Raw genomic sequence first — 57,671 nt, forward strand, 5'->3', positions numbered from 1 at the left:
GCCACAACCAGTACCGCGTCAAGAAACCCGACGAACCAGGCGGCGTCCGCCACGACAGACCCGCCACGATCCGGCTCTACAAGCTCAGCCACCAAACTCCATGATCAACTTAGGCTACGCGGCATTGGGACAAGGACGTGGAGATCCTTGCCCTGCGCCATCAGATCACGATGCTGGAGCGCCAACTGGGCAAGGAGAAAGTGCGCTTCGACGCGAGCGATCGGGCGTTCCTGGCGGTCCTGCTGCACCGGCTGCCGCGCGACGTGCTGCGGCGGTTGCGGTTGCTAGTGCGCCCCGACACGGTGCTGCGCTGGCATCGCGATCTGCTGGCCCGCCGGCACGCAGCTGCCTCCCGGCCCAAGCGCCCGGGCCGGCCGCGCACGGTTCGTTCCATCCGTGCCCTGGTGCTGCGCCTGGCTCGGAAAAATCCCAGCTGGGGCTACCGGCGTCTGCACGGCGAACTGCTGGTGCTGGGGGTAAAAATGGCCGCGTCGACCGTGTGGGAGATCTTGCAGGAGGCCGGGATCGACCCGGCGCCCGAGCGGGCGGCCAGTACCTGGGCCGACTTCCTGCGCTCCCAAGCCGACGCCCTGCTGGCCTGCGACTTCCTGGAAACGATCACCCTCACCGGGACACGGATGTACGTGTTCGCGGCGATCGAGCACGCCAGCCGCAGGATCCGGATCCTGGGAGCCACCGCGCACCCGACCGCCTCCTGGGTGGTGCAAGCCGCGAAGAACCTCATCATGGACCTCGAGGACACCGGCTGCCGGGCACGCTTCATAATCCGCGACCGCGACGGCAAGTTCCCCGAGATGTTCGACGCCATCCTCGCCGACGCGGGCATCGACGTCGTACTCAGCGGCATCCAGATGCCAAGAATGAATTCAATCATGGAACGCTGGGTACAGACCTGCCGTCGCGAACTACTGGACCGCACCTTGATCCGGGGCCAGCGGCACCTGCTCCACGCGCTGCGCGAGTTCGAACAGTTCTACAACGGACACCGCCCGCATCAGGGCATCGCCAACGCCCGCCCGCTGTACCCGTTGCCGGCGCTGGTCGCCGATCCGAACAAGATAACCCGCCTCGACATACGACGACGCGATCGCCTCGGCGGCATCCTCTACGAGTACCGACATGCCGCCTGACCTGCGCGGACGAGGTTTCCGGCAAGGGCAGGGCTTCCTAGCTGCAAATATTTACGGTGGGCGATATTGGGATCGAACCAGTGACCTCTTCGGTGTGAAACGGGACGCCACAGCGCCTTTGAGCAGCCAAAACGTCGAACCGCAGGTCCGGGCCATTGCCGTTCAGAGCAGTTCAACGCTGTTGAGTGCAGTTGCGCGCCGTTCAGTGCACCCTGCTGCTCCCAATCCGCTCCCCCATCCTTGAGCCGGCCCGGTAGCGCGCCGGCCGCAAACACGGGGCCCTCAGCGCCCTGCTAGACGGTCGAGAAGGTTAGTGCCCGACTCGCCGGGACTACCTCAGGCTCCCATTCTGGATGACTGTCCGACGTTCGGGGCCCGCCCAAAGCACCGACGGCTCGTCGAAGGGATTTCCGTCTAGGATCACGAGGTCGGCCGTAGCACCGACCTCGACGCGGCCGAGATCCTCACGGCAGATGATCTCGGCGTTGACCGAGGTCGCAGAGCGCAGTGCCGCCAGCGGCCCTTCGACCTCGACCTGGAGTCGAAGCCCGGTGAGTTGCTCGTCCTCGAGCACACCCATCAGGTCGCTTCCGAAGCCTATCGGTACGCCCGCGGCCCGGGCGCACTCGATCGCCCGCCGGCCGGCGTCCAGTACCTCGCGGTTCTTGGCCTGGGAGATCGGAGCGAGTCCGAGTTCCTCGCCGCGACGGTCCATCGCGTCATACGCCGCCAGGGTGGGCACGAGGAACGCACCGTGCTCGGCCATCAGCTTGGCCGTGGGCGCGTCAAGGAGGTTGCCGTGTTCGATGGTGCGCACACCGTTCTCCACGGCGTGGGCGATCGCCTCCGGCGAATAGGCGTGCGCGGCGACGTAACTGCCGCGACGGGTCGCCTCGTCGGTCACCGCGCGGATCTCCTCCGGCGAGTACTGCGGGATGCGGATCGGGTCGGTTAGTGAGACGACTCCGCCCGAAGCCATGATCTTGGTGGCGTGGACGCCCCGCCGGAAGCGGTCGCGTACCGCACGGCGCAGGGCGTCTACTCCGTCCACGATCTCCGCGATGTGGCTCCCGCACGCGCACAGGTCCAGGTCGCCCGGGCGGGAATCGCCGTGCCCGCCGGTCTGCGACAGCGCGGGGCCGGTGTATAGGTACCTCGGCGACGCGATGAGGCCCTGCGCGATGGCCTTGGCCAGGCCAGGATCTCCTCCAGCCACGTCACGTACGGTGGTGAACCCCCGTCCGAGTGCGGACGCGAGGCGTCGGGCGCCGGCCAGCGCGACGTAACTGAGCGGGCTGGACTCCAACGTGAGCAGGTCCAGGTCGGTGCCGTAGGCGTGGAAATGCGCGTCGATGAGGCCTGGGATGACGGTACCGCCACGCGCGTCGACCACCCGCTCGGCCGGCTGCCGTGCCCCGCCGATGTCGACGATGGTTCCGTCGACGACGTGGATCGGTCCGTCGGTCAACTCGGCCGACACCCCGTCGAAGATGGCCGCGTTGACGATGGTCAGGCTGCCGGGGGAGGTCATCCGACCGGCTCCGCGCTCCGCAGCCGTGCGGTGGCGAGGAGGTCCACCTCGAACGTGTCCGGGTGCACCAGGACACCGTACTCGCGGGCCGCCGCCGCCCGGGGGCCTGCGGCGGCAACCGTCAGGGGCACCCGCGGATGCTGGACACAGCCGGGGATCTGCCGCGCGTCGACGGCGCTGAAACGCTCTCCCCTGACCGTGGTGACGTGGTGGGTGAGCAGATGGTCGAGCAGGCCGATCCATTCGGCGAACCGCTCGGTCCGTTCACGGCGATCCCGTGAAACATCCCCCAGAACCGTCGCGTCCGGGCCTTCGGTGCCCGCGCCCACCCCGACGTCGAGCCGCCCACCGCTGATCCGGTCGAGCGTCATGATCTCTTTCGCGAACGTGACCGGATGCCGGAAGTTCGGCGTCGCCACCCGGGTACCCAACCGCACCCGAGTGGTGGCAACCGCGGCGGCGGCCAGCAGCGGAACACTGGCGTACCACGGCCGCTCCTTCAGCGCCGGCCAGCTCAGGTGGTCGTAGGTCCACACCGTACGCAAGCCGGCGCTCTCGGCGTGGACATCAGCGATGAAGGCAGCGGGTGGATCCCGGTCGGGAAGGACAAGCGCCGACAGGGCGAGCAATTGTTTCCTCCGTTCGATCACATGGCATCGCGGTCGCCGGGCGCCGTGCCCGGGGGCAGGACGACCAGCGAACGCGCGGAGCGAGCATCGGCGACAAACATCGCCGGGGTGCTCTGATGAACCGACCCTCGTCGTGACAACCGGTCGCGAACAAGAGCGCGCCGACAGCGCCGGCCGGTCGGGAGGTATCCGGCCGACTCGCGGTTATCGGCGTCGGGGTTCCTCGTCCCGACCTGCCCAACTGCCGCGCACGTGACCGATGTGCGCCTTCATCAACCGTTCCAGGCCCGAGCGGTCCTTCGCCGCGATGAGGTCGAGCATCTGAATGTGTTCCAACGCCGAGGTGCCCAGCTCGCCGCTCTCGGCGAGCCGGGTGAGCCCGAACAGCCGGGACCGGGCCCTCAGCTCGCCGACCAGCGAGACCAGGTGCGCATTGCCCATCAGTGACAGAAGTTCCAGATGGAAACGGCGGTCGTGCTCGATGTATGCGATGAGGTCCCTCTCCTGCGCCACGTCGACGATCCGCTGCGCCATCGGCCGTAGCCGCGCCAGGTCGTCAGCGGTCGCGATGTCGATCGCCTTGACGGTCGCGGGCACCTCGATCAGTTGCCGTATCTCCGTGATGTTGTCCAGTTCCTGGTCGGACAACTCGGTGACCCGGAAACCCTTGTTGCGCACGGTCTCGACGAGGCCTTCCTTGACCAGGTCGAGCATCGCCTCCCGGACCGGGGTGGGCGACACACCGAACTGCGCGGCGAGGGTCGGCGCGGAATAGACCTCGCCGGGTCGCATCTGGCCGGCAACGAGCGCGGCACGCAGGGCGTGGGCAACCCGGCCACGCACGCTGGGCCGCTCCTCCAAAAACGGCAGGTCCAACGACTCGGTCATGATGCACCTTCCTGCGGCCGCACATGAGATGCGGAAGTATCGAACACGGCTGACGCGACAACCAGATCTTCCCAGGCCATGCCGACGCTTTTGAAGAGGCTCGGCCCGGCGGTGGCGGTCTCGCCGCCTACCAACGCGGCCAGGCCCACCAACCCCGTCCGGGCCACCGCACCTTCGGCCATCGCCATGATGACGTCGCCCGCCTCCGCGCATGCCGAGGCAACCGATTCGACCACGACCACGCTGCGCCGGACCGTCTCGGTATCCACCTCGCGCGCGGTGGGCTCATGAGAGCCGCACGCAACCACCACGGCGTGATCGGCCAGCAGTCGACCGTCGAAGAGCGGCTCACGCGCCGTGGTGCAACAGGCGATGACATCGGCACCGGCCACCGCCGCGGCGGTCCCCGGTGCGGCGTCGAGGCCGAGTCCGCGCAGACGCTCCACGAATGCTCTCGTGCGATGCCCGTCTCTGCCCACGACACTCACCCGGCTGATCGGACGAACCGCACGCACCGCTTCCACGTGACCCCATGCCTGCGGTCCCGTTCCGAAGAGTACGAGATGGTTCGCCTGCGGCACTGCCAGTCGGTCCACGGCCACGGCGGATACCGCCGGCGTGCGGAGGTTGGTCAGTTCGGTGCCGTCGAGCAGCGCGATCGGCGTCAGCGTCGCTCCATCCATCAGCACGTAGACGGCTTGGATGCGGGGCAGCCCGATACGGGGATTTCCCGGCGCGGCGGTGGCGAGCTTGACCCCCACCCGACCTCCAACCTCGGCCGGCATCGACAGCACCTGTCCCGCAGTGAAGTCCGAGATACTGCGCGCTGCCGCCTGGTCGGGGTCGAGCCCGGCCACCAGCGCGGCCACGATCACGTCGATCGCGGCCGCCATCGGCAGCGCCCGCCGGATGGCGGTCGCGTCGATCATCGGCAGAGAAATCACCGCTGAGTCTCATTCGGTTGTCCCCGAGGCCGGCGCGGCCGGTCGCTGGTACTCATGCGCGGACGGGGGCAGCGGCGGTGACGGTGTGCAGGGAAGTGTAGAACTCCTGCGCCGCCTTGCCTTGCTCCCGCGGGCCTAGGCTGGAATCGCGTTCCCCGCCGAACGGAAGGTAGAAGTCAACGCCGGTCGTTGGAGCGTTGATCTTGATCTGGCCGGCCGCCGACCCGTCGGCAAACCGCAGCGCGGCGTCCAGGTCGGCGGTGAACACCGAGGCAGCCAGCCCGTACCGCACGTTGTTGGCCGCCTCCAGCGCGTCGGCGACGCTATCGACCTGAGTCAACGCGCAGATTGGCCCGAACACCTCCTCCCGCAGGAGCAGGTGATCGACCGGCAGGTTGTCGACGATCGTCGGCGCGACGAACCAGCCCGCGCCCGTACCTGCACGGCCGCCGGTGAGCACCCGACCGCCAGCGGCCGCGCCGCCGAGGCTCGCGTCGAGCACCCGGTCCCGCGCCCCCTGCTCGATGACCGGTCCGACGGTGGTGGTGGGATCGGCGGGGTCACCGCAGACCAGGGCTTCCGTCGCGGCGACCAGCGCGTCGGCGAACCGCGCCGCGTCACCGACCACGATCACTCTCTTGGTGGCGGTGCACTTCTGCCCTGCGTAGCCAAAGGCGGCGTAGGCGACCTGTCGCGCGACGGCTTCGACGTCGACGTCGGGCAACACGACGGACGGGTTCTGGCCGCCCATCTCGCACTGCACCGGGACGCCGCGGGCGGCGGCGGCTGACGCGACGATCGAGCCGACCGCCGCGGACCCGGTGAAGGAGACCACGTCACTCGCCTCGATGACCGCCTGCCCGGCCTCGGCGTCGCCCGGCAGCACGGCGAGCAGCCCCTCGGGCAGATGCGGCGTGAGCAGTTCAGCAAGTCGCAACGCGGAGGCCGTGGCCTGCGGTGCCGGCTTGAGCAGAACGCCGTTGCCGAAGGCCAGTGCCGGCGCGGCCTTCCACAGCGGGATCGCCAGCGGAAAATTCCACGGTGTGACCAGGCCGGTCAGTCCCCGCGGGCGACGCCGGGTGTAGGCCAGCCCCGCCCCGCTGCTCGACTCGTGCACTGCGCCGACCGGGTCGAACACCTGCTGGGCGTAGTACCGCAGGATGGCCACGGAACGGGCCACCTCCCCGCGCGCCTCGGCGACCGGCTTGCCCACCTCACGGACCGCCAGCGCGGTCAACCCGTCGGCCGCGGCCGCCACCGCGTCCGCCGCCGCATGTAGCGCGTTCGCCCGCTCGGCGGGAGTCGCGGCAGCCCATCCGCGCTGCGCGTCACGGGCGAGCCGGGCGGCCTTCGCGACATCGCCAGCGGTCGCCTCGGCCACCGACACGACGACGTCGTCTGGCTTCTGCGGAGATGCGGACTGCACGATGGACACGATGAACTCCAAACGTTGATGACAGCAGGCGTCGGCTACAGCAGGAAGCCGGCGGGGAACGGGTCGGTGGAGTCGAGGAAGTACTGGGCGGTGCCGGTGATCCAGGCCCGCCCAGTGACCGCCGGCAGCACCGCCGGCCGGTCGCCGATCATGGTCTGACCGAGCAGCCGGCCGATGAACCGGCTGCCGATGACCGACTCGTTGACGAAGTCGGTGTCCAGCGGCAGCTCGCCCCGCGCGTGCAGCTGGGCCATTCTCGCCGAGGTGCCCGTGCCACACGGTGAGCGGTCGAACCAGCCGGGATAGATCGCCATCGCGTGCCGCGAGTGTCGGGCGTCCGATCCGGGTGCAGCCAGGTAGACGTGATGGCAGCCGGCGATCTCCGGGTTTTCCGGATGCACCGGGTTCAGCTGCTCGGTGACCGCGTCCATGATGGCCAGACCTGCGTCCAGCATCCGCTGGCGGACTTTGGCATCCCCGGGCGTGAACGCGATGTCGAGCTGGTCCAGCCCGAGGATGGCGTAGAAGTTGCCGCCGAACGCGAGGTCGAGGGTGACCGGGCCCAGGCCCGGCACCTCGACCGTCGCGTCCATCTCGTGCGCGTAGGACGCGACATTGCGCAGCGTCACCGACTCGGCGTGCCCGTCGCGGACCGCCACCTCGGCGACGACCAGCCCGGCGGGGGTGTCGAGCCGGATCTCGGTGACCGGTTCGGTGACCGTCACCATGCCCGTCTCTACCAGCACCGTGGCCACCCCGATGGTGCCATGTCCGCACATCGGGAGGCACCCACTCACCTCGATGTACAACACGCCCCAGTCGGCGTCCGGGCGGGTCGGCGGCTGCAGGATGGCCCCGCTCATCGCCGAGTGCCCGCGCGGCTCGTACATCAGCAGCGTGCGGATGTGGTCGAGGTTGTCGAGGAAATACTGGCGGCGTTCGAACATCGAGTTGCCGGGGATGGCACCGACGCCGCCGGTGATCACCCGGGTCGGCATGCCCTCGGTGTGCGAGTCGACGGCGTGGAAGACATGTGTGCTGCGCATTGACTACTGCCCTTCCGCTACCGGCATCCGGCAGCGACCGCCTTCTCGGTGGCCTCTCGAACGATGCGTTCCTGCTCGTCGGTCAGCGGCGCTCGCGGTGGCCGGCACGGCCCGCCGTAGCGCCCGACGATGTCCATCGACAGCTTGATCGCCTGCACGAACTCGGTCTTCGAGTCCCAACGCAGAAGCGGGTGCAGCAGACGGTAAAGCGGCAGCGCCGTGGCCAGGTCGCCCGCGGCGACGGCGTTGAACATCTGCACGCAGGAACGCGGCAACGCGTTAGGGTATCCGGAGATCCATCCGGGGGCCCCGGCGAGGACCAGTTCCAGGGTGACGTCGTCGGAACCGGCGAGAACATCCAGGTCCGGCGCCAGCTCGGCGATCTGGTAGAGCCGGCGGACGTCACCGGTGAACTCCTTGACGCCCACGATGAGACCCTCCCCGTGCAGCCGCGCGAGCAGAGCCGGCGTCAGGTCAACCTTGGTGTCGATCGGGTTGTTGTAGGCCACCACCGGTACGCCGGCATTGGCGACCTCCCGGTAGTGCTCGATGACAGCACGCTCGTCGGCGCGGTACGCGTTCGGTGGCAGGAGCATCACCGTGGCGCAGCCGGCCTCTGCGGCGTCCTCTGCCCACCGCCGCGCTTCGGCGGCGCCGTAGGCGGCGACGCCGGGCATCACGGTGAAGCCGTCCGGCGCCGCGTCCACGGCCGCACGCACGACCGAACGGCGCTCGCTATCGGTCAGGGTCTGGTACTCCCCCAGCGATCCGTTCGGGGTCACGCCGTCGCACCCCTCGGCGGCCAGCCACCGGACGTGCTCGGCGTAACGGTCGAGGTCGACCCCGAGCCGGTCGTCCATCGGTAGCGCCGTGGCCACCAGCACGCCGTGCCAGGGCTTCTGTCGCGCTTGCATAGTTGCTCCCATCGTTGATGTTGAGGGCCCGACAGTCGTCGCGGGCGGGCCTCAGTCCCCGTTGTTGTCGTGTCGGTCGCGCGCCGAGGCTGCCGCGGCGCGCGCCGGTGGGCGGAACGTCTGTATCGGCTGTTGCGCCGTGGATTCGAGAAATCGCAGCAACGTCGCTGTGCTGAAGCCGGTGGCGCCGAGGCCTCCGTGACGGTCGCTCCACGCAGGGCCGGCGATGTCCAGGTGTGCCCAGGCCGTCTGCAGCGGGACGAATCGCGAGAGGAACAGGGCAGCGGTGATCGCTCGCCCGTATTTGGTGCCGGGGAAGTTCTTCAGGTCCGCGATCTCGGAGCGCACCTGGTCGGCGTAGCGCTCGTCGAGCGGGAGCCGCCACACCGGCTCGCCCGCCTTGTCGGCCGCGCCCAGCACTCGGTCAGCGAGGTCGTCGTCATTGCTGAACAGGCCCGCGACGGCGGGCCCAAGGGCCACGACACAGGACTCGGTCAACGTCGCGACGTCGATGATGACGTCGGGGGCCTCCTGCGCCGCCAACGTCAGCGCGTCGCAGAGCAGCACCCGCCCTTCGAAGTCGGTGTTGAGCACTTCGACGGTCAGGCCGCTGCGGGTTTCGACCGTGGATTTCCTGACACGGGCACCTCACTAGGTTGTGGGGGATGTCGACGACCTCGACGGATTCTTACCCCGGGCCCCCTCGACTGGAGTATCAGTACAATGTCACACTACAACGGCTTGGTCAATGACGTCGAGACGTCGCCACCACAGGAGCAGTACATGGCCGAACCCCCGGACAGGCCCCTCGCCGGCAGCAGCCACGAGCTCCCCGTCCCGCCCGCTCTAACGGCCTGTGCGCGCACGGACCGCGAGATCCGCCCGCACCCCGCGACCGGCGCCCTCGAGGTCATCACCGAACAGGCCCTCACGCCATGACGACAACCGCGAGCGCCGACCTCGTCGTGATCGGCGCCGGGATCGTCGGGGCGGCGTGCGCCTACTACGCGGCACGCGAGGGCCTGTCGGTCACCGTCATCGAGCGCGGGCCGATCGTCAGCGGCACGACCGGCGCCGGCGAGGGGAACATTCTCGTCTCCGACAAGGAACCGGGCCCCGAACTCGACCTCGCGCTGCTGTCCAACCGCCAATGGCGCGAACTCTCCGACCTACCCCTGGATGGGCGGACGTTCGGCTCCGCGGTGGAGCTGGAATTCAAGGGTGGACTCGTGGTCGCCTCGAGCGACACGATTCTGAACAGCCTGGAGCGACTGGCGAGGGAGCAACGGGCGTTCGGCATAGAGGCCGTCGCCGTACCCCGCCACGAATTACGCGAGCATGAACCGCACCTCGCCGACGACCTCGCCGGCGGCTGCCTGTACCCCCAGGACCTGCAGGTACAACCGATGCTCGCCGCGGCGCACCTGCTCCGGCTGGCCCGCCTGTCCGGCACCAGCGTGCTGCCCCACGAACCGGTGACCGGTTACCTGCGCCGCGGGGACCGGGTCACCGGTGTCCGCACGCCGCGACGCGAGATCTCCGCCGGTGCCGTCCTCAACGCGACCGGCACATGGGCGGGGGAACTCGCCGGTCTCGCCGGGGTCCGGGTGCCGGTGGCGCCGCGCCGGGGATTCATCCTGGTCACCGAGCCACTGCCCCCGCTGATCCGGCGCAAGGTGTACTTCGCCGACTACGTCGCCGACGTGGCCAGCGACTCCGCCGCCCTGCAGACCTCCACGGTCGTTGAGGGAACCCGCGCGGGCACGGTGCTGATCGGCGCCAGCCGGGAACGGGTGGGCTTCGACCGTACGATCTCTCTACCCGCTCTTCGGCAGCTCGCCGCCGGTGCCGTAGGGCTGTTTCCCATGCTCGGCGACGTCGCGGTGATGCGCGCCTACCGCGGATTCCGGCCCTACTGCCCCGACCACCTCCCGGTGATCGGGCCGGACCCGCGCGCCCCTGGCCTCTACCACGCATGCGGGCACGAGGGAGCCGGGATCGGGCTTTCCCTTGGTACTGGCCGGCTCATCGCGCAGACGCTGATCGGTGCCCCGCCCGACATCGACCTGCATCCGTTCCGGCCCGACCGATTTGGTACGGAGGTTGCCGCGTGACCACTCCCTCCCAGTTCGAGATCTCCTTTGACAGCACGCCCATCCCGTGCCGAGAGGGCTGGACGGTTGGTGCGGCCCTTACGGCCGCCGGCATCCGGTCCTGGCGAACCACACGCCAGGGCCAGCGCGCCCGTGGCTTGTTCTGCGGCATAGGCATCTGCTTCGACTGCCTGGTCACCGTCAACGGACAACCTTCGCTGCGGGCCTGCCTCGTGCCAGCTCAACCGGGTGACCAGGTGCGCACCCAGGAAGGAACCGGGCGGTGAACCAGGACGCGTTCGATGTCGCGGTCGTCGGAGCCGGACCCGCCGGCCTCGCGGCGGCGCTGGCTGCGGCCGAGTCGGGAGTGACCGTGGCGCTCATCGACGCCGGAGTTGGCCCCGGCGGACAGTACTGGCGGTCGCCGGCCCCCGGCGCTGGCACGTTCAAGCCGAATACGCTGCACCATTCGTGGCGCCGTTTCACCGACACCACGACCAGGTTGAGCGCACTGGCGTCGGCCGGGAGGGCCGTCCGCTTCGCCGGACATCACGTCTGGTCGATCGCGCAGGCCGATGACCGGTGGTCGCTGCACTGCAACGTCGGCGCGGAACCCCGCCAGCGTGATGCGCAGCCGCCGGTCACCATCCACGCGCGCCGACTCGTCCTCGCCACCGGCGCGTACGACAGGCAACTGCCGTTCCCCGGCTGGGACCTACCTGGTGTCATGACAGCCGGTGGGGTGCAATCGCTGCTGAAGGGCCACCTTGTCGTCGCTGGCGAGACGGTGGTGGTAGCCGGAACCGGCCCATTCCTCCTCCCGGTCGCCGTCGGCCTCGCCCGCTACGGCGCCCGGGTCGCAGCGGTCATCGAAGCGAACACGCCTCTCGCGTTCACCCGCTCGCCCCGGGCGGTATTCGGCGCGATCAACAAGCTGGGCGAGGCGGCGACGTACGGCGTGGCACTCCTCCGGCACCGTGTCGCCGTTCGACACCGGCACGCCGTCATTCGAGCCTTCGGGAACGATCGGCTGGAGGGTGTAGTCGTCGCCCGGCTCGATAGGGACGGACGACCGCTGGCAGATACGGAACGATCTGTGGCCTGCGATCTGCTCGCCGTCGGCTGGGGTTTCACCCCGCAGTTGGAGCTGCATCTGCAACTCGGCTGCGCGACCCGGATGGACGTCGACTCAAGTCTGATCGTCGACGTCGATGACAACCAGCAGACGACCGTCGAGGGAGTCTGGGCCGCTGGGGAATCCACCGGCGTCGGCGGGGCCGACCTCGCGTCGGTCGAAGGCATGATCGCCGGGTACGCCGTCGCCCGGTCGCTCGACGCCACTCCCGTCCGAAACGACGTGCCGCTGAGAAGGCGGCGGGGGGCGCTGCGCGAATTCGCGACGGTCATGCACCGGGTCTACTCCATTCCGGACGCGCTGCTCGACGATGTCGACGACGAGACCCTGGTGTGCCGATGCGAGGAGGTTACCGCCGGCAGCCTCCGGCGGGCGGTAGACGAATTGGGCGCGACTGACCCCCGTACCGTCAAACTGCTCGTCCGCCCCGGTATGGGCTGGTGCCAGGGCCGCGTGTGCGGCTTCGCGACGGTATGCCTGACCGCTCGACACACTGGACGTGCTGCCGTTGACTCGGACATGCGGGCATTCGCGGACCGTCCGATCGCCACGCCCACTCCCCTCGGCAGCCTCGCCAGATTGGCCGACGACTGACTCGAAAATCGGTCAGTGAGGGGGCAGGCGGTAGCGCCCGGCGAAGCGGAGAGGAGCGGGGCTTCGGCGTCGTTGGTGGTGTCAGACTGCGACGGATAGGTCCGGGCTGGGGTTGAGGGTGACCTTCTGGCCGGTGAGGTGTTCAAGTTGGCGGAGGCGGGGCCTCATCCTGCGGAGTCTTGCCAGGCCGGACCGGCCCACGTACCGCGGACATGTCCGATGTGCTGACGAATCAGGCTAGCAGTGGAACGAGCGCGGAGAACACCTCGGATGAGGTCGTCAGCAACAGGCCGCAGCCGACGGCCGCTCCGGCGACCGCCGTCGCTGACAGCGCCGCCCCCAGCTCCCGTTGCCCGGCAAGCTCCGTGCGGTAGCCGATCGTCCCGCCGAGATATCCGGGCCACAGCGCGACCGTGTTCGTGACGTTGGCCGTGACGCTCGGATAGCCGGCGGCGAGCAGCGTGGGGAAGGAGATGAGGGATCCGCCGCCCGCTACCGCGTTGACCCCTCCGCCGAGGAAGCCGGCGGCGGCGAGCATCAGGGCATCAGTGAGAGTCACCGGGGGCGCTCAGCGTCCGACCGCGTAGCCCTGGCCGCCGCGCGGATTCGCGGCCGCCTTGAACCAGCCTCCCTCGCGCGCGACCGCGCTGAGCCGACCCAGCGACCACCCGTCGACCACGCGTACCTCATGCCCTCGCCGTCGCAGCTCCGCGATGACCGCGGGGTCCACTCGCTCCTCCACGTACACGTGTCCCGGCTCGGCGTCGCGTGGATAGAACGAGCTCGGCACGTGCGTCGAATGGAAAGCTGGGGCGTCGATCGCCTCCTGGAGGCCCATCCGGCCATGCACCACGTTGAGAAAGAGGTGTAGAGACCACTGGTCCTGTTGATCGCCACCCGGCGTACCGAACGCCATCCACGGCCGTCCGTCACGGAGCGCGAAGGACGGGGTCAGGGTCGTGCGGGGACGGGCACCGCCACGCAGAGTCGCTGGCAGCCCCTCCTCCAGCCAGAACATCTGGCCTCGGGTGCTCAGGCAGAATCCCAGGCTCGGGATGGTCGGCGAGCTCTGCAGCCACCCGCCGCTCGGGGTAGCCGAGATCATCATGCCGTTGCGGTCGACCACGTCCAGGTGACACGTGTCCCCGCGGGTTTCCCCGTCCGCTGCGATGGTCGGCTCGCCTACCCCCGCCGCACTGTGGGACGAGGATGACGAGCGTGGGTACGCGGGCAGCCGTGCCGTTCGCCCGGCAGGGCTTCCCGGGCGGAGCTCGAACGATGCGCTCTCACCTATCAGGTCTCGCCGCTCGTCGGCGTACGCCGCGCTCAGCAGTTCCCGCAGCGGGACGTCGGTGAACCGTGGGTCGCCGTACCACGCCTCACGGTCCGCGAAGGCCAGCTTGCCGCACTCCGCAATGGCGTGAATCCAGTCGGCCGACAGCGGAGCCATGCCGTCCAGGTCGTAGCCGGCCAGCAGGGCGAGCTGCTGGAGGAAGACGGGCCCCTGACCCCATGGACCGGTCTTGCAGACGGTGTAACCGTGATAGTCGAAGGTGGTGGGCGGCTCGAGGGTGGGTTCCCAGGCGGCCAGGTCGTCGGCACTCAACAGCCCGCCGTGCCGGCGACCCGAGGTGTCCATCACCTCGGCCCGTGCGCAGTACGCGCCGATCGCCTCGGCCACGAAGCCGCGGTACCACGCGTCGCGCGCCGCCCGGATCTGCACCTCGCGGCGGCCTCCGGCCGCCTCACCCTCCGCCACGATCCTGCGGTAGGTCTGGGCCAGCACCGGGTTGGCGAACGACTCACCGGCGCGCGGCACCCTACCCCCGGGCAGCCATGTCGCCGCCGACGTGGGCCATTCGGCGCGGAAGAATTCCTCGACGGTCGTCAACGCCTCCGATACGCGACCGAGCAGCGGGTGCCCCTTCTCGGCGTAATGGATCGCGGGCTCCAGCACCTCGCGCAGGCGCCACGACCCCCACCGCTCGAGCAGGAGCAGCCACGCGCCGAACGCCCCGGGCACGACGGCGGGCAGCAGGCCGGTACCGGGCACGAGGTCCAGGCCCAGCCCCACAAACCGGCTGGCGCTCGCCGCGGCCGGTGCCACCCCCTGCCCGCAGATGACCGACACCTCCCCGGTCTCCTCCGACCAGAGCAGGATCGGCACCTCGCCGCCGGGCCCGTTGAGGTGAGGCTCGACGACCTGCAGGACGAATCCGGCCGCGACCGCCGCGTCGGCCGCGTTGCCTCCGCGCTCGAGCACACTCATGCCCGTCGCCGAGGCCAGCCAATGCGTGCTGGCGACCATGCCGAAGTCGCCGACGAGTTCAGGACGGGTGGTGAACACTGGTGACCTCTCCCTGTGACGCGTCGGGTCCGCCGTCCTCCGGCGTCACGAGGTGGCAGGCGACGGGGTGCTCCGCCGAGGTCACCCCGACCAACGGCGGGACCTCGGTGGAGCAACGCGGCACCGCCACAGGACACCGCGTGTGGAACGGACAACCCGGCGGCGGCGCCGACGGGCTCGGTACGTCACCGGTGAGCACAATCCTGCTCGATCTGCGGCTGCTCGCGGGGTCCGCCACCGGAGCCGCCGAGAGCAGGGCCTGGGTGTAGGGATGCTGGGGATCCTTGAACAGGTCCGCACGCGACGCCGTCTCCACGATGCGTCCCAGGTACATCACGGCGACGCGATCGCTGATGAACTCCACGACGGACAGGTCGTGGGTGATGAACAGGCAGGAGAATCCCATGTCCCGCTGCAGGTCCAGGAGCAGGTTCACGATGGATGCCTGCACCGAGACGTCGAGGGCGGACACCGGCTCGTCGGCGACGACCAGCCGCGGTCCCAGGATCAGGGCGCGGGCCAGCGCGACGCGCTGCCGCTGCCCACCGGAGAGCTCGTGCGGGTAGCGTAGGCGCATCTGCTGGCGCAACCCGACCCGCTCGAGCATCTCCCCCACGCGCCCGTCGCGCTCCCGGCGCGTGCCCTCACCGTGCTGGCGCAGCGGCTCCCCGACGATCTCCCCGACCGACATGCGCGGGTTCAGGGAAGAGTACGGATCCTGGAACACAATGTGCACGTCGCGCCGCAGCGGTCGCATCTCGCGCCGGCTGAGCGAGGAGATGTCCCGGCCCAGCAGGCGCATCGTCCCGGCGGTAGGTACGGTGAGACGGACCACGCACTTGCCGATCGTCGACTTGCCGCTGCCGGATTCACCGACCAGACCAAGCACCTCTCCGGCGCCGATGGTCAGGTCGACGCCGTCGACGGCGCGGACCACGTGCCGGCCACCGTGCAACCTCGACCCGCTGTGGTAGTGCTTCTTCAGGCCGGTGACCTCAAGGACTGCGGAGTCATCATCACCGTGCACTGTGACCTCCCGGTCCAGGGTGATAGCAGGCCACCAGGTGGCCGTCGGCAACTTCGCCCAGCGGCGGGCGTTCGAGGGTGCAGGCGCTCGTCGCTCGCGGGCAGCGGGAGTGGAACTGGCACTCGTCGGGGTCGGATGTCGGCGGGGGCACCATGCCCGGGATCTCGGTCAGCCGGCGCCTGCCCCCCTGGGTAACCGCCCGGGCGGGCAGCGCCCCGAGGAGCCCGACCGTGTAGGGGTGCTGCGGCCGGCTGAAGATCGCCTGGACCGGGGCCTGTTCGACCCGACGACCGGAGTACATGACAACCACCCGATCGGCGACGTCCGCGACAACACCGAGGTCGTGGGTGATAAGAATGACCGCGGTGCCGAGGCTGTCCCGGAGGTTTTGAATGACGTCCAGGACCCCCGCCTGCACCGTCACGTCGAGGGCGGTCGTCGGCTCGTCGGCGAGGAGCACCTTGGGTTGGCACGCTACCGCTATGGCGATCATGACGCGTTGCCGCATCCCGCCGGAGAGCTGGTGCGGAAAGGACTGCACCCGCCGCCGCGGGTCCGGGATCCCCACGAGCTCCAGCAGGTCGATCGCCCGAGCCGTGGCCTGCCGCCGGGACAGGCCCTCGTGCCGGCGCAGCACCTCACCGATCTGGTGCCCCACCGTGTACGCCGGGTTGAGCGACGTCATCGGCTCCTGGAAGACGACCGAGATCTCCTTGCCCCTGATCTCCTGCATCTGCCGCTCGGACAGGGCGGCGAGGTCGACGCCGTTGAGCCGGACGGAGCCGCCGAGGGTGAGGTCATCCCCGGACAGCAGGCGCGGGATCGACATGGCGGTCACGGACTTGCCACACCCCGACTCCCCCACCAGCGCCAGGATCTCGCCCGCCTCGAGCGTGAACGAGACGTCCTTGACGGCGATGACCGCGCCGTCCTCCGTGGCGAACTCCACGCGCAGGTGCTCCACCTCGAGCAGGCTCAACGTCCACTCCTTGGATCGAGTACGTCGCGCAGACCGTCGCCGAGCAGGTTGAACCCGAGGGTGACGAGGGCGATGGCGAGGCCGGGGAAGAGCGCGAGCAGCGGTGCCTGGGCAAGGTACGGCTGGGCATGGGTGAGCATGACTCCCCACGAGGGTGTCGGTGGCTGGACACCCAGACCCAGGAAACTCAGGGTGGCTTCCCCGATGATGGCTGCGGGAATCGCCACCGTCGCCTGGACGATCAGCGCGTTGAGCGAATTGGGCAGCACGTAGCGGGCGATGATCGCGGCGTCGCGCGTCCCGTCGGCGATGGCTCCGGCCAGGAAGTCCTGCTCCCGGAGCATGAGCGCCTCGCCGCGGGCGATGCGCAGCACGGCGGGGAACTGCGCCACCGCCAGGGCGATGATGACGTTGCGCAGCGAGGCACCGAGGATGGCGGCGAGCCCGACGGCGAAGATCAGGAAGGGGAACGCCAGCATGACGTCGTTGAGCCGCATGATGATCGGATCGACCCAACCACGGTAGAACCCCGCGACAAGTCCGACGGGCACCCCGACGAGCATCGCCAGCGCGGTCGAGCAGACCCCGGCGAGCAGCGATACCCGCGCGCCTCCCGCTATCCGAGCGAACACGTCGCGCCCCAGATCGTCCGTGCCCATGGGATGGGCGAAGGACGGACCCTGCAGGACCGCATCGAAGTGCTGTTCGCTGGGATCGCCGGCGACCAGCGGACCCATGAGGGCGAGCAGCAGGAACAGAAGCACGAAGGCGAGCCCGATGATGGCCATCCGGCGGCGCAGGAACCGCTGGCGCAGCCGTCGCCAGCGCCGTGCCGGCTCGAGCACGGCGGCTTCCGGTGAACCGGCCTCCGCCGCGCCGGCGATGGTCGGCGGGTTGAAAGGATTGCTCATTCCGATGCTCCCGACAGGCGGAGGCGGGGATTCAGGTACGCGTAGGTGATGTCGACGAGCAGGTTCACCACCACGTAGCCGGTCACCGTGACCAATACGGCGCCCTGGATGACCGGGTAGTTGCGGGACAGCACGGCATCGACGGTGAGCTTGCCGAATCCCGGGATCACGAAGATCTGCTCGGTCACCACCGCCCCGCTGATGAGCGCGCCCAGCTGCAGGCCGAGCACGGTGACCACCGTGGTCAGGCTGTTGCGCAACCCGTGGCGTATTTCGCGGCTCCGGCTGAGCCCCTTCGACCGCGCCGTGCGCACGTAGTCGGCGGACAGCTGGCCCAGCAGCGCCGACCGGGTCTGGCGCATGATGACGGCCGAGAGCCCGGTGCCGAGCACGAGTGCCGGTAGCACCATTCGGCGAACGTTCTCCACCGGATCCTCACCCAGGCCTACGAAGCCGGAGGCGGGCAGCACCCGCAGCTTGACGGCGAAGACGAGGATCGCGATCAGACCGAGCCAGAAATGCGGCACCGAGAGCCCGAACAGACCGAGCCCGGTCGCGACGTAGTCGGTCGATCGACCGCGCCGCACCGCCGAGGCGATACCCGCCGAGACGCCGATGGCCAGGCCCACGAGAATGGCCAGGGAGGTCAGCTCCAGCGTGACGGGCAGGCGCTCGACCAGGATGTCGGCGACCGGGATGCGGTCCTTGGTGGAGATCCCCAGGTTTCCCTGGAACGTCTGTGCGACGTAGTTCGCGTACTGCACGGGCAGCGGGGCGTCCAGGCCGAACTGCTCCCGTATCGCGGCGATGGTCGCGGCATCCGGGCTCTCGCCCGCTAGCACCAGTGCCGGGTCGCCGGGGAGCGCCCGGATGCCGAGGAAGACCATGATGCTGGCCAGGAACAGCACGATCAGCGAGGCGAGCGAACGCCGGAGAATGAATTGACCCATTTACGTCGGTGTCTCCCTCGGTTAAAACCGTGGTCCGTCAGCCGGTGAACGCGGCTGTCTTGAACCGCGCGATTCCGTCGCCGGGGTACACGACGCCCGTGAGTTTCGAGGACAGCCCGAGGAACCAGCGCTCGTGGTAGAGGTAGATGATCGAACGCAGCTGCGCGTTGCGGGCCAACGCCTCCGTGTAGATCTTCTGGCGCTCGGCGTCGTCGCTCGCCTGCGCCCCGCGCTTGATCAGGTCGTCAAACGCGGGGTCGCTCAGCCCGCCGAAGTTGTTCGACCCGCCGGTGCCGACCAGGTCGCCCAGATTGCCGTCAGGGTCGATGCGCCCGGACCACCCGATGAGGAACGCGTCGAAGTCACCGGCGCGCGCCGCGGCGAGCGAGGAGACGAACTCCGACTGGCGGATCCGCACGTCGAAGCCGACCTTCTTCGCCATCGACTGGATGACCTCGGCGAGTTTCTGGTCGGCGGGCCGTGCCGGCACGAGCAGATTCACCGGGATTGGCAGCTTCTCGCCGGATGCCTCGACAATCTGCCGTGCCCTCTCCGGGTCGTACGGCGTGCACTTGGCGTCGGCGGGCCGGAACCGGCTCTGCAACGGCAACGGGAGGCAATCCACGGCGTTCTGCCCGGCGAACACCACCTTGTTCATGGCATCGCGGTCCAGGCTCAGCTCCAGCGCCTCGCGCAGCTGCGGGGAGCGGCCGAGAGGGGTGTTGACCCGGCCGGCCGGCGCGGCGGTGCCGGCCACGTTGCCGACATTGATGGAAAGCCCCTGGTAGCCGATGGCGCTGATGTCGCGCAGCGTGACGTCCGGGTTGGACTTGAGCTGCAGGGCATCGGTGGGCGCCAGGCGCTCCGCCGCCTGGACGTCTCCGGACTGGAGGTTCGCGGCGCGGACGTTCGGGTCGGAGACGATCCGATAGGTCACGCCGCTTAGGTGCACCTTGTCCGCGTCGTAGTAGTTCGTCGACTTGGTGAAGCGGATCTCGCTGCCCGAGGTGCGGCTCTCGAACTTGAACGGGCCGACGCAGACCGGGCTGGTGCCAAACTTGTCCCCAAGCTTCTTCAGCGCCGTTGGCGACATGATGAGTCCAGCCCGGTCGGCGAGCTGGGCGCCGAGCGGGCTGAACGGGCGGGAGAGCGTGATCTGCACCGTCGCCGGATCCAGTGCCGTCACCGTCTTCACGGCTGCGAGCTCCTTCACCCGCGCCGACCCCTTCAGCGTCCGGTGCCGGTCAAGCGAGATCTTCACCGCCTCGGCGTCGAAGGGGGTGCCGTCATTGAAGGTGACGCCCTTGCGCAGGGGGATGGTCACGGTGAGAGCGTCGGCGGACACCTTTGGCAGTTCCGCAGCGAGCTGAGGGACGAGATTGAGTTTGTCGTCGGCGTCGTAGAGCTTCTCGCAGAAGCTCGTGAAGACGACCCGGGCGACGAAGGTGTTGGCCAGCGTGGGATCCAGCACGTCGGGCTCGTCCGAGAGGGCGAAGACGACCGTCCCGCCGGTCTTCACCGTACCGTCCCCGGCCCCGCCGGAACCACCGCCGGGTGTGGAGCAGGCCGCGGCGGGCAGTGCGAGGGACAGCGCGAGGGGGAGAGACAGCAACCGTAGGCGCATGGGGGCTCCAAGGGGTAGGACGACGCGGGCTGCCAGTAGTTCGTCGACTGTATACAGTATGTCACACGGCACTGGGCGGATAAGGTAACGAATGCGTAACGAGCGCGACGTCCCTAGTGCTCAGTGCCTGTGCGTAGCTTCGCAATCGCGGCGAGGAAGGACTCCTGCGCCGCCGCGACGTGGCTGCGCGCGGCGGCCTCGGCGGCGTCCTCGTCGCCGGACGTGATCGCCTCCAGCACGGCTGCGTGCTCCCGCCACGAGTGCGGGGCCCGCTTGGCGGCCGTCCGCAGGAAGACCCACTGAGCACGCTGCAGCACCGGCGCGGCGACGAGCTCGAGGTAGGCGTTGCCGGCCGCCTGCGCCACCGTCACGTGGAACGCGGTGTTGAGGGACGCCACCTGATCCAGGTCATTCGCCTCGTGCTGGCGCGCGCCTGCGCCAGCACCTCCTCGAGCCGGCGCAGCCCGTCCGGGTTGCGCTTACGCGCCGCGATCCGCGCCGCCACCCCCTCTACGGCGAGGCGCAGATCGAAGAGCTCCTGCGCCTCCTCGGCGGTGAGTAGCGAGACGGTCGCCCCTCGGCGCGGGAGGACCTCGACCAAGCCCTCGGCGGCCAGCACACGCAGCGCCTCGCGTACCGGATTGCGCGACACGCCGAAGGTGGCCGCCAGCGCCTCCTCGACCAGGCGCTGACCGGGAGCCAATGCTCCAGACAGGATACGGCTGCGCAGTTCGGCGCAGACCGCCTCGGCGAGGGACTGGTGGCTCTCCCCCAGTCGCTGGATCCGCGGCATACTCATCCCGCATTCTGTATACGGACTTCGTCGGTGACACCCTCGTGCTGTGGCACGAGCCGCCCGCCCATACGACACAGGGAGCGCCCATGCGTTTGAGCCGCGACCGGCACCATCTGAGCTGGGACTCCCGGATCGAACCCGCGGCGTACATCGAGTCCGGGCAGGAGCTCGAGGTCGAGCTCGCCAACTCCTCCGGCGGGCAGCTGCACCCGGGTTCGCGAGACGCCGACCTACTCGCCCTCGACTTCACCCGGGTCAATCCCGTCACGGGGCCGATCTACGTGCGCGGCGCGGCTCCGGGGGACGGGCTCAAGGTCACCATCCTCGACATCGCCCTCGAGGACTGGGGATGGACTGCCAACATCCCGGGCTTCGGGCTACTCGCCGAGGATTTTCCCGACCCGCGACTCGTGCTCTCCCGTGTGCGTGGCGACGAGGTCGAGGTCGACATCGGCGCGTGCCTCCCGCTGACGCCCATGATCGGCACCCTCGGCGTGGCCCACGCGACTCCCGGCCCGCACTCGCTCGTGCCCCCCACCCGGTTCGGGGGGAACATGGACATCCGCCACCTCTCCCGCGGCTCCACCGTCCTTTTGCCGGTCGCGGTCGAGGGTGCGCTGTTGTCCCTCGGTGACACCCACGCGGCCATGGGCGACGGGGAGGTCTGCGGCACAGGGGTCGAGACCGCGTCGGTCGTCCGACTCTCGGTCGAGGTAGTGCCGGGCGCCGCTCCGCCGTTCCCGGTGCTCCAGGCGCGGCCCGGGCACCGTTCCGGAGACGCGCTCGTCACCACCGGGATCGGACCGGACCTGCAACGCTGCGCCCGGGACGCGACCCGCGGGATGGTCGACATCGTGGTCGCCCGCACCGGCATCGCCCCGGTCGACGCCTACCTGCTCTGCAGCCTGACCGGCGACCTCGTCATCTCCGAGATCGTCGACGTGCCGCACTGGGTGGTGACCATGCACCTTCCCCTACCGGTCCTCGGCACGCTCGCCAGGCGGCCCGCCTGATCCGTCCCGTAGGTGTCGGGGCGGTGCCGATGCCCCTATGTTTGTCAAGCTGTTCGGGGAAACTCGGTGGTGGGGTTGAGCTGTCGGATCAGGTTGTAGATTTCGCGGGCGACGTAGCGTTTGACGCAGCGGATGGCTTAGCGGCGGGTGAGGCCTTGGGCGGTGCGTCGGTCGAGGTAGTCGCGGGTGCGTTGGTCGCAGCGTGATCGGGTCAGGGCGATGCGGTAGAGGGCGGCGTTGCGCGGGGGTCTGTCATTCCTGAAGGAGTGGGGCCGTGTCAACCCTTTTTGGTCGGACTGCTGCGACCGGTTTGTGCTGATTCCCGGCTCGGTGCAGGCAAACGCCGGTAAGGGGTAGGGGTCAAGGCTCGACCGGAGGTCGACCGCGTCAGCGGCTTGGTCTTGACGCCGATCCCGTGCGGCGCAGAATCGGTGCGCCGGGAGACACACGCTCAGCTGGTGAAGTTGTGGGGGTGTGGCCGTGTTCTTCACCGTCCATAATGTGGACGAGTTGACAAGCCGGGAGGTCCCGGTGCCGGTCATTCCTTCGCCACGCGGGTCTGCCCTGGTGGCATGAAGTGAAACGGCCGCGGCCAGGCGGGGTCAATCAAATCACTCGACCACGCCGGAGGGGGGTCAGACAGACCACGACCTCGCGCCTGGCCGCGCCGGGACTGGGGGTGTTCATGCAAGTCGGGTGGCCAGGCAGCGGATGTGTCCGTCGCGGAGGCCGTAGAAGACGAGGGTGAGTAGTTCGCGGGCGGCGGCGACCTTGGCGATGTTGTTGCCTCGCCGGGCAGCGAGCCGGGCCTTGGTGGCGGCGAGGGGCCCGTGGTGGACGCGCTGGACGGCCTCGACCGCGGCCCAGCGGACGAGGTTGTTGCCCTGCTTGGTGATGCGCCCACGGTGGACTTTCGTGTCCGACTCGCGGTGCCGGGGTGTCATGCCGGCCCAGGAGCACAGCTGCTGCGGACGGGTGAACCGGGTGACATCGCCGATCTCGGCGACGAACACCGCGCCCAGCACCGGGCCCACGCCGGGCAGTGCCTGGACCGCCCAGAACCCCGCGTGGTGCTTCAACTCGGCGCTGATCCGCTTGCCGACCTGGTCGATCTCGAAGGTGTACGCGTCGATCAGCCGGAGCAGGGACAGCACGCGGGCCTGGAACGGTGGATCGAGCCGCAGCTCGTCGAGCTGCCGCCGGCCGGCCGCGCCGAACATGTCCGAGGGCGCCAGGGTGACGCCCTGCCGGGCGAGCACGGCGTGGACCTGCGCCTTGAGCCCGGAACGCAACGCGACGAGCTTGGCCCGATGCCGCACAGACTCCCGCAACGCCCGCACCTGCGGCGGCGCGATCCACGCCTCTGGCAGGCGGCCCATGCGTAGCAGGTCGGCCAGGTCCGCGGCGTCACGCTCGTCGTTCTTCACCCGCCGGTAGGCGAAGCCTTTCACCCCGAGCGGGTGAGCCAGGTGCACCGTGGCGCCGGCGTCGGCGAGGACGTCCGCGGCCCAGTACCAGCCATAGGTGGCCTCCAACACCACCTCCGGGGCCTCGCCCCACGAGCCAACCTGCGCGGCGAACTCGACCGGGTCGCTGGCGATACGCACCACCGGTCCGATCCGCTCGCCGTCCGGAGTCATCCGCACGATCACGCTGCGCCGCCGATGCAGATCTATCCCCACATACTGCCGGCCGTCATACTCGTCCACAGGGGCCTCCTTCGTCGTGGTACGTCGTGACAACCCCAGGGAAACCCCTGACCAGGGTGACTGTCACGAGGAGCGGAGGCCCCGCTCCTTCATCGCATCAAGTTAACGGCTGATCTTGGTTGTTGAGGTGGTCAGTCGTTGGACGGGGTGAGCCGGCCCTCGAAGGCGATCTGGAACGCGTTCAACGGTGCCTTCCAGCGCATGGTCCACCGGCGGCGGCCGGCGCCGGTCGGGTCGAGGCTCATCAGCGCCATGTACACGCCCTTGAGTGCGGCGGCCTCGTTCGGGAAGTGCCGACGGGCGCGGACGGCCTTGCGGATGCGGGCGTTCACCGAGACCTGGGGCCGCAAGTACCCGGCGATCGTCAAGCTGTGGGAGAACGCCTGGGCCGAGTTCGTCCGGCGCCGTTGCATTGTGGGATCGGCGGACGTGTCGAACCGGTATCGAATCCGCGGTCAGATCGCTTGGGCGAGTTCGGTGAACGCCGCGGCGACCCGCGTAGCCGGTGGGGCGTCGATTCCGAGTTCGTAGTGGCCGCGTCGTAGGTTCTGCATGAAGGCGTGTCCGGCGATGATCACCTGCGCTGTCTTGTCGGTCCGCAGCCCGCGCATCGGTCTTAACCGCTGTTTGAGCCGGCTGTGATCGGCCTCGATCGGATTATTGGCGTACCGCTCGACGTGGTGCCACGCGGACGGGATCAGCTCGTCAAGCACGCCCGGGTAGATCGCGGCGGCGTCGGTGACCACCTCGCTGGGTGTCACCTTCAGCGTGGCCAGGGCACGACGGAAGAACCGCCGGGCCGCATCAGCGTCCCGGCGGGCCGAGACCAGCACGTCGATGACCTGCCCATACTGGTCAACTGCCCGGTACACGTACCGCCACACACCGTTGACCTTGACGTACGTCTCGTCGACGAACCATCGATCACGCGGTGAGTGGCGGCAGAATCGGGCCGCGTCGGCCAGCAGCGGCGTGAAGCGTTGCACCCACCGGTAGACGGTGACGTGGTCGACCTCGATGCCGCGTTCGACCAGCAGTTCCTCCACATCGCGGTAGGACAGGTTGTAGCGCAGGTACCAGCGGACCGCGACCACGATCACCTCGGCCGGGAACCGGAACCCGGCGAACGCCGACGTCGGCGGCAGCCAGGGGCGAGGACGGGTTGATGGCTTCACCGGTCAAGCCTGCCTCGATCTTGCCAACGCTCAATGCAACGGAGCCCCCATGCGGCCGGCTCGGTTCCTTCGTCCGTCGTGGTCACCTACTGCCTACGTACAGGGAGGCACAACGAAGGACCGGGGTTCCCCCTCTGGACCGGACACCCTGAGCCCAGACAGTGGTCTGGGGGAAGGATGTCCTGGTGCCCCGTCCGTCGAAGTACCCCGAGCAGTTCCGCCTGGATGCGGTTGAGCTGGTCCGCTCGTCACCGGGCCGGTCACTGCGTGAGATCGGCCGAGAACTCGGCGTCAACCACGAGACCCTCCGCGGCTGGGTCAACGCCGCCAAGCGTGCCGAGCAGAACATCGCCGGCCGTGACAGCGGCGCCCAGAAGCTCCCAAGCGCGGGCTGCGGCGTCAGCGGCCAGCCTGGCGATCTCCGCGCTGGTGATGCCGGCGGCAGCCGGTGGCGCCGCGCGTAGAGGCACCGGCACGCCGGGCTGAGCAGGCGGCGGCGCGGGCGGCGGCAGCGGCGCGACCGGGCGGAGGAAAGCCTCTCTGGCCAGCATCCCCGAGGGCGGTGTCCATGCGGACTGCCGCCGGTCGCGCAGGGCGTCGAGCACCTCGTCCCGCATCCGTCCGCGAAGCAGCAGCACCGCGAAGGGGTCCGCGTCGAGCAGGTCGGCAGTCAGGTAGCACACCGCGGCAGCGTGCTTGCACAGCTCGGCCTGGTCTGGGCACGAACACACGCACCGCAGGTCGCCCGCGCCGGGGAGCAGGTCGAGCTCGGCGCCGACACCCGGCGCGAGATCCCCCGCCAGCAGCGCCGCGACGTGACCGACCTGGGCCGACATCGCCTCGAACACCCGCGCCCAGCCCGCGGCGTCGAGCACGGGCACATTGATGATCACTGAATAGGGTCGCGGCCCGCCGCCGGACACGAGCGCACCGACGGCACCCGGCGTGATGACCAGGTCGTGTACTCGGTTGCCGCGGACGTACGCCCGGCCGTGGATCAGCCGATCGGGGTCGAGCCGCGCCCGGGCGGTGAGCGCCTCCACCCAGGCCTTGCCCCACCAGGTCCGGCCATGCGTCGGGTACGTCACGCAGACCCCAGGGTGACCAGGTCGGCGAGGTCGGCGGTGGACAGGTCGGCCAGCCAGTGCTCCCCGGCACCGACCACCGACTCGGCCAGAACCCGCTTGTCCGCGAGCATGGTGGCGATCCGGTCCTCGACGGTGCCCTCCGCGATGAGCCGGTGCACCTGCACCGGCCGGTCCTGCCCGATCCGGTACGCCCGGTCGGTGGCCTGGTCCTCCACGGCCGGGTTCCACCACCGGTCATAGTGCACGACGTGGGTCGCCCTGGTGAGGTTGAGCCCGACGCCGCCGGCCTTGAGGGACAGCAGGAACACCGGCGCCGTGCCGGCCTGGAAGTCGGCCACCACCTCGTCCCGGTCGGCCGTCTGTCCGCTCAGGAACAGGGTGGGGATCCCCCGCGCGGCCAGGTGCCGCTCGATCAGGCGGCACATCTGCACGTACTGGCTGAAGACCAGCGCCGATTCGCCCTCGGCCAGGACCACGTCCAGCAGGTCGTCGAGCGCCGCGAGCTTGCCGGACCGGCCACCTGTCGGCCCCTGCTCATGCAGGTAGTGGGCGGGGTGGTTGCAGATCTGCTTCAGCCCCGTGAGCAGCTTGACGATCAGCGCGCGCCGCTGCAGGCCACCGCTGGCCTCGATGTCGGCCAGGCTCTGCGCGACCACCGCGCGGTACAGCGACGCCTGCTCGGCGGTCAGCGGCACGATGCGATCGGTTTCGGTCTTGGCCGGCAGTTCCGGCGCGATGCCGGGGTCGGACTTGCGCCGCCGCAGCAGGAACGGCCGGATCAGCCGGGCCAGCCGCTCGGTCGTGGCGGGATCGCGGTTGCGCTCGACAGGCACCGCCATGGTGCTGGTGAACCGCGACAGTGAGCCGAGCAGCCCCGGCGTCGTCCAGTCGAGGATCGACCAGAGCTCGGAGAGCTTGTTCTCCACGGGCGTGCCGGTCAGCGCCAGCCGCGCGGTCGCGGGCAGCGACCGCAGCTGCCGGGCCGTCTGCGACAGCGGGTTCTTCACGTACTGGGCTTCGTCCGCGACGATCAGCCCCCAGCCCACCTCGGCGAGCGCGGCCGCGTCGGCGCGCACGATGCCGTACGTGACGAGCACGATCTCGTTCTTGGCGAGGTCCATCAGGTGCCGCTCACCGCCGTGGTACCGGCGCACCGGCACGCCCGGGGCGAACCGCCTGATCTCGCGCTCCCAGTTGCCGAGCAGCGTGGTCGGGCACACGACCAGGGTCGGCCCGCGGCCCTGCCGGTGCAGATGCAGCGCGATGACTTGGATGGTCTTGCCGAGGCCCATGTCGTCGGCGAGGCAGCCGCCCAGCCCCGACTCGGTCATGCCGGCCAGCCAGCTGAGCCCTCGCTGCTGGTACGGCCGCAGCGTGCCGGCCAGGTCCGCCGGCACCGGCGTGTCCGGCAGTTCGGCGAGCATGCCGGTCATCGCACGCAACGCGCCGGTCGGCTCGAACTCGACCCAGTCCCCGTCCAGGTCGAGGCCGCCTGACAGCGCCGCCGCCAACGCCTCGATCCCGGTGAGCGGCCGCCGCGGGCGCCGCAGGCGTGCCAGCACCTCGTGGTCCACCCGGACCCACTGGCCCCGCAACCGGACCAGGGACCTCTTGGCCTGGGCGAGCTGCGCCAGCTCCTCCTCGGTCAGCGCCTCCCCGCCGACCGTCGGCCGCCAGGTGAAATTCAGCATTGCGTCGAGCGTGAACGCCGCTTCGGCGACCCGGTCCGGCTTGGGGGTCGCCACCGCGCGCAGCGCGAGCGGCTCGCCGAGCAGCTCCACGGGCACGAGCACCTCGATACCCGCGCCGGAGAGCGTCTCGACCGCGCCGAGCAGGTCCGTGATCGTGTCGTCGGCTGCCTCGATCGGCCGCGGCGAACGCTGGTCGAGCAGCCCGGCCATGGGCGGCCAGAGCCGGGCGCCGCGGTGCAGGGCGGTGAGCATCGCGGTGTCCGGTGCCGGGCCGAACCGCGCGGCCACGGCCGGCGGCGCGTGCCACAACCGGTCCGCCTCGATGAGCAGGCTCGGGTCGCTGGCGCTGCGCAGCCACACCCCGATCTCGTACGGGCCGTCCGGCGCCACCGGCAAGGCCACCCGCAGCACCGTTCGGGCCGTCTCGTCTGGCCGCAGCCAGCCCAGCGGGCCGCGGACCTTCACCGGGGCGTGCTGGGTGAACGGTCCGTCCACGCCTGATCGTGCCAGTGTGTCCGCCAGGGCGTCCCACCAGTCACGGATCAGCGCCTGCGGCTCGGGCACCCGTACCGGTGGCCAGCTGTCGGGCAGCACGATGCAGTGCCCCTCGGGCGGCATCGCCGCGGCCAGCGCGTGCAGCCGGTCGGCGTCGGCAGCCGCGAGCGGTCCGATCCGCCACGAGCCGAACCCTGCTGCGGTCACCGCGGGCGACAGCCGGCCGCGGGCCACGAGGTCCAGCCCGGCGAGCGTCGCCGCGGACCACGCCGCCACCGAGGGGCTCGCCTGCCGTACCGACAGCAGCTGCGCGACGGCCTCGGCGACCGTCAGCAGTCGCACGAGCGTCGGGCGCCGGTGCAGACGCGCCGCCGGACCGTGGAAGAGCTCGATCGTGTCGGGCCCGGTGATGGCCGGACCCCATACCGCGAGCCGGCCGGCCCGGGGAAGTTCGTGCGGCCGGAACACCGCGTGGTGCGAGGGGCCGAACACCTGCTCAGGCCTCCTCTGGAATGCCTTCCAGGTCGACGTCCTCGCGGTAGTCGGAGTCCATCTGCACCGCCACCGTGTCGGGCTGGAACGCAGGGTCCAGCCGGACGAGGTCCCACTCGTTGATCCACGCGCGAATGTACTGCCGCATCCGGGTGGCACCGAGACGTTCGAGGCCCGCGATATCGGGCGGGTTCCACCCGAACGCCGTGCCGTGCAGCTCCTTCAACCGGCCATACGCCCGGTCGAGTTCGGCCGCGTCGGGCGGCGTGAGCAGCGTCATCTCGCGGTCGATGATGCGCATGCCGGCCTGGGCGCGGTTGGACAGCGCCAGCGCGTCCGGGGTCTGCCGGTCACGCAGCCTGGCCGGCACGTTCTCGCGGTCCTTCTTGCCGGTGATGACGGCCGCCTCGAAGTCGTCGGTCATCGCCAGCACGGCGGCGACGGGCAGGCCGGGCACCTGATGGTCGCCCTGCACCCACCGGGCGATCTCGGCGTACGACTTGGCGCGCTGCAGCAGCGAGTAGCGTCCCACCAGTTCGACCTCGTCGAACAGGAACAGCCAGCCCGCCCCACCGGCGGCGGTGAACAGCCGGGCCGCGAACCGCAGCCGCTGCTCGGCCAGGTCCTTGGCGGACACCGGGGACAGCGCCACCGGGCCCTCTCCCGCCGCCTTCAGCCGGCGGCGCAGGTCGGGCACGCTGATCGGGTCACCAGACCAGAACCGGACCAGCTTCTCGGCGAACTCCGGATCAAGATCGCGGATCTTTCCGTACAGCGAGAGCGTGGCGGCGAACCGCTCGTTGAGCCCGGCGGCAGGGGACAGCGACCATCGCAACAGCTCGGCGAAGCCGCGCCCGTCGACATCGAGCGCCGCGGCGGCGCCGGCGATCGCCGGCCCGCTCCCCCCGGCCACGACGGCACAGTCTGCGGCGGCGCTGAACACCTTCGCCCGGTCGTGCAGCGGCGTCTCCTTGCTGATGACCACTCGGCTGACCGCGAAGCCCTCGTCAAGGGCCAGGCGCATGAGATGCTCGAGCAGATGCGACTTGCCCGAACCGAAGCCGCCGCCGATCAGCATGCCGCTCGCACGGCCCTCACGGGTCGTGCCGAGCAGGTCGAGGAAGCGGTCCTCGATCTCAGTCTGGCCGGAGCCGAGCATCGCCACCGCGTCCAGGCACGGCACGCCCGCCCGCAGCGCCTCTATCGCCCGCCGGTGGCTGACCGACGGCTCCGTGGTGGTCAACGCGGTCATCGGACGGCCTCCAGTCGTACGTCGAGACGGATCAGCGCGGCGAACGGGTTCGCCCGGTGCCGGTCGCGCACCTCGTCGGCCACGCGCAGGTGCAGCGCGCTGTACGCGGGCAGGCCGCGCGCCTCGTCGATGACCAGTTCCGGCGGCAGCAGCACCGCGACGAACAGGCCCGCGAGCTCGTCGGTCGCGTCGATGAGCTGCCGCAGGAGCTCGTACGCGTCGAGCGTGGCGGCCTTGGAGTAGTAGTGGCCGTCGCGTTCCTCGGCCGCCGGCCGGCGCGCGACCGCCACCCGCTCCAGGTCGATCAGCAGCACGGTGCCGCTGCGACCGGCCCGGCGCACCCACTGGCTCAGCGACGTCAGCATCGCCCGCGCGTTGTGCCTGGCGATCTTCGTGTGCAGCAGCACGGATCGCAGCTGCGCGGCCGGCACCTTCTCGCCCTGCAGCCAGCCGAGCACGGCCAGCCGATCGGCCTGGGTCACGTCGCCGTGCGCCATCACGGCCTGGCACAGCCGGTACATCGCCACCCGGAACTCGTGCGCCAGCGCGCTGTCCTTGAGCACCGCCCGCTCCAGCGCCCGCCGCACGCTGCGGTACAGCTCACTGCTGTCGATCTCATGGTGGGCGGCGACCACCGCGACGTCGAGCTCAGCGACGCCGGAGCCCGGCGCAGGGAAGCCCGCCTGCCGGTAAGCCTCGGTCAGCACCGTTGCCGCCAGCGCCATCCAGTCGACCTGCCTGGCGACGGCGAAGAACAGCTGATCCATCAGATGGACCCGGGTCACGGCGCTGTCCACGGTGACGTACACGAACCCGCCCGCGCCGGCGGTGCACCGCTGCGCCAGCCCGCGGTCGAACCTCTTGGCGATGTCGTCGTCGCCGGTGACGACCAGCCGCACCGCCGTCCCGCCGAGCGAGATGTAGGTGTGCAGGTATTCGGCCGCGACGAAGTCGAGGTACTCGTCGATGTGGTGCACCCCACCGCCACCGGGCAGCTCGGACCGCTGCTGCGGCAGGCTCATCGGTCGGCCTCGGCCTTGGTGAACGAGACACCCCAGTACCGCTGGCGCTGGCCGCTGCGGGCCACGGTGGTCAACACGCCGCTGGTCTTCGTGCCGGTGCTCGCCGACCAGCGCAGCTGCCGGGCGCTGCGCGCGGTGGCCGTGACCCCGCTCTGATCCAGCAGGTACAGGTCACGGGCGAACTCCTGCTTCGTGTACTCCTTGGCCTGCCCGGGCAGCATCGTCAGCACGCGCCACACGTCGACCAGCCTGACGACCGCGTCCGGGCTCTTGCCGGCCTCGGCCACGACCAGCTCGTACGCGGCGCACAGGCTGTCCAGGAACGGCTCCGGCTTGAACCGGGGCGCCCGCTGCTGCGCCGCGGCCAGAACGCCGACCAGCACCGACGGCCGCAGCCGCCGCTCGCGTACCTTGTCCACCTCCACCGAGGCGTCGGCCACGAGCACCCGTACGAGTGACGGGTAGCACATGAGCTGATCGTCCTCCTCATACATCGCCACGCCGGCCGCCTCGGCGGCGGCGAGCAGCTCGGTCGTGTACTCGCCGGACGACAGGTACCCCTGCTCGTCGATGTCGAACGCCGTACGCAGATCGGCCGCCGCCGCGACGAAATCGGCGGCGAGCGACTCGGCCGCGGACGTGGCTTTGCGCAGGTCACGCAGCTGTCCGGCCTTCGCCGCGGTCCGGGCCTTCCGCAACTGGGCGGTCGCTGTCGCCAGCACCTTCAATGCCGCGTCGGCCTGCCGCTCGGCGGCGGCGAGCGTCGACTCGAGCGAACTTGCATCTGTCATGCGGACCTCCCTGATATCGGCGACCGCCGTCTCGGCTGGTCAGGTGACGCCGCGGCCCCCACGACAAGATAATCCATCCTCGCCGGATCGCCGCCGCGAGCCTCGTGCGGCTCCGGGGAGCCGCCGGCAGGTCGGGCGATCGCGCTGGTGGGGCGGGGTGGCGCCGATGAGGTCGAGTGTGGACGCCCCGGCGTGGCGGAAACCTCGTCATCGAGCCCGCGGTGTGCCGGCGACGTGGCCCCGGCCCGTCCTTGTTCCCCAGCTCGACCGTCAGTTACAATGGCAGGCCTCGTCGGAGGTTAGTGCGATGTCAGCTGCCCGGAAAGCCGACCATGCAGCTTCTGGCTGGGACGGTTGAGGCCAATGATCTCGGTGTCGACCCCGTGCCGGGCGTACTTGGCGGTGACCTGGTCCCGGCGCTGACAGCGGTCATTCCGTTGATCTAGTTGTCATCGGCGGCAGTAGATCTCGCCACACAGAGCCTGACCGCATATCAGCAGGTCAAGGCCGTGTTGGTCGGGCAGTCGCCCTCGATAAACCCGTGAGAACATGGCGGCGCGACGCGACTTTGCGTCGCGCCGTCGCGTTCATCCCTGAAGCGGATGAACGGCGCCTTGACCCCCAGTAGTCCGGTGGCCCAACGGCATGCTCACGCACATTTACCCAGGTCGCCTGAAGCATAAACCGGCCGAGTAAAGGAGTCGTCGCACCACTCCCCCGCCACCATCGACTTCCCTGCCGTCCAACAGACAGACGAGCAGCGCGTGACTTCGCCGCTGGTCGGCGTACGGGAACCGGCCGGCTGTCGTGGGAGTTCATGTCGGAGGGGCAACGGCAACCGGACATCCATGGTCATCATCAGAGAAGACTTGCAACTGGCGCCCCGGTAGCGAGCGACATGACCGTGGTCTGGATGTTGTTGGTGGCGTCCGGGTCCAGGTAGGTGAACTCGGTGGGGTAGCCCAGCCGGTCGGTGTACGACTTGGTGGTCCAGTGCCACTTCGGGTCGTCACCGGTCTGCGGGTAGTTGTAGACGATGCTGGTGCCAGGCCGAGTCGTTCGTAGAACGAGCGAGAGGCGGAGACGTCTGCCCGACCCGTGATGCTCAACCAGCTCGCAGGCGAGGGTGACATCCCAATCGGGTCCTACGTGCACCGGGAGGTAGAGGCATGGCAAAGCTGATCTACGTAACTAATGTGTCGCTTGACGGCTATATCGAGGACGAAAGGGGAGCCTTCGACTGGTTCCCGCCCGACGACGAGGTATTCACGTTCACCACCAACCTCCTGCGGTCGGTGGGTACTTTCCTTTACGGGCGGCGCCTGTACGAAACGATGGCTGTCTGGGAAACCGACGCTGCTCTAGCCGCGCAGTCCGGCCTCATGGCTGACTTCGCGAGCGCCTGGCAAGCGGCGAACAAGGTCGTCTACTCCACGACTCTCACCGCGGCGTCGACGGCCGTCACCAGCTTGGAGCGCCGTTTCGACCCCGCCGTCGTACACCAGCTGAAGGCCACGGCCGGCAGGGATATCACCGTTGGAGGCGCCAACCTGGCGGCGCAAGCCATGCGGGCTGGGCTGGTTGACGAGTGTCAGTTATTCGTCTGGCCCACGGCCGTCGGAGGCGGCAAGCCGGGGCTGCCTACTGGCGTGCGCGCCGACTTCGCGCTCCTCGACGAGCGCCGGTTCCAAAACGGCGTCGTTCACCTCCGTTACCGCACTCTCGGCCACTAACCAGGGTTACCACCCTGATCCGGGCGCTGCGGCCTGGGTGACGCCCGCCCACCATCCGCCGCATGTGACCCGTGCGTCCGCAGGCTGTTTCCCAAGCATCGGAGGTCCATCGCATGACCGAGTGAACCCTTCTCGGCATGAGTAGCCCTGTGTCAAGCGGCGGCCGTGAGTACGGCTTGCAGAGCTCGGTGGCGGGTGGGGTCGTAGGCGACGCCGTCTTGCCAGCAACGCCAGATGACGTGCAGCCATGCGCGGGCGAGGATGCGGGTCGCGTGGGGATGGTCGTGGCCCCGGGCTCGGGCCCGCTGGTAGAGGTCAGCGGCCCAGGGGTTGGCGTGGTGGGAGTCGCCGGCGAAGTCGATGACCGCGCCACGGAGTTGTTTGTCGACGGCCCAGCGGAAGCTGACGACTTTCACCTTGCCGGACTGCCTCGTCGAGGGCGCGGCCCCGGCCAGACAGGTGAGTGCTTCCGGCGTCGGGAAACGGCCGCGGGCGTCACCGATCTCAGCCAGGAGCCTGGCCGCTCGCACGATCCCTGCCCGGGGCAGGGACGTGAACACCACCGCGTCTGGGTGCTGCAGCAACTGGATCGCGATCTGCTCTTCCAACGCGCTGATCTGTTCTCGCAGGGCGGTGAGCCCGGCCACCAGCGCGGCGGTGACGTGCGCCCGGGCGGTGGCTTCAGCACCGGTGGTGCCGCGGGTAGCCGCGGCCAGGTGGGCGTGCAGCAGCCCGGCTCGTGCCGGGTTGGGGTAGGAGACGCTGCGCAGCCAGTTCTGCAGTCGGCGTGGCGACAGCCAGTCGACCTGCTCCTGGGTCGTGAACCGGGCGAGGAAGCTCAGGGTGATGGCGGAGTCGATATCGCGGAACAGCCCGATCGCCGCGGGCAGAACGTGTTCGAGGTGGGCGCGCAGCTGATTCGCCATCGCGACACGGGCGGCGATGAGGTCCTTGCGGGCGCGGACGGTCATCCGCAACGTGAGCGTCGCGGGAGAGTCCACGGTGAGGGGACGCAGGCGGTGGCGGTCGGTGCGGACGGTGTCGGCCAGGACGTAGGCGTCGAAGCGGTCGTCCTTGTTGCCGGCTGCGCCGTAGCGGCGGCGCAGGTGCTTGATCTGGTTCGGGGCGATCACGAAAACCGTGATCCCTGCCTCGAGGAGAGCGTCGACGATGGGCCCGTCGGGACGTTCGATACCGACCTCGGCCACGCCGGTCTGCTGCAGGCATCGCAGCAGCTTCCGCAGGCCCGCAGCGGTGTGCTCGACGAGCATCCGTTGAACCTCGACACCGTCGGGGCCGACGATCGCGAGGGCGTGTTCGGTGCTGGCCCAGTCGACGCCCGCGGTGGGCCGGCGCGTCGGCGGGTTGTGTTCGACACTCATGGTGTCCTCCTTGCTGTTGCAGCAGCAGGTGGGCACCTGGTGGTCTCAGGACACGTAAGCCGGTCGCTCACTGATCGGCGCTCGATGGCGCTCAGCCCTGTCGCCGGTCGTCCGTGTCCTGGGGCCACCGGGCCCCGCAGAACTCATGCTGGACCTATCACGGTCGAGCGGACGAGGCGGTGGCCCGGTGGGGACCAGGTGCACCGGCGACTCGATATTGCCGGCACCAAATACGGTGCCCCACGAAACCGCCGACAGAAAGAGTCTGTCCAGTGAGCGGGCGTCGCCGGCCTGTGAAGCGGAGTCTTCGATGCTGATGCTTTCGGGCGCGACGAAGGGGTCATCGGACAGGAGACCCTGGCCAGGCGGTTGGCCGTGGCATTCGAGCCAGATGGGCCTCAGCATCGGAGAGGGTCAGGACGGTGTTCCGCTGCTGTGAGTCGATGGGACGGGGCTCGGCTCACCGTAACCCGCATCGGCGATGACGACCACAGCCTCATCGACGAAGGTCAAGAGCAGTCACGGCACTACCAGAAGGCTCCCTGACCAGCACCGTCGCGGCCGCGCTCGCGTGAACCGGCGGCGTTCGGCCCGGACCGCGCGGACCTGGACGGCATCGGCCCCGCGCCTCCGGAACCTTGTACGTTGCGAAACGATGTGGCAATCTGATCGCAACAGGGCCTGAGCGAGTCCAGTCCACCCTCACGCCAACAACCCGCTGTCGCCTCCTAACAGGACCAAAGTGGTCGCAAAAATGTTAACGCTAACATCGGCCCCCCGCGGACGACCTCGAGCCCCGTGAAGTGGTTGATCGCGGCCCGCAGACCGCCCGCGTGGCGGCCGTGCGGAACCGCCAGCCCTGATCCGTTCCCCGCAGCAGAGATCAAGCACGATCCATCCCGACGACGGCGGAGACGCCTCGTTGCCTCCGGCAATCGCTGGCGAAGTCCCCCAGCCAGCGGCCTACCAAGGACAGGAGTTATCCAGGTGAGAGTGAAGAAGACCCCCCGTATTCGTTCGTTAGCTCTTGCCGTCGTCATGACGCTGGCGCCGCTCGGGGCGGTATCGACCCAAGCTGCTCCCGCCAGCGCTGCCACCGGGAGTCCCTTGGCGAGTGCCGACGGCGCGCCGCCGGCTCCCAGTTCGTCGACGACGTGTGCCCTTCCCACCACATATCGCTGGACCTCCACGGGGCCACTCGCCACCCCCAAGGCGGCCTGGGTCTCGCTCAAGGACTTCACCACCGTCGAATACAACGGCCAGCATCTCGTCTACGCGACCACCCACGACACCGGCACGCGGTGGGGCTCGATGAACTTCGGCCTCTTCGACGACTGGTCCGACATGGCCACCGCCACCCAGAACACGATGACCTCGTCCACCGTGGCTCCGACGCTGTTCTACTTCGCGCCGAAGGACATCTGGGTCCTGGCCTACCAGTGGGGCGCGACTCCCTTCAGCTACCGGACGTCGAACGACCCGACCAACCCCAACGGATGGTCCGCCGCGAGGCCGCTGTTCTCCGGGCGCATCGCCAACTCCGGCACCGGCCCCATCGACCAGACGCTCATCGGCGACGACAAGAACATGTACCTGTTCTTCGCCGGGGACAACGGCAACATCTACCGGGCCAGCATGCCGATCGAGAACTTCCCGGGCGACTTCGGCACCACCGCGCCCATCATCATGTCCGACACGAGGAACAACCTGTTCGAGGCGGTCCAGGTCTACAAGGTCCAGGGCCAGGACCAGTACCTCATGATCGTCGAGGCGATCGGCGCCAACGGGCGGTACTTCCGGTCGTTCACCGCCACCAGCCTCGACGGTGAGTGGACCCCGCAGGCCGTGGCCGAGAGCAGCCCCTTCGCCGGCAAGGCCAACAGCGGTGCCACCTGGACCAACGACATCAGCCACGGCGAGCTGATCCGCACCAACCCCGACCAGACCATGACCATCGACCCGTGCAACCTGCAGCTGCTCTACCAGGGTCGCGACCCCAGCTCCGGCGGTGACTATGGCCTCCTGCCCTACCGGCCCGGCCTGCTCACGCTGAAGAAGACCGACCCGACCCTTGCCGTCGACTCGCAGCCCGTCGACTGGGGTACCGCGGCCACCGTCACCGTCACCGTCACCGCGGACGACGGCTCACCGGTCACCGGCACCGTCGAGCTGTCCGAAGGCGACACCGCACGGGGCTCGGCCACGCTGGACGGAAACAGCGCGACGTTCACCCTGCCGGCCGGGCTGGCGGGCGGCGAACACACGCTGACCGTCTCGTACTCGGGCAACGCCTACGTCAAGGCGGCCCAGACCACCTTCACCGTCACCGTCAACCTGCCCAACGCGTGGAACTCGTCGACGGTCTACCACGAGGGTGACAAGGTCACCTACAACGGCCGGGTCTACCTCGCCAGCTGGTACACCCGCAACCAGGCGCCAGGCAATCCTTACGGCCCGTGGCAGGAACTGGCCCTGACCGAGGATGGCGCCACTGTCTGGACCGCATCCCGGATCTTCACCGCCGGCGACACCGTGACCCACCAGGGCCACGTGTACCGGGCGAAGTGGTGGACCCGCAACCAGGCCCCCGGCGACCGTTACGGCCCGTGGACGCTCGTCGACTGACGGCGCCCGGCAGGCGGTCAGAAAGGCTGGTGACGTAGAGAGAGCCCGGCCCAGCCCCGATCGGGGCTGGGCCAGGCTCTCTGCTGTGGAGCGGCATCGTGCGTCGACGGCAGCACCGGCTGACCGGCGGGTCGCCGGCCACGCGCACCCGGGATGCTTTGGGAGCGTGACCACCGAATTCAGGTGGACACGTCGATTGACACTAATGTGTCGATGATGTTTCAATAAGTTGACCGACAAATGTTAACGCTAACATCTTCGTCAATAGCCCGCTAATCAACGTCGGACACCCTGCCTGCTCAGGCCACTCCCCCGTGCCCGGATATTCGAACGGCAGCCTGCCAACCGGAACTGGTTAGCGCTAACAGTCATGCCCTTTGGAATGCCGCCCAGAGGAGAGCGATTCCCGCATGATGCAATTCCGCCGCGGTTCGCAGAAACCCCCACCACTGCGCCCGCCGAACGGACGGCCCCGAGGACCACCGCCACAGGGGTGGCGCGGCCATAGCTCCACGAGACCCCCATGCGGCCCAGTCCAGACCCCACCTCGACCCAGCCCCCAGACCGACTCGATCGGCAGACGACGGATCGGAGCCAACCCCCATGTTCAGATCCTCTACCCGACGGGTACCGCCCCTGCTCGCCGCCGCCGCGGCGATGGCGCTCACGCTGCTCGGCACCACCTTCACGATGCCACCGGCGGCGGAGGCCACGCAGGCCGCCCCGGCTCGACCGCAGGGACCGTGCGACGTCTACGCCGCCGGCGGCACCCCCTGCGTCGCCGCGCACAGCACCACCCGGGCGATGTACGCCTCCTACAACGGCCCGCTATACCAGGTTCGTCGACTGTCGGACAACGCGGTCAGGGACATCGGCATCGTCCAGCCCGTCGCCCGGCCGTTCGCGGACGCGGGCGGCTACGCAGACGCGGCCGCACAGGATGCGTTCTGCGCCGACACGACCTGCTTCATCACCGTCCTCTATGACCAGTCCCCCATGCACAACGACCTCACTCAGGCCCCCCGCGGTGGGTTCAGCGGCCCGGCCCTGGGCGGCTTCAACAACCTCCCGATCGCCGACATGGCGCCGATCACCGTCGGCGGCCACAAGGCGTACGGGATCTTCATCGAGCCGGGCATGGGCCTGCGGAACAACGACACCAGGGGTGTCGCGGTCGACGACCAGCCGCAGGGGCAGTACTGGGTCATCAACGGCCAGCACTACAACAGTGGCTGCTGCTACGACTACGGCAACGCCGAGATCGACAGCCGCGACGACGGCAACGGCACGATGGAGACCACCTACTACGGCAACGCCACCGCCTGGTACCGCGGTAGCGGAGCCGGTCCGTGGATCATGACGGACCAGGAGAACAACCTGGTGGGTTGCGTCAACCCGGGTAGCACCTCCAAGGTCTGCGCGGACCTGCCGAGCATCAACTGGCGGTTCGTGACCGCCATGGCCAAGGGCGAGCCGCACCACTGGGCCTCGCTGGGCGGCGACGCCCAGCAGGGCCCTCTGTCGACCATGTTCGACGGGCCGCGCATCAACGCCACCTATGACCCGATGCGCAAGCAGGGGGCCATCCTCCTGGGCAACGGTGGCGACAACAGCAACGGGTCGCAGGGCACCTTCTATGAGGGCGCGATGACGACCGGGTACCCGTCGGACGCCGTCGACCAGCAGATCCAGGACAACGTCGTGGCCGCCAAATACGACGTGCAGCGGCTGCGCATCGCGCCGGCGTCGGCGGTCTCCACCCCGCCCGGGCTCCAGACCTTCGCTCCCGGGTCCTCGCAGGACACCACTGTGACGTTCACCAACACCACCGGCTCCGCGGCGGTGGGCGTGAAGCTGAGCATTTCCCTGCCCGACAAGCAGTGGACCTCCGTCGTCCCGGGCACCACGGACACCTCGGTGACGTTCGAGGACCCGGTCGCACCCGGCGCGAGCGTGAGCGCGACCTTCAAGGTCACCTCGGGACCGGCCCCCTTCAACGGCGACCTGACCGGCAACGCCTGGTGGACGAGCCCGACGAAGGGCGGGCGGCAGTCCGAGACGACGGTCGAGAAGGTGCGGAACGTCAGCCCGATCAAGATCAACGAATTCCGCACCGGCAGCACCGGCAACTCGACCAACGCGTACATCGAGCTCTACAACGCCGGCGCCGCCGACATCGACATCTCGAACTGGACCCTGACCCAGCACCCGGCCCAGCAGGCCACCTTCTCCACGGTGACCGTCCCGGCCGGCACCACGCTGCCGGGCCACGGCTTCTATCTGCTCGGCCTGGCCAACTCCGGGCTGGCGGCCCCCGCCGCCGGCGGCGACACCACCGTCAACGTCAGGAGCACGACCGGGTTGGCGGCCGGCCACCAGATCGCCGTCGACACCGGCGCCGGCGCGGAGACCCGCACGATCGTCAGCGTCGGGACGGCCGCCACCGGCAACACCACCCTGTGGCAGCCCCTCCCCGACGGTCCGGTCGTCACGATCCCCGCCGGCTCGACCAACGTGCCCGTCACCAGCGTGTCCGGCTTCACCGTGGGCCAGAAGATCGGCCTCGGCTTCGGCGCCAACCACGAGGTGGCCACGGTGACCGCGGTCGGCAGGCAGGGCACCCAGGGGCTCCTGTCGGCGGACGCGCACGTGGGCGACACCAGGATCAGGATGTCCTCGACCGCCAACATCTCGGTCGGTGACCGGATCCGGTTGGACATCGACAGCCCCGGCCACGGGATCGAGTACGTCACGGTCACTGCGGTCGGCACCTCCGGCGCGAACGGCACCGGCATCACCATCGCCGAGCCGCTGCGGTTCGAGCACGCGTCCAACCTCCCCTACAGCGTGCGGGGAACCGGGGTCAGCTTCACGCCGGCGTCGCGCTTCCCGCACTCGAGCAACGAGCCGGTGCAGGCGCTCGGCAGCGGCATCACCCTCGACGAGCCCCTCGCCAACGCCCACGCCGTCAACGCGCCGGTGCGTGACACCGCGGTGGCGAACGCCGGCTACCCGGGGACGCCGGCACCGCACCAGTGGTTCGGCGGCCCGGCCCTCGCCAGCGCCGGCAACATGGTGCTGCGGGACACCCAGCAGCTGGTCGTCGACAGCCTCAACTACGGAAGCCTCGTCGACCCGTGGACCGCCGAGGGCTACCAGGCGACCTCCGGGGCGGGGCAGAGCGGCTGCCGAGTGAGCAACCCGGGCACGACGGGCGCCAACGGGCGCAGCGCCGCCCGCTTCCCCGACGGCAACGACACCGACAGCAACTGCGGGGACTTCCAGACGGCGAGCGGGCCCACGCCCGGGGCGTCCAACGACGTCAGCTTCACCCTCTCGCCGGGTCCCCGCGTCTCGCTGCAGACGACGGCGCCCAGTGGCTCCTCGAACTATCTCCAGCACGGCTCCACCACCACCAGCGTGGTGACCGGCCCGGTGACGGCGGCCAGCCCGAACGCCGACAAGCAGAACGCGACCTTCGTGAAGGCGGCCGGCCTGGCCAACCCGAGCTGCTTCTCGTTCGAGGCGGTCAACCGGCCCGGAAACTACCTGCGGCACCAGGGCTTCGTGGTCTCCCTCCAGCCCGACGACGGCAGCACCCTGTTCTCCCAGGACGCCACCTTCTGCCAGGTGGCGGGCAACAACGGGCGGGGCGCCTCGTTCCAGTCGGTGAACTTCTCGACGCGGTATCTGCGCGACTACAACGGCGGCGTCTACCTCGCCGGCCCGCCCGGCACCAACGAGTGGGACACCAGCGTCTCGTTCGCCGACGACACGAGCTGGCTGGTCGCCACGCCATGGGCCCCGGCACCGTGAGGCACCGCCCGCACGACTGATCGACCCTCACGATCGATCGGGTTCGACCGCTTCCGGTGCCCACCGGCGTCGGTGGGCACCGGAAGCGCCCGTCCCACCCACCACAGGACTTGCGAAGAGGAGCTGTCGCGACATGGTCAGACCCCCCACTCGCCCCGCACGCACGAGAACCCTCGCCGCGCGTACCGCCGTGGCGCTCGCGCTGGTCGGCACGATGCTGACGATGGCGCCGGCGGCGCAGGCCACGAAGCCGACCGCCCCGCCCAGAGCAGAGGGGCCGTGTGACATCTACGCCGCGGGCGGCACGCCCTGCGTCGCCGCGCACAGCTCCACCCGTGCCCTGTACGCGTCCTACGACGGCCCGCTCTACCAGGTCCGGCGCACCTCCGACAACGCCGTCAGGGACATCGGCGTGGTCGCCCCCGTCGCGCTGCCGTTCGCCGACGCCGGCGGATACGCGGACGCGGCCGCGCAGGACGCGTTCTGCGCGGACACGCTCTGCCTGATCACGGTCATCTACGACCAGTCCGGCAAGGGCAACCACCTCTACCAGGCGCCCCCCGGCACCTTCCGCGGCCCCGACGTGGGCGGCTACAACACCCTCTCGATCGCCGACATGGCGCCGGTCACGATCGGCGGCCACAAGGCGTACGGCGTCTACATCATCCCGGGCATGGGGTACCGCAACAACGACGCCTCGTACCTCGCGAAGGAGGACGAGCCGGAGGGCATCTACACCGTCTTCGACGGCACCCACTACGACAGCGGCTGCTGCTACAACTACGGCAACACCTCGACCAACAGCCGCGCGGTGGGCACCGGCACCATGGAGACGGTCTATTTCGGCACCGCCACCGCCTGGGGGCGCGGCACCGGCCCCGGCCCGTGGATCATGTCGGACATGGAGGCCGGCCTGTTCACCGGATACAACGCCCGGCAGAACGACGCAGCGCCGACCATCGACGGCTGGCGCTTCGTGACGGGCGTGGTCAACGGTGGTGGCGGCAACCAGTGGGACCTGCGCGGCGGCAACGCGCAGCAGGGCTTGCTGACCACGTATTACAGCGGGATCCGTCCCGGCTCCCTCACCAACAGCAACTACTTCCCGATGCACCGGCGGGGCGGCATCCAGCTCGGCAACGGCGGCGACAACGGCAACGGTTCGGCCGGCACCTTCTATGAGGGTGTGATGACGACCGGATACCCGACCGACACCACGGTCGACGCCGTCCAGGCCAACGTCGTCGCCGCCAGGTACGACGTGCAGCGGCTCAGCCTGTCGCGAGCCACCACGTTCACCCCGGGCACGGCGCAGGAGGTCACCCAGACGTTCACGAACACCACGGGCTCGACCGCGGTGGGCGTCAAGTTGAGCCTCTCCGCGCCGGCCGGGTGGACCGCCGTGGTCAAGGGCACCGACGACAGCTCCGTGACCTTCGAGGAACCGGTCGCGCCCGGCGCGAGCGTGAGCGCGACCTTCACCATCACCTCGGCGACGACCAGTGCCGGTCATCTGACGGGCCGGGCCCAGTGGACCAACCCGACCCGCGGCGGCCGGCAGTCGACGGTCACCAGCCAGGCGGTGCGCAGCGCCCTCCCGGTCCGGGTCAACGAGGTCCGGTTCCGCACCAGCAGCAACGCGACCGACCAGTTCGTCGAGCTCTACAACGCCTCCGCCGACGAGGTCGACCTCTCCAACTGGACCCTGACCAACACCCCGAGCGGCTCGGCCGCCGTCACGCTGGCCACGATCCCGGCCGGGACGAAGCTGGCGAGCGGCGCCTACTACCTGCTCGGCCTCTCCGGCTCGGGGCTGGCGGCTCCCGCCGCCGCGGGTGCGGCCACTGTCAACGTCCGGAGCACCACCGGCCTCGCCGCCGGCCAGCAGATCGAGATCGGCACCGGCTCCGCCCGGGAGACCCGTACGGTCGTCGGCGTGGGCTCGGCGGCCACCGCCGCGACCACCCTGTTCGTGCCGGTCACCCACGGTTCGATCACGATCCCCGCCGGGTCGACCAACCTCCCGGTCACCAGCGCGGCGGGCTTCACCGTCGGCCAGCAGATCGGCATCGACGCGGGCGCCGGCTACGAGCAGGCCACCGTCACCTCGGTCGGCAAGGCGGCCACGCAGACGACCCTGTCGGCGCCGGCTGCCGCGGGCGCGACCAACCTCAAGGTCGCGGCCAACGCCAACCTGACCGTCGGCGACACCCTGACGGTGGACGCCGGGGAATACAAGGAGACGGTCACGGTCGCGGCGATCGGCACCACCGGCGCCAACGGCACCGGCATCGAGCTGGCCGCGCCGCTGCGGTTCGCCCACCGGTCGGCCGTCGACGTGGCCGGCCGCGGTACGGGCGTCAGCTTCTGGCCGCCGACCGGCCGGCCGCACAGCAGCGGCGTGTCGGTGCAGGCGCTGGGCGCCGGCATCACCCTCGACCAGCCCCTCGCCAACGACCACCCGACCGGCGCACCCCTGGTCAGCCCCCAGATCACCACGGCGGGCTACCAGGGGTCACCGGCACCCGACCAGTGGTTCGGTGGCAGCCTCTCGGTCAGCGCCGGCTCGATCGCGCTGCGGGACGCCACCGGCTCGGTGGTCGTCGACGCCATCGTCTACGGCTCCCAGCAGAGCAGCTCGAGCGGTAACGGCACGATCACCAGCCCGGAGCTCGCCGTCCTGGAGGCCGACCAGGGCGGTGGCGGCTGCATTGCGGTGGTGGCCGGCGCGGCCGCCAACCCGGGCCGGAGCAACGCCCGCTGGCCCGACGGCAGCGACACCGACAGCCTCTGCCGCGACTTCGTCACCACCACGATCCCCACGCCCGGCGCGGTCAACACCAGATAGCGCCGGCAACCGCTGACAACTTCCGGTGTCCGCCTGACGCGGCGGGCACCGGAAGTCTCGGGCGTGCGGTCCCGCACTGCGTCCGCACGCCCGGCGACCGGTCCCGCGCAGCCGTGGGCCGGTCGCCACGCACCCTCTCCCCAACCTTCAGGAGGCATCGTGTCATCTGGATCACTCAGTCGACGCCGGCTGTTGCAGGCCGCCGGTATCGCCGCCACCGCCTCGGCCACCGGCGCCTTCGCCGTGGGCACTCCGGCGAACGCGGCCGTACGGCCGGCCCGGCCGGACCTCGGGGCCGGCGCCCTCCCGTTCGACCTCACCCAGGTACGCCTGACCCCCGGCCGCTGGCTGGACAACCAGACCCGCACCGTGAACTATCTGCGCTTCGTCGACGTGGACCGGCTGCTCTACAACTTCCGCGCCAATCACGGCCTGCCCACCGGCGACGCCGCCCCGAACGGTGGCTGGGACAGCCCGACGTTCCCGTTCCGCACCCACATGCAGGGGCACTTCCTGACCGCCTGGGCCCAGGCGTGGGCGGTGCTCGGCGACACCACCTGCCGGGACAAGGCCGACCAGATGGTCGCCGAGCTGGCGAAGTGCCAGGCCAACAACGCCGCCGCCGGGTTCAACCCGGGATATCTGTCCGGCTTCCCGGAGTCGGACTTCACCGCCCTGGAGGCACGGACGCTGCGCAACGGCAACGTGCCGTACTACTGCATCCACAAGACCCTGGTGGGTCTGCTCGACGTCTGGGTGCACCTGGGCAACACCCAGGCCCGCGACGTGCTCCTGGCGCTGGCCGGCTGGGTCGACGAGCGCACCGGCCGGCTCACCGCCGCCCAGATGCAGGCCATGCTGGGCACCGAGTTCGGCGGTATGAACGCCGTACTGGCCGACCTCTACCAGCAGACCGGCGACGACCGCTGGCTCGCCGTCGCCCAGCGCTTCGACCACGCCGCCGTGTTCAACCCGCTCGCCGCCAACCGGGACCAGCTCAACGGGCTGCACGCCAACACCCAGGTGCCGAAGTGGATCGGCGCGGCCCGCGAGTTCAAGGCCACCGGCACCACCCGCTACCGCGACATCGCCAGCAACGCCTGGGACATCACGGTCGGCGCCCACACGTACGCCATCGGCGGCAACAGCCAGGCCGAGCACTTCCGGGCCCCGAACGCCATCGCCGGATACCTGCGCCAGGACACCTGCGAGGCGTGCAACACCTACAACATGCTCAAGCTGACACGGGAACTGTGGCTGCTGGACCCGGACCGGGTCGCCTACTTCGACTACTACGAGCGGGCCCTGCTCAACCACCTCATCGGTCAGCAGAATCCGGCCGACGAGCACGGCCACATCACGTACTTCACGCCGCTGAACCCCGGTGGCCGCCGCGGTGTGGGGCCGGCCTGGGGCGGTGGCACCTGGAGCACGGACTACGACTCCTTCTGGTGCTGCCAGGGCACCGGCATCGAGACCAACAGCAAGCTGTCGGACTCCATCTACTTCCACAACGGCAGCACCCTGACGGTGAACCTGTTCCTGCCGTCGAGGCTGGTCTGGTCGCAGCGCGGCATCGTGGTGGAGCAGCAGACCTCCTATCCGGTCAGCGACACCACCACCCTCACCGTGCGCGGCAACGTCAGGGAGTCGTGGACGATGCGCATCCGGATCCCGGCCTGGACCAGCGGGGCCAGCATCCAGGTCAACGGCGCGGCGCAGGACATCGCCACCACACCCGGGACGTACGCCAGCCTCACCCGGTCCTGGTCGCCGGGGGACGTCGTCGCGGTCCGCCTGCCGATGCGGGTCGTGCTGGAGGCCACCAACGACAACGCCGACATCGCCGCGATCACGTACGGCCCGGTGGTCCTCTCGGGCAACTACGGTGACGCCGCCCTGAGCGGCCTGCCGTCCCTCGACCCCGCCTCGATCACCCGCACCAGCTCCAGCGTGCTCGCGTTCACGGCCACCGCGAACGGGAGCACGGTCGACCTCGGGCCGTTCTACGACGCCCACGGGCACAACTACACCGTCTACTGGGCCACCGGTCCGGGTGGCGAGAGCCCGCCGAGCTTCCGCCTGGTCAACGCCGGCACCGGCCTGGTCCTGGGCATCCGGGACATGTCGCTGGCCGACGGCGGGCTGGCGCTGCAGTGGGGTGACACCGGGACCGCCGACCACGACTGGCAGCTCGTCGTCGACGGGAACGCCCTCCGGCTGCGCAACGTCAACAGCGGCAAGGTCCTCGGCGTGGAGAACATGTCCACCGCCGACAACGCCCGCGTCCTGCAGTGGAGCGACAACGGCACCGCCGACCACCTGTGGACCGTGGTGGACGTGGGCGACGGGTCCCACAAGCTGCGCAACGTGCACACCGGCAAGCTGCTCGCCATTCTCAACGCGTCGACCGCCTGGGGCGCGCAGGCGGTGCAGGACCAGGACAACGGCACGCCGGACAACCAGTGGCGGTTCGTGCCCAACGGCGCCTGCCGCATCCAGAACCGGGCCAGCGGGCTGGTGCTCGGGGTGCAGAACCTGTCGACCGCCGACGGCGCCCCGGTCATCCAGCGGGGTGACACGGGCGCCGCCGACCACCGCTGGACCGCCGTCGTGGACACCAACGGCTACCTGCGGCTGCGCAACGCGCACAGCGGCAAGGTCCTCGGTGTCGAGGGTGACGCCGGCAGCGACGGGGCCCGCGTCGTGCAGTGGGCCGACAACGGCGCCGGCGACCACCGGTGGCGGCTGCGCTACGGCACCGGCGGCTACTTCCGGATCCAGTGCGCCGTCGGCGGCCGGGTCCTCGGCGTCACGGACGCCTCCACGGCCGCCGGTGCGCAGGTCGTGCTCGGGGACGACAACAGCGCCACCGATCACCTCTGGCGCTTCATCTGATCGCGGCGCCCTGAACGCCAGTGACGGCGGCCCGGCGATGCCGGGCCGCCGCGACTGTCATGTCGATCAGCCGCAGGAGCGGGCCGGGTAGCTCGCCTGGTACGACGCCGAGACGGGCTCGCCGTCGACGGTCGCGGTGGCGGTCACCGTCACCACACCCGCCGGCACGGCGGCCGCGTCGGTGGGGAACGACCGGAACTTGTCCTTGCCGGGCGGCACCGACCCGAACGGGCGCGTCCCGTACGCCGACTCCGCCGAGGCCGTCACGTGGATCGCCTCGTTGTTCGCGGCCCGGACCGTCACCATGACCTTCTCGCCGACGCACCGGGTGTCCGCCGTGACGGACAGGTCCAGCGGCGGTACGGCCTCGAACGCCCAGGAGTCGATCTCGAAGAGGTCGTCCCCGGCCGGGCCGCGGTAGGTGAAGTAGACGTCGTGAACGCCGGTGGCGCCCTGCAGGTCGGCGGTCACCTCGGCCCATTCGCCGGTCGGGGTGTCGACCGGGATGGTGCCGACCACCGGGCCGCCCGCGTTGTCCAGCCGCACCTCGATGCTGCCGCCGGCGGCCAGCGCCCGCACCTTGGCCGTCACGCTGGCCGCGCCGTCGGCGCCGAAGTCGACCGCCGACAGCGCCGTCCAGTCTCCCTCGTCGATGTCACGCACCACCAGGTTCGGCGCCGCGGTGCCGAACTCGGCGGAGGCGCCGTCGACCTTGCCGGTGGCGATGCCCTTGCTCCAGCCCAGGGTCTCGGCCTCGAACACCCGGTAGGGGTTGAAGTTCCGCACCTGGTCCACGCCGGCGTAGTCGCCGACGACCTGCTGGATGGTGCCGTCCGGGTTGAAGGTCAGCTCCTGGATGTGCGGGCTGCGGTAGCCCTGGGTGGTGTTGCCGTTGATGCGCTTGTTCAGCGTCGGGGCGTGGTAGGTGAAGTAGTACTTGCCCTCGAACTCGAACACCGACTGGTGGTTGTTGCCGCCGGTGCCAGCGCCGAAGAACTGCGACTGGTTGGGGAACAGCACGCCCGCGTAGGTCTCCTTCGGCCACGACATCGGGTTGTCGGAGATCATGTAGCCGATCTGGCCGCCGCCGGGGTAGCCCGGAACCCGCGGCTGGTTGCCACCGAAGTCGTTCCCGCCGAAGTGCGAGGAGTACGAGAAGTAGTACTTGCCCTCGCGCTTGAACACGTGGCCGGCCTCGAAGGCGACCGGAGCGTCGACCACGGCCGCCCGCCCCTCGGTGGCGACCATGTTGTCGTTCAGCTTGATGCTGCGGATGTTCTTCGGGTTGTTGAAGCGCTCGACCGCCGGCATGCTCGTCGACGCCGGGCCGCCACCGAAGTAGAGGTACGCCTGGCCGTCGTCGTCCACGAGCGGCGCCGGGTCGAACTTCCACGCCACGTCCTCGGCGCCCGGAGTGCTGCCGTTGATCAGGGTGCTGGTGCGCTCGCTGGTCCACGGGCCGAGCGGCGACTTGCCCGTGATCACGTTGGAGGAGCCGCCGCCGTTGGCGTAGTAGAGGAAGAACTTCTCCTCGCCGTTGACGACCTTCTTGGCGATGCCGGGCGCCCACGAGTTGCCGGTGAACGGCGCGACGCCGTTCGGGCCGGCCACCTGGATCTCGCCGTGGTCGGTCCAGTTCACCAGGTCAGCCGAGGAGATCACGGTGATCTGGTTGATGTCGCCGTAGTTGATGCCCGGGGAGACGCCGGTGGCCGGGTTGGGGGCGTAGCCCTGGGTGTCGTTGGTCATGTAGAGGTAGACCCGGCCGTCGTGCACGAAGCCGAACCCGTCGGCGCCGAACTTGTGCCCGATGAGCGGGTTGTGCTCGCCGGGGAGCTTGCCGACCACCTCGATGGTCTTCGATACGACGTACTCCTGGAGGGTCACGTCGTCGACCTTGAAGTTCATCAGGTGGGTGTCCGGCGCGGTCGACGGGTTCGCCGTCCACGGGGTCTCGACGAAGATCCGCGCCGTGCTGACGTTCTGCCCGGCGGGAATCGTGAAGGTGCCCTGGATGAGCCCCCACTGTCCGCGCGGCACGGTGACGGTGCCGAGGTTGGTGTAGGTGGAGCCGCCGTAGTGCATGGTGATGAAGAACTGCTTGGTCGCCGGGCTGTTCGGGTTCTCGTACTTCACCCGCGCCGTGACCAGGTAGGTCTTGCCCGCCTGCACCTTGCCGGAGAGGTTCTGCATCGGGCCGGATCCGGTGGTGCTGCGGTTGGTCACGAGTACCGCGCCCGTGCCGGAGTAGGCGTCCGTCGTGGTCGACAGCGTGGCGGTGTCCGAGGCGTTGCCGTCGTTCGCGAACCAGCTGGCGAGGCCGTCCTCGAACCCACCGTTCACGATGAGGTTCGGGCTGGCGGCCTGGACGGGCGCCGCCGCGACGGCGGCGGATCCCACCGCCAGGGTGAGGGCCGCCGCGACGGCCGTGATCCGTCGTCGGGACGATCTCAGCAATCGGTGTTCCAAGGCACTTCTCCTTGATCTGAGGGTAAACCGGAAGCGGTTCCTGGGCGCCCAGGCGCGGTTGCGGTACGGCCCGGCGGGGTTCGGGGTACGGGAGAGGGGGCGGCCTCCCCGGGCCGCCCTCTCTCCCCTCACTCACTCGCAGGCGCGCGCCGCGTACGGCGCCCGCACCGTCACCTCGGCCGGTTCGCCCTGGTAGCTGGCGGAACCGACCACGGTGACCTCACCGGCCGGCACGCTCCTCGCGTTGCTGGGGAACGACCGGGCCTTCTCCTTGCCGGGCGGCACCGCCCCGAAGGGCCGCGTCCCGTACGCCGAGTCCGCCGAGGCCACCACGTGCATCGCCTCGCCGTTGCTCACCCGTACCGTCACCATGACCTTGTCGCCGACGCACCGGGTGTCCGCCACCGCGGTGACGTCCAGCGACGGCTTCTCGATCTTGAGGACGCCCAGCCGGGCCAGCTGGTAGCTGAGCGCCCGCTCCGGCGCGTCGATCTGGTTCTGGGTGCCGAACGCGCCGGCCCGGGCCGCCTTCGCGTCGGCCAGCGCGGCCTGCATCGCGGCCCAGGCGTCCGTCGGGTAGTAGTGCCGGTCGAGCGTCCCGGCGTGGGCGATGGCCGCGTCGAGGTCGCTGGTGTCGAGCGGCCGACCCTGCGCGGTCAGCGTGTCGCTGAGCAGGTAGTTGTCGAAGTCGACGTGCCCGCCCTTCTCCTGGGTCGCGTAGTTGAACAGGCCCACCCGGTGGCCCATGAAGTGCGCGAGGCTGCCGTCGAGCGTCTGCGGACCGACCCGGTTGCCCAGCTGGTGCCAGGTCAGCCCGTCGAGGCTGTAGTAGAAGGTCGTCCAGAGCTGTCCGACCGGCGAGGCGAAGTCGAGGTCCGCCTTCACGTACACCTCGCTCGCGTCACCGAGGGAAACCGCCGTGCCGGGTAGGAAGTTCTCCAGCGTGGCCTGGTCGAGGTCGACCGCGAACGGCTGTCCCCGGTTGACGACGCCCAGCGTGTTCACCCCGCCGGAGCGCTTGACCGCCACGTACGAGAAGCCACGGTTGTAGGCGGCCAGGCCCACGACGTCCCCGTTCTTCATGCCGGAGATGTCCATCCGGGTCTCGACCGACTGCCGGGGCCCGAAGGTGCGCTGCGACAGGATGTTGCGGGCCTCCTCGAACCAGGCCAGCTCGGCCCGGTTGGACAGCTTGGTGTAGATGTACTTGCCGGTGACCACCTTGCCGTTGGTCAGGCGCAGCCACCCGTCCCGGTCGGTCAGCGACCAGTACCGGTTGTCCGGGGCGTGGTTCCACTCCCACGGCAGGTCCAGCCGCGACCCGTTGGGGGCGATCTCCTCCTTGGTCGGGTATTCGGCCGTCACCGGCTGCCCGACGATCGATACGTCGTCGATCAGGTAGTCAACGCTCGACGAGGGCGGCTGCGGGTTGGCCCACGGCGTCTCCACCGCGAACTTGAAGTTGTTCAGGTTCGCCGTCGTGGGCACGGTGTACTGGGCCGACACCGTGGTCCACTGCCCGATCGGCACGCTCCGGGACGCCATCGTCTGCACGCCCGCGCCCCAGTCGGCGACCAGGTTGAACGTGATGCTGTTGGGGCCGGTGGCGTACTTGACCTTCGCCGACACGGTGTAGGTCACGCCGTGCTGCATCCTGCCGTTGAGGAACTGGTTGGGACCGGAGCCGTTGAGCGTACGGTTGCTCACCTTCAGCGCCGCCGATCCGGTGGCCGGACCGGTCGAGTCCAGGCTGATCGTCGCGCCGAACTGGGTGCCCCACGGCGCGACCGAGCCGGACTCGAAGCCGGGGTTCTGCACGAGCTCGACACCGAGGAGCGAGTCGTCGTACGTGGGCGGCGTCGGGATCGTCCACTCCTCGTCCTGGTACGCCTTGTGCGGCGCGTCGTTGGCGAAGTCGTCCGAGGTGACGATGCTCTTCTGCCGCTCGAACAGTTCCTCGGCCGGGCTGAGCTTGATCGGCTTGTCGAATCCGCCGTTGACCGGCACGACGCCGTTGGTGCCGAAGGTCGGCCAACCGTCCTGCCAGGTGGCCGGGATGAGCGCCGGGATCCGCCCGATCGGGAAGGTGTCGCGGAAGAACATGCCGTACCAGTCGGTCGCGCCGCCCGGGCGGGAGATCGGCACCAGGCTGCCCTGCGCGAAGCCGTTGGAGTTGAGCACCCCGCGCGCCTCGTAGGTGTTCACGCCGCCGGCGGAGGTGTAGCGCCCGAGCAGTTCCTTGGAGCGGAACATGACGACCTGGCGGCCCTGGCCGGAGGGCCAGGTGATGATGACGGCGTAGTAGTAGCCGTCGATGTAGTAGAACTGGGCGCCCTCGAACAGCCCGCCGATGAAGGGCCGGCCGGCGTAGTTGTTCGCGGTGAAGATGTTGGGGTAGTCCTGCTCGATGGCCGTCAGGTTCGAGTTGAGGCGTACGGCGCTGGTGCCGCCGGAGCCGTAGAAGATGTAGGGCGTGCCGTCGACGTCGAAGAAGAGCGAGGGGTCGTGCAGGCCGCGCCCGAGCGGGGTGCGCTGCCACGAGCCGTTGTCGATGTCGTCGGTGCGGTAGAGGTAGGCACCGCCGAGGTTGTTGGTGTTGAAGACGACATAGAACGTGCCGTCGTGGTAGCGCAGCGACGGCGCCCACTGGCCCTGGCCGTACGAGTTCTGCCCGTTGCGCAGCGAGAACGCGTCGCCGATGCTCGCCCGGTCAAAGACGTAGTTGACGATCTGCCAGTTCACCAGGTCGTAGGACTTCATGATCGGCGCGCCGGGGCTCAGGTGCATCGTCGTGCTGATCATGTAGTAGATGTCGCGGCCCTCGTCGTTCTCCGCGGCCGGGACCCGCTCCACGCCGATGTCCGGCACGTCGGAGTTCAGAAGCGGCACAGAGTAGGTGCCGTCACCCTTGTCGGTGGACGTGTACGACGACTTGGGTGACCAGGCGTCGGCGGCCTGTGCGGCGCCGGCGGGCGCTACGAGCGCCGCGCAGAGCAGCACCGCCCCGACCCTGGACATCCATCCTTTACCCATCGGGCTCCCCTATGTTAACGTTAACATCAGCGCACAAAATTATTGAAACATTCACGACATATAGTGTCAATGGCCCTGGCGGACGACGGCTCCCACCAGCGAGGAGGCCGACCGGTGGCCGGCCGTACCGGTCGACACCGAGCGTCGCCCATGCGCGGCAAGGCCCGAGCTTTCGGACTCTCCCCGCCGTCCTGATCGGACTTCGCGGCCCTGCCGGCGCCCGATTTCCCGCTCGTTACCCCAGTGTTATGTGCGGGTGTTGACGGTACAGATGTGAACGCAAACACTGGCCGGTGCGGCGGCAAGCGCGAGTTCCACAGAGGGGAGAACTCAGTGAAGCGAAAGTTTTTGGCCGCTCTCGGCGGTGCCGTGCTGGCGATCAGCCTGGCGGCCTGCGGCGGCGAGGGCGCGGGCGGTGGGAGCGGTACCGGCGACAAGAAGCCGGCCGACCTCACCATCGGGGTGTCGATGCCGACCCAGACGTCGGAGCGGTGGATCGCCGACGGCAACTCGGTGAAGAAGAAGCTGCAGGCCAAGGGCTACAAGGTGGACCTGCAGTATGCGGGCGACGACATCCCCACCCAGTCCCAGCAGGTGGACCAGATGATCACCCAGGGGGCCGACGTCCTGATCATCGCCGCCATTGACGGCACGGCGCTCAGCGGCCAACTACAGGCGGCAGCCGACGCGAACATCCCGGTGATCTCGTACGACCGGTTGATCCGGGACAGCAAGAACGTCGACTTCTATGTCAGCTTCGACAACTACAAGGTCGGCGTGGCCCAGGCCGAGGCGCTGCTGACCGGGCTCGGCCTGCACAACAAGGACGGCTCGAAGGGCTCGGCGAAGGGGCCCTTCAACATCGAGCTCTTCGCCGGCTCGCTCGACGACAACAACGCCCACTTCTTCTTCAACGGGGCGATGGACACGCTCAAGCCGTTCCTGGACGACGGCACGCTCGTGGTCAAGTCGCGCCAGACCAAGATCGAGCAGGTGGCCATCCTGCGCTGGCAGCAGGAGACCGCGCAGAAGCGGATGGAGGACCTGCTGACCTCCACCTACCACGACGGTTCGAAGGTCAGCGGCGTCCTGTCACCGTTCGACGGGCTGTCCCGCGGCATCATCACCGCCCTGCAGAACGCCGGCTACGGCACCGCCGCCAACCGGATGCCGGTGATCACCGGCCAGGACGCGGAGATCGCCTCGGTCAAGCTGATCGACGACGGGGTCCAGAGCTCCACCATCTTCAAGGACACCCGCCTGCTGGCCGAGCAGGCCGCCATCGCGGCCGAGGCGTTCCTGAAGGACAAGAAGCCCGAGGCCAACGACACCAAGACCTACGACAACGGGGTCAAGGTCGTGCCGTCGTACCTGCTGCCGGTGGTGACGGTCTACAAGGACGACATCAAGCAGGCGCTCGTCGACACCGGCTACTACACGGCGGAGGAGGTCGCCGCCGGCCAGGTCAAGTGACGCCGCCGGTCGGGCCCGGCGGTGACCGCCACCGCCGGGCCCGCCGAGGCCCGGAGCGTTCGCGTACGACCCAGACGACGAGGACACGCAGCCATGGACGACACCATCCTCGAGATGCGCGACATCACCAAGACCTTCCCCGGCGTGACCGCGCTGCGGGACGTGTCGCTCACCGTCCGGCGCGGTGAGATCCACGCCATCTGCGGCGAGAACGGCGCGGGCAAGTCCACCCTGATGAAGGTGCTGTCGGGCGTCCACCCGGCCGGCAGCTACGTCGGCGAGATCCTGGTCGACGGCAAGCCGGTGCGGTTCCACGGCATCCGGGACAGCGAGGCCATCGGCATCGTGATCATCCACCAGGAGTTGGCCCTGGTGCCGTACCTGTCGGTCGCCGAGAACATCTTCCTGGGCAACGAGCGGCGCGGCGCCGGTGGGCTCATCGACTGGAACCGCACCAACGCCGAGGCCGCCGCCCTGCTCGACTCGGTCGGTCTCGCCGAGAACCCGGTCACGCCGGTCATCCAGCTCGGCGTCGGCAAGCAGCAACTGGTGGAGATCGCCAAGGCGCTGTCCAAGGACGTACGCCTGCTGATCCTGGACGAGCCGACCGCCGCCCTCAACGACATCGATTCGGCGCACCTGCTGGACCTGCTGCGCCGGCTGCGCGACCGGGGGATCACCTGCATCCTGATCTCCCACAAGCTCAACGAGATCACCGCCATCGCCGACTCCACCACCGTCCTGCGCGACGGCCGTACCGTCGAGACGCTGGACATGCGCGCCGGGGACGTCACCCAGGACCGGATCATCCGCGGCATGGTCGGCCGCGACCTGGACAGCTTCTATCCCGACCGGACGCCGTCGCCGGGCGCCGAGGTGCTGCGGATCGAGAACTGGACGGTGCGACATCCGGTGCAGGACCGCAACGTGGTCGACGCCGTCACCCTGAACGTCCGGGCCGGTGAGGTGGTCGGCATCGCCGGGCTGATGGGCGCGGGGCGCACCGAGCTGGCGATGAGCGTGTTCGGCCGCTCGTACGGGCGGGACATCAGGGGCCGGGTGTTCATGCACGGCCGGCAGGTCCGGACGCGCACGGTGGCCGAGGCGATCCGCAACGGCATCGCGTACGTCACGGAGGACCGCAAGCGGTACGGCCTCAACCTGATCGCGGACGTGTGCCGCAACGTCTCCGCGGCGGCGCTCGGCAAGCTGTCCCGGGCCGGCTGGGTCGACGGCAACGAGGAGATCCGGGTCGCCGAGCAGAGCCGACGGAGCATGAACATCAGGACGCCCAGCGTGATGTCGGCGGTGGGCAAGCTCTCCGGCGGCAACCAGCAGAAGGTCGTCCTGTCCAAGTGGTTGTTCACCGACCCGGACGTGCTCATCCTGGACGAACCCACCCGGGGCATCGACGTCGGCGCGAAGTTCGAGATCTACACGATCATCAATCGGCTGGTCGCCGACGGCAGAGCAGTCGTCCTCATCTCGTCCGAGCTGCCGGAGCTCATCGGCATGTGCGACCGCATCTACGCGCTCTCCGCCGGCCGGATCACCGGCGAGATCGCGGTGTCCGAGGCGACCCAGGAGAACCTCATGGCGCTCATGACGAAGGAGAAGGAGCCCTCCCGATGACCAGCACCAAGCCCGCCGCGTCGGAGCGCACGGCGTCGGAGAGCGCCCCGGCCGCCGCGCTGCACACCGGGACCAGCGACCCCCGTACGCTGATCATGCGCAACCTGCGGCAGAGCGGCATCTATGTCGCGTTCGTCGTCATCGTGGCGCTGTTCGCGATCCTGACCGACGGGGTGTCGCTGAGCCCGGGCAACATCACGAACATCGTCCTGCAGTATTCGTACATCCTCGTGCTCGCCATCGGCATGGTCATCGTGATCATCGCCGGCCACATCGACCTGTCGGTGGGATCGGTGGTCGCGCTCACCGGCGCGGTCTCCGCCGTGCTGGTCATCCAGCAGGGCCAGCCCTGGTGGCTCGGCGTGCTCGCCGCTCTCGCGGTCGGCGTCGCGGTGGGGGCCTGGCACGGCTTCTGGGTGGCCTACGTCGGCATGCCGGCGTTCATCGTCACCCTCGCCGGCATGCTGCTGTTCCGCGGGCTCACGCTGCGGGTGCTCGACAACATCTCGCTGTCGCCGTTCCCGGCGGAATACCAGCGGGTCGCGAACGGCTTCCTCAACGGCCTGATCGGCGGCCAGGGCTACGACGCCTTCACCCTGCTCATCGCGGCCCTCGCCGTGGCGGGCTACGCGGTCGGCCAGTTCCGCACCCGGGTCGCCCGGATCCGCTACCAGCAGCCGGTCGAGTCGTTCCCGCTGTTCGTGGCGCGGGTGGTGCTGGTCGGCGCGATCGTCATGTACTTCGCCTGGCAGTTGGCCCACGCGCGCGGCCTGCCGATCGTGCTGATCATCCTGGCGGTGCTGGTGCTCGGCTACGGGCTGATGACCCGGCGCACCGTGTTCGGTCGCCAGGTCTATGCGATCGGCGGCAACCTTCCGGCCGCGATGCTGTCCGGGGTCAAGGTCCGCACGGTGAACTTCTGGCTCTTCGTCAACATGGGCTTCCTCGCCGGGGTCGCCGGGGTCATCTACTCCTCCCGGGCCAACGGCGCCCAGCCCGCCGCCGGCAACATGTTCGAGCTGGACGCGATCGCGGCGGCGTTCATCGGCGGCGCGGCGGTCGCCGGTGGCGTGGGCACCGTCGTCGGCGCCATGGTCGGCGGCCTGATCATGGCGGTGATGAGCAACGGCATGCAGCTGATGGGCGTCGAGCAGTCCACCCAGTCGGTGGTCAAGGGCCTGGTGCTGCTGCTGGCCGTGGCGTTCGACATCTACAACAAGCGGCGGGCAGGCGCCGCCCGGTGAGCTGCCGGACCCGGCGGGACGTCAGCGGGCGCCGAGCCGCCAGGTGGTGACCGAGCGGTACGTCTCGCCGGGCCGCAGCACCGGCGAGGGGAGCGCGGGCTGGTTCGGGGCCTCCGGGTACCGCTGGGTCTCCAGCGCGACGGCGTCCCCCTGCCGCAGCAGCGCGCCGTCGCGGCCCACCAGGGTGCCGTCGAGGCGGTTGCCGGCGTACACCTGAAGTGACGGCTGGTCGGTGCTCACCTCGAGGTAGCGTCCGCTGGCCGGGTGCTCCAGCCGCGCCGCCCGGCGCATGCCGTCGCCCCGCAGGTGGTAGGCGTGGTCGATGCCGGCCGCCCCCAGGACCTGCGGGTGGTTGCGGCGGGTCCGGTCGCCGATCGCGGCCGGCGCGGTGAGGTCGAACGGCGTTCCCGCGACGGGTTCCAGGCGTCCGAGCGGGATGGCCCGGTCGTCGACCGGCAGGTAGGCGTCGGCGTCCACGGTCAGCAGGTGGTCGTCGACGCTGCCCGACCCGGCGAGGTTGAGGTAGGCGTGGTTGGTCAGGCTGACCACGGTCGGCGCGGCGCAGGTCGCGGAGAGCTCCACGGTGACGGTGTCCGCCGTCACCCGGTAGCCGGCGCGGGCCGTCAACTCGCCGGGGAACCCCTGGTCGCCGTCGGGGCTGACGAGTTCCAGGGTGAGGGCGTCGGCGGCCTGCTCGACGACGGTCCACAGCCGCAGGTGGAAGCCGTCCGTGCCGCCGTGCAGGCAGGTGCCGCCCTCGTTGGTGGTGAGCGGATACGTGGTCCCGTCGAGGGTG

Annotated in this window: 39 protein-coding genes and 5 pseudogenes (1 of these 44 running past the window's edge); 15 read left to right on the forward strand and 29 right to left on the reverse strand. The window is 69.6% G+C overall.

What is annotated here, in order from left to right; genetic code table 11:
• The first annotated feature begins 137 nt into the window (after positions 1 to 137).
• Complete coding sequence (locus DKT69_RS11200) at positions 138 to 1,151, forward strand: integrase core domain-containing protein (protein ID WP_236647687.1); 1,014 nt, start codon at positions 138 to 140, stop codon at positions 1,149 to 1,151.
• Positions 1,152 to 1,482: 331 nt separating this feature from the next.
• On the opposite strand, the gene DKT69_RS11205 is transcribed toward DKT69_RS11200, so the two are convergent.
• The 8 genes and pseudogenes from DKT69_RS11205 to DKT69_RS11240 form a co-directional block, all read right to left on the reverse strand.
• Entirely contained in the window at positions 1,483 to 2,682 is a 1,200-nt protein-coding gene (locus DKT69_RS11205) for a metal-dependent hydrolase family protein (RefSeq protein ID WP_109801500.1), read from the reverse strand.
• Entirely contained in the window at positions 2,679 to 3,332 is a 654-nt protein-coding gene (locus tag DKT69_RS11210; protein WP_255420196.1) for an LLM class flavin-dependent oxidoreductase, read from the reverse strand. The genes DKT69_RS11205 and DKT69_RS11210 overlap by 4 nt, the downstream gene beginning before the upstream one ends.
• A gap of 183 nt (positions 3,333 to 3,515) precedes the next feature.
• Complete coding sequence (locus tag DKT69_RS11215) at positions 3,516 to 4,199, reverse strand: GntR family transcriptional regulator (RefSeq protein ID WP_109801502.1); 684 nt, start codon at positions 4,197 to 4,199, stop codon at positions 3,516 to 3,518.
• Entirely contained in the window at positions 4,196 to 5,143 is a 948-nt protein-coding gene (locus DKT69_RS11220; protein WP_236647688.1) for an ornithine cyclodeaminase family protein, read from the reverse strand. The genes DKT69_RS11215 and DKT69_RS11220 overlap by 4 nt, the downstream gene beginning before the upstream one ends.
• Positions 5,144 to 5,195: 52 nt before the next feature.
• Entirely contained in the window at positions 5,196 to 6,578 is a 1,383-nt protein-coding gene (locus tag DKT69_RS11225; protein WP_201749585.1) for an aldehyde dehydrogenase family protein, read from the reverse strand.
• Positions 6,579 to 6,613: 35 nt separating this feature from the next.
• Entirely contained in the window at positions 6,614 to 7,624 is a 1,011-nt protein-coding gene (locus tag DKT69_RS11230; protein WP_109801505.1) for a proline racemase family protein, read from the reverse strand.
• 17 nt (positions 7,625 to 7,641) lie between these two features.
• Positions 7,642 to 8,538, reverse strand: coding sequence for a dihydrodipicolinate synthase family protein (locus tag DKT69_RS11235; protein WP_109801506.1), 897 nt, complete (start codon positions 8,536 to 8,538; stop codon positions 7,642 to 7,644).
• A gap of 51 nt (positions 8,539 to 8,589) precedes the next feature.
• Positions 8,590 to 9,150, reverse strand: a pseudogene (locus DKT69_RS11240) (hypothetical protein); the annotation flags it as partial.
• Positions 9,151 to 9,473: 323 nt separating this feature from the next.
• On the opposite strand from DKT69_RS11240, the gene DKT69_RS11250 reads away from it, so the two are divergent.
• The 3 genes from DKT69_RS11250 to DKT69_RS11260 are packed head-to-tail and all read left to right on the forward strand — an operon-like array spanning position 9,474 to position 12,360.
• A complete protein-coding gene (locus DKT69_RS11250; RefSeq protein ID WP_109801509.1) occupies positions 9,474 to 10,652 on the forward strand; it encodes an NAD(P)/FAD-dependent oxidoreductase in 1,179 nt (392 codons plus the stop codon).
• Positions 10,649 to 10,918: a (2Fe-2S)-binding protein gene (locus DKT69_RS11255; RefSeq protein ID WP_201749595.1), complete on the forward strand. Its 270-nt coding sequence runs from the start codon at positions 10,649 to 10,651 to the stop codon at positions 10,916 to 10,918. Before DKT69_RS11250 ends, DKT69_RS11255 begins: the two co-directional genes overlap by 4 nt.
• A complete protein-coding gene (locus tag DKT69_RS11260; RefSeq protein WP_109801510.1) occupies positions 10,915 to 12,360 on the forward strand; it encodes an NAD(P)/FAD-dependent oxidoreductase in 1,446 nt (481 codons plus the stop codon). The genes DKT69_RS11255 and DKT69_RS11260 overlap by 4 nt, the downstream gene beginning before the upstream one ends.
• Before the next feature lie 232 nt (positions 12,361 to 12,592).
• Here the strand turns inward: DKT69_RS11260 and DKT69_RS11265 are convergent, their stop codons facing one another.
• The 8 genes and pseudogenes from DKT69_RS11265 to DKT69_RS41020 all read right to left on the reverse strand — a co-directional run bounded on the left by DKT69_RS11265 (position 12,593) and on the right by DKT69_RS41020 (position 20,997).
• Positions 12,593 to 12,919, reverse strand: coding sequence for a TSUP family transporter (locus DKT69_RS11265; RefSeq protein ID WP_201749586.1), 327 nt, complete (start codon positions 12,917 to 12,919; stop codon positions 12,593 to 12,595).
• A 9-nt stretch (positions 12,920 to 12,928) separates the two neighbouring features.
• Positions 12,929 to 14,707 (reverse strand): gamma-glutamyltransferase family protein, encoded by a 1,779-nt coding sequence (locus DKT69_RS11270; RefSeq protein ID WP_236647690.1) that lies wholly within the window; start codon positions 14,705 to 14,707, stop codon positions 12,929 to 12,931.
• Entirely contained in the window at positions 14,688 to 15,734 is a 1,047-nt protein-coding gene (locus tag DKT69_RS11275) for an ABC transporter ATP-binding protein (protein ID WP_109801512.1), read from the reverse strand. Before DKT69_RS11275 ends, DKT69_RS11270 begins: the two co-directional genes overlap by 20 nt.
• Positions 15,724 to 16,713, reverse strand: a complete 990-nt coding sequence (locus DKT69_RS11280) for an ABC transporter ATP-binding protein (RefSeq protein WP_109801513.1) — start codon at positions 16,711 to 16,713, stop codon at positions 15,724 to 15,726. The genes DKT69_RS11275 and DKT69_RS11280 overlap by 11 nt, the downstream gene beginning before the upstream one ends.
• A complete protein-coding gene (locus DKT69_RS11285; RefSeq protein ID WP_109801514.1) occupies positions 16,710 to 17,624 on the reverse strand; it encodes an ABC transporter permease in 915 nt (304 codons plus the stop codon). The genes DKT69_RS11280 and DKT69_RS11285 overlap by 4 nt, the downstream gene beginning before the upstream one ends.
• Positions 17,621 to 18,574, reverse strand: coding sequence for an ABC transporter permease (locus DKT69_RS11290; RefSeq protein ID WP_109801515.1), 954 nt, complete (start codon positions 18,572 to 18,574; stop codon positions 17,621 to 17,623). The genes DKT69_RS11285 and DKT69_RS11290 overlap by 4 nt, the downstream gene beginning before the upstream one ends.
• A 37-nt stretch (positions 18,575 to 18,611) precedes the next feature.
• The gene (locus tag DKT69_RS11295; protein ID WP_161557812.1) at positions 18,612 to 20,093 is read right to left on the reverse strand and encodes an ABC transporter substrate-binding protein; all 1,482 of its coding nucleotides are present in this window, start codon (positions 20,091 to 20,093) and stop codon (positions 18,612 to 18,614) included.
• A 218-nt stretch (positions 20,094 to 20,311) separates the two neighbouring features.
• Positions 20,312 to 20,997: pseudogene (locus tag DKT69_RS41020) on the reverse strand (GntR family transcriptional regulator).
• 83 nt (positions 20,998 to 21,080) lie between these two features.
• Between DKT69_RS41020 and DKT69_RS11310 the strand changes: the two are divergent.
• A complete protein-coding gene (locus DKT69_RS11310; protein WP_109801519.1) occupies positions 21,081 to 22,007 on the forward strand; it encodes an acetamidase/formamidase family protein in 927 nt (308 codons plus the stop codon).
• Positions 22,008 to 22,690: 683 nt separating this feature from the next.
• Here DKT69_RS11310 and DKT69_RS11315 read toward each other — a convergent pair.
• The 3 genes and pseudogenes from DKT69_RS11315 to DKT69_RS11330 form a co-directional block, all read right to left on the reverse strand.
• On the reverse strand, positions 22,691 to 23,716 hold the full coding sequence (locus tag DKT69_RS11315) for an IS110 family RNA-guided transposase (RefSeq protein WP_109801520.1): 1,026 nt from the start codon (positions 23,714 to 23,716) through the stop codon (positions 22,691 to 22,693).
• A gap of 131 nt (positions 23,717 to 23,847) precedes the next feature.
• Positions 23,848 to 24,051: pseudogene (locus tag DKT69_RS11320) on the reverse strand (transposase); the annotation flags it as partial.
• 120 nt (positions 24,052 to 24,171) lie between these two features.
• Entirely contained in the window at positions 24,172 to 24,861 is a 690-nt protein-coding gene (locus DKT69_RS11330; protein ID WP_109801578.1) for an IS6 family transposase, read from the reverse strand.
• Between the two features lie 215 nt (positions 24,862 to 25,076).
• Between DKT69_RS11330 and DKT69_RS41025 the strand changes: the two genes are divergently transcribed.
• Positions 25,077 to 25,355, forward strand: coding sequence for a transposase (locus DKT69_RS41025; RefSeq protein ID WP_161557814.1), 279 nt, complete (start codon positions 25,077 to 25,079; stop codon positions 25,353 to 25,355).
• A 219-nt stretch (positions 25,356 to 25,574) separates the two neighbouring features.
• On the opposite strand, the pseudogene DKT69_RS41030 reads toward DKT69_RS41025, so the two are convergent.
• The 6 genes and pseudogenes from DKT69_RS41030 to DKT69_RS11365 all read right to left on the reverse strand — a co-directional run.
• A pseudogene (locus DKT69_RS41030) lies at positions 25,575 to 25,727 on the reverse strand (SWIM zinc finger family protein); the annotation flags it as partial.
• Positions 25,728 to 25,975: 248 nt separating this feature from the next.
• Positions 25,976 to 28,657, reverse strand: a complete 2,682-nt coding sequence (locus tag DKT69_RS11345) for a DEAD/DEAH box helicase (RefSeq protein ID WP_109801524.1) — start codon at positions 28,655 to 28,657, stop codon at positions 25,976 to 25,978.
• A gap of 4 nt (positions 28,658 to 28,661) precedes the next feature.
• Entirely contained in the window at positions 28,662 to 29,909 is a 1,248-nt protein-coding gene (locus DKT69_RS11350) for a BREX system ATP-binding domain-containing protein (RefSeq protein ID WP_109801525.1), read from the reverse strand.
• On the reverse strand, positions 29,906 to 30,931 hold the full coding sequence (locus DKT69_RS11355) for a BREX system ATP-binding domain-containing protein (protein ID WP_109801526.1): 1,026 nt from the start codon (positions 30,929 to 30,931) through the stop codon (positions 29,906 to 29,908). Before DKT69_RS11355 ends, DKT69_RS11350 begins: the two co-directional genes overlap by 4 nt.
• On the reverse strand, positions 30,928 to 31,722 hold the full coding sequence (locus DKT69_RS11360) for a hypothetical protein (RefSeq protein WP_109801527.1): 795 nt from the start codon (positions 31,720 to 31,722) through the stop codon (positions 30,928 to 30,930). Before DKT69_RS11360 ends, DKT69_RS11355 begins: the two co-directional genes overlap by 4 nt.
• An 858-nt stretch (positions 31,723 to 32,580) precedes the next feature.
• Positions 32,581 to 32,877 carry a hypothetical protein gene (locus DKT69_RS11365; RefSeq protein ID WP_109801528.1) on the reverse strand — a complete coding sequence of 99 codons (297 nt, stop codon included), beginning with the start codon at positions 32,875 to 32,877 and terminating at the stop codon, positions 32,581 to 32,583.
• 14 nt (positions 32,878 to 32,891) lie between these two features.
• Here DKT69_RS11365 and DKT69_RS11370 point away from each other — a divergent pair, with 14 nt between their 5' ends.
• Complete coding sequence (locus DKT69_RS11370; protein WP_109801529.1) at positions 32,892 to 33,455, forward strand: dihydrofolate reductase family protein; 564 nt, start codon at positions 32,892 to 32,894, stop codon at positions 33,453 to 33,455.
• Positions 33,456 to 33,607: 152 nt separating this feature from the next.
• On the opposite strand, the gene DKT69_RS11375 is transcribed toward DKT69_RS11370, so the two are convergent.
• A complete protein-coding gene (locus DKT69_RS11375) occupies positions 33,608 to 34,837 on the reverse strand; it encodes an IS110 family RNA-guided transposase (protein ID WP_109801530.1) in 1,230 nt (409 codons plus the stop codon).
• Positions 34,838 to 35,989: 1,152 nt separating this feature from the next.
• Here DKT69_RS11375 and DKT69_RS40840 point away from each other — a divergent pair.
• The 5 genes and pseudogenes from DKT69_RS40840 to DKT69_RS11395 all read left to right on the forward strand — a co-directional run.
• Positions 35,990 to 36,895: pseudogene (locus tag DKT69_RS40840) on the forward strand (non-reducing end alpha-L-arabinofuranosidase family hydrolase); the annotation flags it as partial.
• The gene (locus tag DKT69_RS40845; protein WP_304598676.1) at positions 36,887 to 37,462 is read left to right on the forward strand and encodes a carbohydrate-binding protein; all 576 of its coding nucleotides are present in this window, start codon (positions 36,887 to 36,889) and stop codon (positions 37,460 to 37,462) included. The pseudogene DKT69_RS40840 and the gene DKT69_RS40845, both read left to right, overlap by 9 nt.
• A gap of 603 nt (positions 37,463 to 38,065) precedes the next feature.
• Complete coding sequence (locus DKT69_RS11385; RefSeq protein ID WP_109801532.1) at positions 38,066 to 41,278, forward strand: arabinofuranosidase catalytic domain-containing protein; 3,213 nt, start codon at positions 38,066 to 38,068, stop codon at positions 41,276 to 41,278.
• 133 nt (positions 41,279 to 41,411) lie between these two features.
• Positions 41,412 to 44,126 carry an arabinofuranosidase catalytic domain-containing protein gene (locus DKT69_RS11390; protein ID WP_109801533.1) on the forward strand — a complete coding sequence of 905 codons (2,715 nt, stop codon included), beginning with the start codon at positions 41,412 to 41,414 and terminating at the stop codon, positions 44,124 to 44,126.
• Between the two features lie 159 nt (positions 44,127 to 44,285).
• Entirely contained in the window at positions 44,286 to 47,024 is a 2,739-nt protein-coding gene (locus DKT69_RS11395) for a beta-L-arabinofuranosidase domain-containing protein (RefSeq protein ID WP_109801534.1), read from the forward strand.
• 66 nt (positions 47,025 to 47,090) lie between these two features.
• Here DKT69_RS11395 and DKT69_RS11400 read toward each other — a convergent pair whose 3' ends face one another.
• Both DKT69_RS11400 and DKT69_RS11405 read right to left on the reverse strand, forming a co-directional pair.
• Complete coding sequence (locus tag DKT69_RS11400; RefSeq protein WP_109801535.1) at positions 47,091 to 49,493, reverse strand: family 43 glycosylhydrolase; 2,403 nt, start codon at positions 49,491 to 49,493, stop codon at positions 47,091 to 47,093.
• Positions 49,494 to 49,625: 132 nt separating this feature from the next.
• Entirely contained in the window at positions 49,626 to 52,511 is a 2,886-nt protein-coding gene (locus tag DKT69_RS11405) for a family 43 glycosylhydrolase (RefSeq protein ID WP_201749587.1), read from the reverse strand.
• Between the two features lie 348 nt (positions 52,512 to 52,859).
• Here DKT69_RS11405 and chvE point away from each other — a divergent pair, with 348 nt between their 5' ends.
• The 3 genes from chvE to mmsB all read left to right on the forward strand — a co-directional run bounded on the left by chvE (position 52,860) and on the right by mmsB (position 56,875).
• Positions 52,860 to 53,999, forward strand: coding sequence for a multiple monosaccharide ABC transporter substrate-binding protein (gene chvE, locus DKT69_RS11410; protein WP_109801537.1), 1,140 nt, complete (start codon positions 52,860 to 52,862; stop codon positions 53,997 to 53,999).
• 93 nt (positions 54,000 to 54,092) lie between these two features.
• Positions 54,093 to 55,631, forward strand: a complete 1,539-nt coding sequence (mmsA, locus tag DKT69_RS11415) for a multiple monosaccharide ABC transporter ATP-binding protein (RefSeq protein WP_109801538.1) — start codon at positions 54,093 to 54,095, stop codon at positions 55,629 to 55,631.
• On the forward strand, positions 55,628 to 56,875 hold the full coding sequence (mmsB, locus tag DKT69_RS11420) for a multiple monosaccharide ABC transporter permease (protein ID WP_109801539.1): 1,248 nt from the start codon (positions 55,628 to 55,630) through the stop codon (positions 56,873 to 56,875). The genes mmsA and mmsB overlap by 4 nt, the downstream gene beginning before the upstream one ends.
• 21 nt (positions 56,876 to 56,896) lie before the next feature.
• Here mmsB and DKT69_RS11425 read toward each other — a convergent pair whose 3' ends face one another.
• Positions 56,897 to 57,671: the 3' portion of an aldose epimerase family protein gene (locus DKT69_RS11425; protein WP_109801540.1), read on the reverse strand. Its footprint extends 257 nt past the window's final position; only the last 775 of its 1,032 coding nucleotides appear in the window; its start codon lies beyond the right edge, outside the window; the stop codon is at positions 56,897 to 56,899.

It is taken from the genome of Micromonospora sicca (assembly GCF_003172935.1).
In the GTDB taxonomy this organism is placed as follows: domain Bacteria; phylum Actinomycetota; class Actinomycetes; order Mycobacteriales; family Micromonosporaceae; genus Micromonospora; species Micromonospora sicca.

Excerpts from the sequence above, each read along its gene's own strand:
- DKT69_RS11205 (WP_109801500.1), bottom strand. The coding sequence starts at position 2,682 with ATGACCTCCCCCGGCAGCCTGACCATCGTCAACGCGGCCATCTTCGAC.
- DKT69_RS11215 (WP_109801502.1), bottom strand. The coding sequence starts at position 4,199 with ATGACCGAGTCGTTGGACCTGCCGTTTTTGGAGGAGCGGCCCAGCGTG.
- DKT69_RS11230 (WP_109801505.1), bottom strand. The coding sequence starts at position 7,624 with ATGCGCAGCACACATGTCTTCCACGCCGTCGACTCGCACACCGAGGGC.
- DKT69_RS11235 (WP_109801506.1), bottom strand. The coding sequence starts at position 8,538 with ATGCAAGCGCGACAGAAGCCCTGGCACGGCGTGCTGGTGGCCACGGCG.
- DKT69_RS11250 (WP_109801509.1), top strand. The coding sequence starts at position 9,474 with ATGACGACAACCGCGAGCGCCGACCTCGTCGTGATCGGCGCCGGGATC.
- DKT69_RS11285 (WP_109801514.1), bottom strand. The coding sequence starts at position 17,624 with ATGAGCAATCCTTTCAACCCGCCGACCATCGCCGGCGCGGCGGAGGCC.
- DKT69_RS11290 (WP_109801515.1), bottom strand. The coding sequence starts at position 18,574 with ATGGGTCAATTCATTCTCCGGCGTTCGCTCGCCTCGCTGATCGTGCTG.
- DKT69_RS11310 (WP_109801519.1), top strand. The coding sequence starts at position 21,081 with ATGCGTTTGAGCCGCGACCGGCACCATCTGAGCTGGGACTCCCGGATC.
- DKT69_RS11350 (WP_109801525.1), bottom strand. The coding sequence starts at position 29,909 with ATGACCGCGTTGACCACCACGGAGCCGTCGGTCAGCCACCGGCGGGCG.
- DKT69_RS11355 (WP_109801526.1), bottom strand. The coding sequence starts at position 30,931 with ATGAGCCTGCCGCAGCAGCGGTCCGAGCTGCCCGGTGGCGGTGGGGTG.
- DKT69_RS11360 (WP_109801527.1), bottom strand. The coding sequence starts at position 31,722 with ATGACAGATGCAAGTTCGCTCGAGTCGACGCTCGCCGCCGCCGAGCGG.
- DKT69_RS11370 (WP_109801529.1), top strand. The coding sequence starts at position 32,892 with ATGGCAAAGCTGATCTACGTAACTAATGTGTCGCTTGACGGCTATATC.
- DKT69_RS11375 (WP_109801530.1), bottom strand. The coding sequence starts at position 34,837 with ATGAGTGTCGAACACAACCCGCCGACGCGCCGGCCCACCGCGGGCGTC.
- DKT69_RS11385 (WP_109801532.1), top strand. The coding sequence starts at position 38,066 with ATGTTCAGATCCTCTACCCGACGGGTACCGCCCCTGCTCGCCGCCGCC.
- DKT69_RS11390 (WP_109801533.1), top strand. The coding sequence starts at position 41,412 with ATGGTCAGACCCCCCACTCGCCCCGCACGCACGAGAACCCTCGCCGCG.
- DKT69_RS11405 (WP_201749587.1), bottom strand. The coding sequence starts at position 52,511 with ATGTCCAGGGTCGGGGCGGTGCTGCTCTGCGCGGCGCTCGTAGCGCCC.
- mmsA (WP_109801538.1), top strand. The coding sequence starts at position 54,093 with ATGGACGACACCATCCTCGAGATGCGCGACATCACCAAGACCTTCCCC.
- mmsB (WP_109801539.1), top strand. The coding sequence starts at position 55,628 with ATGACCAGCACCAAGCCCGCCGCGTCGGAGCGCACGGCGTCGGAGAGC.